The organism is Patulibacter sp. NPDC049589 (assembly GCF_040675535.1).
GTDB lineage: Bacteria > Actinomycetota > Thermoleophilia > Solirubrobacterales > Solirubrobacteraceae > Patulibacter.
Genome location: NZ_JBFAPC010000032.1, coordinates 1 through 42,351, shown reverse-complemented (window position 1 = coordinate 42,351; position 42,351 = coordinate 1). Strand labels below are relative to the sequence as shown.

Annotated in this window: 43 protein-coding genes, 1 tRNA gene and 1 pseudogene; 15 read left to right on the top strand and 30 right to left on the bottom strand. The window is 69.2% G+C overall.

Features of this window, described 5'->3' with window-relative positions; all coding sequences use genetic code 11:
- Positions 1-68: 68 nt before the first annotated feature.
- Both AB0L40_RS08540 and leuS read right to left on the bottom strand, forming a co-directional pair.
- Entirely contained in the window at positions 69-506 is a 438-nt protein-coding gene (locus tag AB0L40_RS08540; protein WP_364352112.1) for an SLBB domain-containing protein, read from the bottom strand.
- A gap of 410 nt (positions 507-916) precedes the next feature.
- Positions 917-3,616 (bottom strand): leucine--tRNA ligase, encoded by a 2,700-nt coding sequence (gene leuS, locus AB0L40_RS08535; RefSeq protein ID WP_364352109.1) that lies wholly within the window; start codon positions 3,614-3,616, stop codon positions 917-919.
- Positions 3,617-3,872: 256 nt separating this feature from the next.
- Here leuS and AB0L40_RS08530 point away from each other — a divergent pair, with 256 nt between their 5' ends.
- The 7 genes from AB0L40_RS08530 to AB0L40_RS08500 all read left to right on the top strand — a co-directional run bounded on the left by AB0L40_RS08530 (position 3,873) and on the right by AB0L40_RS08500 (position 9,128).
- A complete protein-coding gene (locus tag AB0L40_RS08530; RefSeq protein WP_364352107.1) occupies positions 3,873-4,979 on the top strand; it encodes a hypothetical protein in 1,107 nt (368 codons plus the stop codon).
- 106 nt (positions 4,980-5,085) lie between these two features.
- On the top strand, positions 5,086-5,700 hold the full coding sequence (locus AB0L40_RS08525) for a TetR family transcriptional regulator (protein ID WP_364352104.1): 615 nt from the start codon (positions 5,086-5,088) through the stop codon (positions 5,698-5,700).
- Positions 5,697-6,461 carry an SDR family oxidoreductase gene (locus AB0L40_RS08520; RefSeq protein WP_364352101.1) on the top strand — a complete coding sequence of 255 codons (765 nt, stop codon included), beginning with the start codon at positions 5,697-5,699 and terminating at the stop codon, positions 6,459-6,461. The genes AB0L40_RS08525 and AB0L40_RS08520 overlap by 4 nt, the downstream gene beginning before the upstream one ends.
- A gap of 328 nt (positions 6,462-6,789) precedes the next feature.
- Positions 6,790-7,134: a helix-turn-helix domain-containing protein gene (locus AB0L40_RS08515; protein WP_364352124.1), complete on the top strand. Its 345-nt coding sequence runs from the start codon at positions 6,790-6,792 to the stop codon at positions 7,132-7,134.
- Positions 7,131-8,177, top strand: a complete 1,047-nt coding sequence (locus AB0L40_RS08510) for a pyridoxamine 5'-phosphate oxidase family protein (protein WP_364352098.1) — start codon at positions 7,131-7,133, stop codon at positions 8,175-8,177. The genes AB0L40_RS08515 and AB0L40_RS08510 overlap by 4 nt, the downstream gene beginning before the upstream one ends.
- Positions 8,178-8,283: 106 nt before the next feature.
- Positions 8,284-8,356 (top strand) — tRNA-Ala (locus AB0L40_RS08505).
- A gap of 220 nt (positions 8,357-8,576) precedes the next feature.
- On the top strand, positions 8,577-9,128 hold the full coding sequence (locus AB0L40_RS08500) for a hypothetical protein (protein ID WP_364352095.1): 552 nt from the start codon (positions 8,577-8,579) through the stop codon (positions 9,126-9,128).
- A 101-nt stretch (positions 9,129-9,229) separates the two neighbouring features.
- Here the strand turns inward: AB0L40_RS08500 and AB0L40_RS08495 are convergent, their stop codons facing one another.
- From AB0L40_RS08495 to AB0L40_RS08485, 3 genes are all read right to left on the bottom strand, one after another.
- Entirely contained in the window at positions 9,230-10,786 is a 1,557-nt protein-coding gene (locus AB0L40_RS08495; RefSeq protein ID WP_364352092.1) for a CHAP domain-containing protein, read from the bottom strand.
- Between the two features lie 254 nt (positions 10,787-11,040).
- The gene (locus AB0L40_RS08490; protein WP_364352089.1) at positions 11,041-12,231 is read right to left on the bottom strand and encodes a hypothetical protein; all 1,191 of its coding nucleotides are present in this window, start codon (positions 12,229-12,231) and stop codon (positions 11,041-11,043) included.
- A gap of 76 nt (positions 12,232-12,307) precedes the next feature.
- Positions 12,308-12,571, bottom strand: coding sequence for a hypothetical protein (locus tag AB0L40_RS08485; protein ID WP_364352086.1), 264 nt, complete (start codon positions 12,569-12,571; stop codon positions 12,308-12,310).
- A 375-nt stretch (positions 12,572-12,946) separates the two neighbouring features.
- On the opposite strand from AB0L40_RS08485, the gene AB0L40_RS08480 reads away from it, so the two are divergent.
- Positions 12,947-13,546, top strand: a complete 600-nt coding sequence (locus AB0L40_RS08480) for a recombinase family protein (protein ID WP_364352083.1) — start codon at positions 12,947-12,949, stop codon at positions 13,544-13,546.
- Between the two features lie 25 nt (positions 13,547-13,571).
- On the opposite strand, the gene AB0L40_RS08475 is transcribed toward AB0L40_RS08480, so the two are convergent.
- The 3 genes from AB0L40_RS08475 to AB0L40_RS08465 are packed head-to-tail and all read right to left on the bottom strand — an operon-like array spanning position 13,572 to position 14,849.
- Entirely contained in the window at positions 13,572-13,775 is a 204-nt protein-coding gene (locus tag AB0L40_RS08475; RefSeq protein ID WP_364352080.1) for a hypothetical protein, read from the bottom strand.
- Positions 13,776-13,797: 22 nt separating this feature from the next.
- Complete coding sequence (locus AB0L40_RS08470; RefSeq protein WP_364352078.1) at positions 13,798-14,607, bottom strand: toll/interleukin-1 receptor domain-containing protein; 810 nt, start codon at positions 14,605-14,607, stop codon at positions 13,798-13,800.
- Positions 14,607-14,849, bottom strand: coding sequence for a DUF2188 domain-containing protein (locus AB0L40_RS08465; RefSeq protein WP_364352076.1), 243 nt, complete (start codon positions 14,847-14,849; stop codon positions 14,607-14,609). The genes AB0L40_RS08470 and AB0L40_RS08465 overlap by 1 nt, the downstream gene beginning before the upstream one ends.
- A 164-nt stretch (positions 14,850-15,013) precedes the next feature.
- Between AB0L40_RS08465 and AB0L40_RS08460 the strand changes: the two genes are divergently transcribed.
- On the top strand, positions 15,014-15,850 hold the full coding sequence (locus tag AB0L40_RS08460; RefSeq protein WP_364352074.1) for an XRE family transcriptional regulator: 837 nt from the start codon (positions 15,014-15,016) through the stop codon (positions 15,848-15,850).
- A gap of 209 nt (positions 15,851-16,059) precedes the next feature.
- Here AB0L40_RS08460 and mobF read toward each other — a convergent pair whose 3' ends face one another.
- Both mobF and AB0L40_RS08450 read right to left on the bottom strand, forming a co-directional pair.
- Positions 16,060-19,383, bottom strand: a complete 3,324-nt coding sequence (gene mobF, locus AB0L40_RS08455) for a MobF family relaxase (RefSeq protein WP_364352072.1) — start codon at positions 19,381-19,383, stop codon at positions 16,060-16,062.
- Between the two features lie 102 nt (positions 19,384-19,485).
- Complete coding sequence (locus tag AB0L40_RS08450; protein WP_364352069.1) at positions 19,486-20,220, bottom strand: hypothetical protein; 735 nt, start codon at positions 20,218-20,220, stop codon at positions 19,486-19,488.
- Positions 20,221-20,389: 169 nt separating this feature from the next.
- Between AB0L40_RS08450 and AB0L40_RS08445 the strand changes: the two genes are divergently transcribed.
- Together AB0L40_RS08445 and AB0L40_RS08440 are read left to right on the top strand one after the other, a co-directional pair.
- A complete protein-coding gene (locus AB0L40_RS08445) occupies positions 20,390-22,009 on the top strand; it encodes an N-6 DNA methylase (protein ID WP_364352066.1) in 1,620 nt (539 codons plus the stop codon).
- Positions 22,010-22,077: 68 nt separating this feature from the next.
- Positions 22,078-23,421, top strand: coding sequence for a hypothetical protein (locus AB0L40_RS08440; protein WP_364352063.1), 1,344 nt, complete (start codon positions 22,078-22,080; stop codon positions 23,419-23,421).
- Between the two features lie 245 nt (positions 23,422-23,666).
- Here the strand turns inward: AB0L40_RS08440 and AB0L40_RS08435 are convergent, their stop codons facing one another.
- A complete protein-coding gene (locus AB0L40_RS08435) occupies positions 23,667-24,335 on the bottom strand; it encodes a nuclease-related domain-containing protein (protein WP_364352060.1) in 669 nt (222 codons plus the stop codon).
- Between the two features lie 325 nt (positions 24,336-24,660).
- On the opposite strand from AB0L40_RS08435, the gene AB0L40_RS08430 reads away from it, so the two are divergent.
- Positions 24,661-25,095, top strand: a complete 435-nt coding sequence (locus tag AB0L40_RS08430) for a hypothetical protein (RefSeq protein WP_364352058.1) — start codon at positions 24,661-24,663, stop codon at positions 25,093-25,095.
- Here AB0L40_RS08430 and AB0L40_RS08425 read toward each other — a convergent pair.
- The 10 genes from AB0L40_RS08425 to AB0L40_RS08380 all read right to left on the bottom strand — a co-directional run bounded on the left by AB0L40_RS08425 (position 25,044) and on the right by AB0L40_RS08380 (position 33,105).
- The gene (locus AB0L40_RS08425) at positions 25,044-26,216 is read right to left on the bottom strand and encodes a hypothetical protein (protein ID WP_364352055.1); all 1,173 of its coding nucleotides are present in this window, start codon (positions 26,214-26,216) and stop codon (positions 25,044-25,046) included. The genes AB0L40_RS08430 and AB0L40_RS08425 overlap by 52 nt on opposite strands.
- A gap of 195 nt (positions 26,217-26,411) precedes the next feature.
- Positions 26,412-26,747, bottom strand: a complete 336-nt coding sequence (locus AB0L40_RS08420; RefSeq protein ID WP_364352052.1) for a helix-turn-helix transcriptional regulator — start codon at positions 26,745-26,747, stop codon at positions 26,412-26,414.
- Between the two features lie 5 nt (positions 26,748-26,752).
- Positions 26,753-27,100 carry a type II toxin-antitoxin system RelE/ParE family toxin gene (locus AB0L40_RS08415; RefSeq protein ID WP_364352121.1) on the bottom strand — a complete coding sequence of 116 codons (348 nt, stop codon included), beginning with the start codon at positions 27,098-27,100 and terminating at the stop codon, positions 26,753-26,755.
- A 52-nt stretch (positions 27,101-27,152) separates the two neighbouring features.
- The gene (locus tag AB0L40_RS08410) at positions 27,153-28,520 is read right to left on the bottom strand and encodes a tyrosine-type recombinase/integrase (RefSeq protein WP_364352049.1); all 1,368 of its coding nucleotides are present in this window, start codon (positions 28,518-28,520) and stop codon (positions 27,153-27,155) included.
- 425 nt (positions 28,521-28,945) lie between these two features.
- Positions 28,946-29,779 carry a hypothetical protein gene (locus AB0L40_RS08405; protein ID WP_364352046.1) on the bottom strand — a complete coding sequence of 278 codons (834 nt, stop codon included), beginning with the start codon at positions 29,777-29,779 and terminating at the stop codon, positions 28,946-28,948.
- Between the two features lie 205 nt (positions 29,780-29,984).
- Positions 29,985-30,743: a hypothetical protein gene (locus AB0L40_RS08400; RefSeq protein WP_364352043.1), complete on the bottom strand. Its 759-nt coding sequence runs from the start codon at positions 30,741-30,743 to the stop codon at positions 29,985-29,987.
- A complete protein-coding gene (locus AB0L40_RS08395; protein WP_364352040.1) occupies positions 30,740-31,309 on the bottom strand; it encodes a sigma-70 family RNA polymerase sigma factor in 570 nt (189 codons plus the stop codon). The genes AB0L40_RS08400 and AB0L40_RS08395 overlap by 4 nt, the downstream gene beginning before the upstream one ends.
- A 730-nt stretch (positions 31,310-32,039) precedes the next feature.
- Positions 32,040-32,447 (bottom strand): hypothetical protein, encoded by a 408-nt coding sequence (locus tag AB0L40_RS08390; RefSeq protein WP_364352037.1) that lies wholly within the window; start codon positions 32,445-32,447, stop codon positions 32,040-32,042.
- A 6-nt stretch (positions 32,448-32,453) separates the two neighbouring features.
- On the bottom strand, positions 32,454-32,675 hold the full coding sequence (locus AB0L40_RS08385) for a hypothetical protein (protein WP_364352034.1): 222 nt from the start codon (positions 32,673-32,675) through the stop codon (positions 32,454-32,456).
- A complete protein-coding gene (locus tag AB0L40_RS08380; protein WP_364352031.1) occupies positions 32,635-33,105 on the bottom strand; it encodes a hypothetical protein in 471 nt (156 codons plus the stop codon). Before AB0L40_RS08380 ends, AB0L40_RS08385 begins: the two co-directional genes overlap by 41 nt.
- A 554-nt stretch (positions 33,106-33,659) precedes the next feature.
- On the opposite strand from AB0L40_RS08380, the gene AB0L40_RS08375 reads away from it, so the two are divergent.
- Both AB0L40_RS08375 and AB0L40_RS08370 read left to right on the top strand, forming a co-directional pair.
- Positions 33,660-33,887, top strand: coding sequence for an antitoxin (locus AB0L40_RS08375; protein WP_364352028.1), 228 nt, complete (start codon positions 33,660-33,662; stop codon positions 33,885-33,887).
- 8 nt (positions 33,888-33,895) lie between these two features.
- Positions 33,896-34,315 (top strand): type II toxin-antitoxin system VapC family toxin, encoded by a 420-nt coding sequence (locus AB0L40_RS08370; protein WP_364352118.1) that lies wholly within the window; start codon positions 33,896-33,898, stop codon positions 34,313-34,315.
- A gap of 1 nt (position 34,316) precedes the next feature.
- On the opposite strand, the gene AB0L40_RS08365 is transcribed toward AB0L40_RS08370, so the two are convergent.
- From AB0L40_RS08365 to AB0L40_RS08345, 5 genes are all read right to left on the bottom strand, one after another.
- Positions 34,317-34,547, bottom strand: a complete 231-nt coding sequence (locus AB0L40_RS08365) for a hypothetical protein (RefSeq protein ID WP_364352025.1) — start codon at positions 34,545-34,547, stop codon at positions 34,317-34,319.
- A 273-nt stretch (positions 34,548-34,820) separates the two neighbouring features.
- Complete coding sequence (locus AB0L40_RS08360; protein WP_364352022.1) at positions 34,821-35,753, bottom strand: nucleoside hydrolase; 933 nt, start codon at positions 35,751-35,753, stop codon at positions 34,821-34,823.
- Between the two features lie 13 nt (positions 35,754-35,766).
- Positions 35,767-36,003, bottom strand: coding sequence for a tautomerase family protein (locus tag AB0L40_RS08355; protein ID WP_364352019.1), 237 nt, complete (start codon positions 36,001-36,003; stop codon positions 35,767-35,769).
- A gap of 96 nt (positions 36,004-36,099) precedes the next feature.
- Positions 36,100-37,350, bottom strand: a complete 1,251-nt coding sequence (locus AB0L40_RS08350) for an amidohydrolase family protein (protein WP_364352016.1) — start codon at positions 37,348-37,350, stop codon at positions 36,100-36,102.
- A gap of 287 nt (positions 37,351-37,637) precedes the next feature.
- The gene (locus AB0L40_RS08345; RefSeq protein WP_364352115.1) at positions 37,638-38,654 is read right to left on the bottom strand and encodes a LacI family DNA-binding transcriptional regulator; all 1,017 of its coding nucleotides are present in this window, start codon (positions 38,652-38,654) and stop codon (positions 37,638-37,640) included.
- Positions 38,655-39,050: 396 nt separating this feature from the next.
- On the opposite strand from AB0L40_RS08345, the gene AB0L40_RS08340 reads away from it, so the two are divergent.
- Entirely contained in the window at positions 39,051-39,377 is a 327-nt protein-coding gene (locus tag AB0L40_RS08340) for an NIPSNAP family protein (RefSeq protein ID WP_364352013.1), read from the top strand.
- Between the two features lie 36 nt (positions 39,378-39,413).
- On the opposite strand, the gene AB0L40_RS08335 is transcribed toward AB0L40_RS08340, so the two are convergent.
- The 4 genes and pseudogenes from AB0L40_RS08335 to AB0L40_RS08320 form a co-directional block, all read right to left on the bottom strand.
- Positions 39,414-40,034: a haloacid dehalogenase-like hydrolase gene (locus AB0L40_RS08335; protein ID WP_364352010.1), complete on the bottom strand. Its 621-nt coding sequence runs from the start codon at positions 40,032-40,034 to the stop codon at positions 39,414-39,416.
- Positions 40,035-40,044: 10 nt separating this feature from the next.
- Positions 40,045-41,163 carry an LLM class flavin-dependent oxidoreductase gene (locus AB0L40_RS08330; RefSeq protein ID WP_364352007.1) on the bottom strand — a complete coding sequence of 373 codons (1,119 nt, stop codon included), beginning with the start codon at positions 41,161-41,163 and terminating at the stop codon, positions 40,045-40,047.
- A gap of 13 nt (positions 41,164-41,176) precedes the next feature.
- On the bottom strand, positions 41,177-42,118 hold the full coding sequence (locus AB0L40_RS08325) for a ribokinase (protein WP_364352004.1): 942 nt from the start codon (positions 42,116-42,118) through the stop codon (positions 41,177-41,179).
- A gap of 56 nt (positions 42,119-42,174) precedes the next feature.
- Positions 42,175-42,351: pseudogene (locus AB0L40_RS08320) on the bottom strand (ribose-phosphate diphosphokinase); the annotation flags it as partial.

Sequence of the window (42,351 nt, the reverse complement as noted above, 5' to 3'; positions counted from 1 at the left end):
CTGCAGGATGATGACCCGTCGCTTCAACGCAACCGCAAGGTCCGCAAGCTCCAGGTGCGCCCTGAACGTCACCCGTCGCGGACCGGCGCCGCGAGGTTCAGCGCCTGGCGGTCCCCGTCGCGCGTCGCGCCGCCCGCGCGCTTCACGGCGTCGTTCACCCGGTCCCCGTCGCGGAGCGCGTAGACGCCGGGCCGCCGGACCTCGCCGGTGACGTGGACCGTGACCCGGCCGGACCCGCCGGACAGCGTGGCCGTCGCACCGGCGGACCCGCCGGCAGCGTCGCCGGACGCCCCGCCGGCCTGGCCACCGTCCCCCGACGCCCCTCCACCCGTGGAGGTGAACGATCCCGACGAGCCACCGCGCGAGGATCCGCCGCCGGCCCCCGACGCCACGGTCCCGGCCCCGCCCCCATCGGCCACCGACACTGCGACGCGCGCGGCCATCGCCCCGAGGAGGGCGGCGGCGAGAGCCCCGAGGACGAGGCGCACCCAGGGACGATCCAGCACTCCGCCGAGGCTACGAACGCCCGCGTTGCGTGGGACGTCCCGAACGTGCCGCGCCCGTGCCGACTTTGGCGGCGGGGGCCGCGGGCACCGACGGGGGGGGGCGGGCGGCGGGCGGCGGGCGGCAGCGGGGGCGCGCGGCGGGCCCCGGAGGCGGGCTCGGGCAGCGGGCTCCACCACACGGGCCAGGGCTGCCCAGCGGCGTGAGCTGACCCCTGGCACGCCCTGGACGTGTTCCGGATCGGCCCCGCGGGGGTGGATCCGGAACACGACCCGACGACCGGTGGCGCGGCCCAGACGTGCTCCGGATCGGCCCCGTAGGAGGGAGTCGATCCGGAACTCGACGCGGCCCCGCGCCGCGCGCGGCGCGCCCCGCGGCCGGCCGGCCGACCGCCCACCAGACCGGTGCGTCCCTACCGCACCACCACGTTGACGAGCTTCCCCGGGACCACGACGACCTTCACGACCGTCTTGCCCTCGAGGAACGGCTGCAGCTTCTCGCGGCCCATCGCCAGCGTCTCCAGCTCGTCCTTCGACGCGCCGGTCGGGGCCATCACGCGGTCGCGGACCTTGCCCTGGACCTGGACGACGAGCTCGAACTCGTCGCGCTCCAGGTAGCGCTGCTCGGCCTCGGGCCACGGCTGCTCCCAGACGCGGGTGCCCGTCAGGCGCTCGTAGGCCTCGGCCGTCAGGTGCGGCGCGAACGGCTGCAGCAGCGTGTTGGCCGTCGTCAGCGCGAAGCGGATCGCGGCCCAGCCCGACGCCGTCGCGATCGACCAGGACTCCAGGGCCTCCGGGTCGAAGGTCTCGTTGCCGAGGTCGTCGACCTCCAGCGGCTTCGGCTTCGACTCGACCAGCCGGTTGCGCCGCGAGGAGACCGCGTTGACGAGCTCCATCACCGCGGAGATCGCCGTGTTGAACGCGAAGCGGCCGTCGAGGTCCTGCGTGACCTTGTCGATCGCCCAGTGCGCCTTGCGGACGAGCTCCAGGTCGTCGCCCTCGGGGGACGCGGGGGCCAGGATGCCGGCCACGACCGTGTGCGGCTCGGCGGACGCGACGCCGGAGTCGGCGTCGTTCGCCGCCTCGTCGCCCGGACGCACCGCGCCGCGCACGCCGGACGGACCGCCGACGCGCTCGGCGGCCTCGGCCGACAGCCGCCACAGGCGCCCGAGGAACCGCGAGACGCCCTCGACGCCCTCGTCGGACCAGTCGGCGTCCTGGTCCGGCGGGCCCATGAAGCAGACGTAGGTCCGCGCGGTGTCGACGCCGTAGCGGTCGATGATCGCCCGCGGGGCGACGACGTTCCCCTTGGACTTGGACATCTTCGCCCCGTCCTTGGTGATCATCCCCTGCGTGAACAGGTTCTGGAACGGCTCGTTGACGTTCAGGACGCCCAGGTCCGTCAGCGCCTTGCAGAAGAACCGCGCGTAGAGCAGGTGCAGGATCGCGTGCTCGACGCCGCCGATGTACTGGTCGACCGGCATCCAGCGGTTGGTCGCCTTCGGGTCGAACGGCGCGTCGGCGTTCTGCGCGTCGGTGTAGCGCAGGAAGTACCAGGAGGAGTCGACGAAGGTGTCCAGCGTGTCCGTCTCGCGCTTGGCGGGACCGCCGCAGGTCGGGCAGGTGGTGGTGACCCAGTCCTCCGCCGCGGCCAGGGGCGAGCGGCCCTTCGGCTTGTAGTCCTCGACGTCGGGCAGGACGACCGGCAGCTGGTCCTCGGGCACCGGCACCATGCCGTGCTCGGGGCAGTGGATCACCGGGATCGGGCAGCCCCAGTAGCGCTGGCGCGAGACGAGCCAGTCGCGCAGGCGGAAGTTGATCGCCTCCTCGCCCTTGCCCTCGCCCTTCAGCCACTCGTTCATCGCCGCGAGCGCCTCGCGGTTGTGGCGCCCGTCGAAGTCCGGGTGCGAGTCGACGACCGGGCCGTCGCCGATGTACGGCAACGCCTCGGGCGACAGCTCCCACGCGGCGTCGTCGCCCAGGTGGTCGTCCGGGGCGCCCTCGTTGGCACCCTGGATGACCCGCTTGACCGGCAGCTCGTACGCCTGCGCGAAGTCGAAGTCGCGCTGGTCGTGGCCGGGGACCGCCATGATCGCGCCGGTGCCGTAGTCCATGAGGACGTAGTCCGCGACGTACATCGGCAGCCGGTCGCCGTTGACGGGGTTGACGACGTGGCGGCCGAGGAAGACGCCGGTCTTCGGCTTGTCGGCCGCGCCGCGCTCGCCGCGCTCGGCGGTCAGCGCCTGCTGGACATACGCCTTGACCTCGGCCTCGCGGTCGGTCCCCGCCACCAGCGCGGTGACGTCGGGGTGCTCCGGGGCGAGGACGAAGAACGTCGCGCCGAAGAGCGTGTCCGGGCGGGTGGTGAAGACCTCGTAGTCGTCGCCGGTCTCCTCGCACTGGAACGACACGCGCGCGCCGGCCGAGCGGCCGATCCAGTTGCGCTGCATCGTCTTGACGTGCTCGGGCCACTGGATCGTGTCCAGGTCGTCGATCAGCCGCTGTGCGTAGTCGGTGATCTTCAGGAACCACTGCTCGAGCTGGCGGATCTCCACCAGCGCGCCGGAGCGCTCGCCGCGGCCGTCGATGACCTGCTCGTTGGCGAGCACCGACTCCTCGACCGGATCCCAGTTGACCGCGGCGCTGCGGCGCTCGACCAGCCCGCCGGCGAGCAGCTTCAGGAACAGCCACTGCGTCCAGCGGTAGTACTCGGGCCGGTGCGTCGCGATCTCGCGCGACCAGTCGATCGACACGCCCCAGTCGCGGAACTGCTCCTGGAACGACGCGATCGACTTCTCCGTCGCGTCGCGCGGGTGCTGGCCGGTCTTGATCGCGTTGTTCTCCGCCGGCAGGCCGAACGCGTCGTAGCCCAGCGGGTGCAGGACCGTCTTGCCCTGGCGCCGCTTGAAGTGCGCCACGGCGTCGCCGATGGAGTAGTTCTTCAGGTGCCCGACGTGCGGCTCGCCCGACGGGTACGGCAGCATCTCGAGGACGTAGACCGGGTCGACGGCTGGATCGTCGAGGACGGCGTTGTCGACCTCCCAGGTCTTCTCCTCCGCCCACACACGCTGCCAGCGGGGCTCGATGTCCTGAGGATCGTAACGGTGCTCCATGCGCGACCTTCCATGGTAGAGCGGACCTCTGTACATCGGTCTATAGGCCCACCGCCACCGCGTCGGGGAGGGACCCGAACGTACGGGCCGCACCGGGTGCCGGCAACTCCGGGTGCACCGGGACCTCTATCCATCGCCAACGAGGTACCTAGGCCGTGAGGCCGCGGCGTGCGGCGTACCCGGCGGGCGTCGAGGTCGAGGCCGGACACCTCCTCCCGCCCGACACGGGAGCCGCGCGGTCTGGGATCCTCGCCGGATGGCAGGACGCCCCCGACCGCGCCTCGCGCGGCCCGACGACGACCTGGCGTGGCTCCCAGGCGCCTCGTCGGCCCCGGGGGACCAGGTCGCGCGGATCGTCGCCGCCGCCGAGGAGACGGCCGAGACCCTGCGCAACGACGCGGTCAAGGCCGCCAACGCGCAGGTCGCCGAGGCCGAGGCGCGCGCGAACGCCCGGATCGCCGAGGCCGAGCGGGCCGCCGCGATGCGCGTCGCGGCCGCCGAGGCCGAGGCCGAGGACCTGCTCGCCGAGGCCCGGGCCACGGCCGAGCAGGTGATCCTCGACGGCCGCGCGCGCATCCAGCAGGAGGGCACCGCCGCCGAGCGCGAGGCGGCAGAGCAGGCCGAGCAGCTGCGCCGCCAGGCGATCCAGGAGGGCGAGCGGCGCCTGCGGGAGGCCGAGCAGGAGGCCAGCCGCCTGGAGTCCGCCACGCGCGTCACGGTCGGCGACGAGCGCGCCCGGGCCGAGCAGACCGCGGCCGAGGTCACCCGCGAGGCGACCGAGCGCGCCCAGGCACTGCTCGCCCAGGCGCAGGCCGACGCCGCCCGCCGCGTCGGAGAGGCCGAGGCGCGCGCCTCCGAGCTGCGCCAGCACTCCGAGGCCACCGCCCGGCAGGTCACCGAGGCCGCCCGGACCACCCACGAGGAGGCCGTCCGCCTGGCCGCCGCCACGGAGGACGAGGTCCAGAAGCGCTCCAACGCCTCGCTGCGCCGGGCCCGCGAGGTCGCCCAGCACGTCCTGCGCGAGGGCGAGACGCTGGCCCAGGACCTCCGCGAGCTCGGCCGCTCCCTGGACGTCAACGCGAAGATCCTCCTCGACGACGTCCGCGCGACCCACGCCGCGCTCGTCGGAGCGCTGGACCGGGTGACGCCGAGGCCGGCGGACCGGCCGGCGCGCACGCCCCCGCGGGACCGCGACGCCGAGAGGCGGGCGTCCGAGCGGCGGCCGCGGGAGGTCGGACGCGGCACCACCGGCGGCCCCCGCCAGCTCGGTCCGGGATCGTCGTCGAGCACCGGCTCACGGCTCCGCGAGAACAACGGTCCGGACCGCCCGCTCGAGCCGCCGGACTTCCTGCGCGGCAGCTGACCGCGCGCGGTCTCCGCCGCGTCCGGCGACCCGCATCCCGCCGCGCCGGAGCCCAGGATCCCCGTGTTTTGGCAGTTTCTGCCAGTAGGGGAGTAGCGTCGGTGACGTGCCCAGTCCGCGGCTGACCCGATCGATGCTCGAGGCCTCCGAGGCCGTGTGCCTGTTCTACGTGCAGCGTGGGTCGGTGGCGTTCAAGGGCGACGAGCTCGCGGACGCCGCGGGGCTGTCGGAGCGCACCTTCTACCGGTACTTCCCGACGAAGCACGAGGCCGTGCGCCCGGTGCTCGACTGGGGCTCGACACTCCTGGCCGACACCATCCGCACCCGCACCGACCTCGCGATCAGCGAGGCGGTGATCGCCGGCTTCGACCTCGGGGTCGGCGGCGAGCACGCGGCCCGCACCCGCGGGCTGTTCCCGCTGCTGTTCCGCGACGCCGGCCTGCGCGCGGTCCTGCTGCAGGCGTTCCACGACGGCGAGGAGCTGGTCCGCCCGGCGCTCGCCGAGCGCCTCGGCGTGGACGCGCCGTCCGTCCGCGCCCGCGTGGCCTCGGCGACGACGTTCGCGGTGATCCGCGTGGCCCTGGAGGAGCTGATCGACGCGGGACGGGATCCCGTCGACGCGCTCCGGGAGGCCATCGCCGAGCTCTCGATCTTCTCCCACGCCCGGCCGGATCACCGGTCAGGGCCTCACGAACACCTCAAGAGGAGCACCACACCATGACGGAGACGTCCTTCCGTTCCCTCGACCTGACGGGCAAGAGCATCATCGTCACCGGCGCCGCCAGTGGCATCGGCCGGGCCACCGCGATCCTGCTGGCCGCCCGCGGCGCGTCGGTCGCGGTCGCCGACTTCGACGAGGCCGGCGGCGCCGAGACCGTCGAGCAGATCACCACGGCCGGCGGCACCGCCCGCTTCTTCCGCACCGACGTGTCGCAGGAGGACAGCGTCGCGGCGCTCGTCGCCGGCACCGTCGAGGCCTTCGGCGGGCTCCACGGCGCGTTCAACAACGCCGGGATCGGCCCGCAGTCCGCGCTGCACGAGACCACCCTGGAGGAGTGGAACCGCGCGATCGGGATCAACCTGACCGGCGTCTTCCTCTCCCTGAAGCACGAGATCGCGTACATGGTGGAGCACGGCGGCGGCGCGATCGTCAACACCTCGTCGCTCGCCGCCAACAACACCGTGCCCGGGATGCCGGGCTACATCGCGAGCAAGACCGGCGTCATCGGCCTGACCCGCTCCGCGTCCCTCGACTACGCCAAGCGGGGCATCCGGGTCAACGTGATCCTCCCGGGCTCGATCCGCACCCCGATGCTGGGCGCGGTCATGGAGGACCCGGTCCTCGCCGCCCAGCTCGAGGCCACCCAGCCCCTGGGCGACCCGATCGACATCGCGGAGCAGGCGGCCTGGCTGCTCTCCGACGCCGCGAAGTTCACGACGGGCACGCAGTTCATCGTCGACGGCGGGGCCAGCGTCGTCTGAGGCTGCAGCGCGGCGATATGGGCAAACGTGATTCCGTGATTTCGGAATCACCGGCACATGGCCGACGACCGCATCGCCGCGCTCGAGTCCCGGGTCGCGTCGCTGGAGCAGGGCATCGCGACGCTGCTCGAGCGCTCGGCGCCCGCGCACACCGGCGCCGCAGCGGACCTGCACCACGACGACGCGGGCGAGGCGACGAGCACCACGCGCCCGGCGGCCCGGCGCCGGCGCCGCCCCGCCCCCGACGCCCCCGGCACGCCCCGGAGCCGACGACGCCCTCCGGGCCCTCAACGGCCTGACCGAGCGCCTCCCGTCGCCCGGCGCCGTGATGCTCGTCGGCGCGGTCGACCTGCCCGACGGCCGCGTCGCCCGGTGGCAGGAGGGCCGCACCACCGACGCGCTGCTGTCCGACGACTGGGAGGACGTGGCCGACGTGCTGGCCGCCCTCGCGCACCCGGTGCGCCTGCGGCTGCTGCGCACACTGGCCGACGGCGCCCGGACCGCCCGCGAGCTGACCGAGCTCGACGGAATGGGCACCAGCGGGCAGGTCTACCACCACCTTCGCCAGCTGGTCGCGGCCGGCTGGCTGAGCAGCCGCTCCGGCGGCCGGTTCGAGATCCCCCCCGAGCGGGTCGTCCCACTCCTGACCACCGTCCTCGGAGGCCGCCGATGAAGCGCTCCATCGCCCGACTGCAGACCACCTGGCTGCGCCTGTTCGCCCTGGTCATCGGCGCGACGGTCGCGATGAACCTCCCGTGGATCGCGGGGATGACGGTGCTGCTGTCCCTCGTCCGCCCGCCGCGCACCGACCGCGAGCCGGTCGTCGTCGACCCGCCCGTCCGCGGCCGCTGGAAGGCGCTGAACAGCCCGGCGTCCGCGGGCCCCAGCCACCGGACGCACGCCTACGGCCAGACCTACGCGATCGACGTGGCGCAGCCCCGCCCGGGCGAGCGCCTCGGCTGGGGCCTCGGCCTGCGGCCCCCGGAGCCCTCCCCGGCCTTCGGCGCCCCGGTCACCGCCGTGGCCGAGAGGACGCCGAAGCCGAGGAGATCCGCGCGTTCGCCACGACGGGACCCGCCGCGCGCCGATGAGTTCCCCGGGCCGCTGGGGTCGGAGATGGTGAACGCCGGGCGGCACCGCGCCGCCCGGTGCCCCGACCCGAAGGAGCGCCCCATGTCCCGCACCACCGAGCCGACCGGCGAGATCCACGGCTACTCGCATGCCGACGCCTCTCCCACGCCCTGGCCGACCGCCCGCGACCTGGTCCGCGACGCCGAGCTCTTCTGGATCTCGACCGTCCGTCCCGACGGCCGCCCCCACGTCACCCCGTTGATCGCGGTCTGGCACGACGACGCGATCTGGTTCTCCACCGGCGCCGAGGAGCGCAAGGCCCGCAATCTCGCCGCGAACCCGGCCTGCATCCTCACCACCGGCACCAGCTCCCTCGCCGACGGCCTGGACGTGATCCTCGAGGGCACCGCCGAGCAGATCACCGACGTCCCCACCCTCACCCCGGTCGCCGCCGCCTACGGAGCAAAGTACGGCACCGACGTCTGGGCCTTCCGCGCCGTCGAGGGCGGCTTCGCCCACGCGAGCCCGGTCAACGACGACCTGGTCGACATCGACTCCCTCGTCTTCCGCGTCCGCCCCGACCGCGGCCTGGGCTTCTTCCACGGCGACCAGTTCAGCCAAACGACCTGGCAGTTCGCGACCTGACGAGGCTTCCTCGCGGGCCGGGCCCCGTCGCTCCCGGGCGCACCGCCAGCGGAGGGCACCCGCACGACCTCCTCGGACCTTCCCGTGGTACCTTGCTCGTCGCGCTGGGGCTATAGCTCAGCTGGAAGAGCGCCTGCATGGCATGCAGGAGGTCGACGGTTCGAGCCCGTCTAGCTCCACCTCAGCGGCAACACCGGAACCCCCGTCCATGACGGGGGTTTCCTCGTTCTCGGGGGCGAACCGGGTGCCCCCAGAATCTGGCGTAGATTTTTGCGTAGCGCTTTTGCGTAGCGGGTTCCGAGACTGTTTTGCGTAGCGCTTTCGCGTAGCGCCCTCGCGGTCGCCATGCCAGGCTCTGGCTATGAGTGTGTCCTCGATCCCGAGGCCATCCTGGCTGCGTTGACCGAGACGGCGTCGGCGCTAGGCCGCGGCAACCGTGACGCTGCCGATCTCCAGATCGAGACCATCGCGTTCGAGCCTCGACCCGTCGAGAAGCGCCCGTCGATGTCGCCCGCAGAGACAGCGCGAATCTTCCAGCGCGATCACTTCACGTGCTGTTACTGCGGCCGGCGAACGATCCCGTCCGTCGTTATGCGCTGCTTCAGCGCCTTGCGGCCCAGGCAGTTCCCGTTCCACCCTCACGGCAAGACCAGTGAGGCGCACTTCGCTTACTGGGTGGTGTTGTCGAGTCTCGAGCATCTCGAGGCCGGCACCCGCGGCGGTGACTGGACCGACGAAGAGAACCTCGCGTGGGCATGCTGGCCGTGCAATCAGGCCAAGGGCAACTCAGCGAAGAGCGAGCGGTTCACCGTGCGGGCGCCCGCCGACGGACGTGGGACGGGCTGGCCGGGGTCTATCCGGAGCTTTTGGGTCCTTGCGGGTCGTCCGAAGCGCAGCGCTAACGCGCCGTGGCTCCGGGCCTGGCACGGCGTGGTCCCGAACCCCTCCTGACGGCGCCCCGTCACCGCCGGCTGCCGCGGCCCGCAGCGCCCGATTACCGGCCGACGGACAACCGGACGCCCGCTGCGCCGACTCGGAGACGGCAGAGGCACCTAGTCTGTCGGCAGCGCGATGGCGCGGGCGTCCCCCGCGGAGGTTTGGGCCTGGAATGGCTGGCCGAGATCGGACTTTACGAGTGCGGTGCCGTTTGCAGTGACGACCCCGATTCGATTTCCTCCGAGCGCGATGTCGAGTGCGTCGCCGGCGCCTGTCTGGGCTTGAAAAGGCTGCCCAAGGTCGGGGCTCACCAGCGCCGTGCCGTTCGCCGTGATCACGCCGACTCGCGATCCGGACAGGGCAATCGCCGTGGCGTCTCCGGGGGCCGTCACAGCTTCGAACGGTTGCCCGAGGTCACGCTTCACCATCGCAGTCCCGTTCGCGGTGATCACTCCCACACGCGTTCCCGAAAGGGCGATGGCTCGTGCGTCTCCCTGACCGGTCTGAGCCTCAAAGGGCTGACCGAAGTCGCGCTTGACGAGGGCGGTGCCGTTGGCGGAAACCACGCCGATTCGAGATCCCCCGAGCGCGAGGTCAAGGGCGTCCGCGGCACCCGTTTGAGCCTCGAAACCCTGCCCGGAATCGCGCTTAACGAGTGCGGTCCCATTGGCGGTGACGACGCCGATACGAGGACCCGAGAGGGCGATGGCCTTCGCGTCGTCTGGGCCCGTCTGGGGCTGGAACGCCTTCCCTGCCCCGCCCTTGACCAGCGCAGCACCGCTGCCCGAAATGATGCCTCCGGCATCGGAGAACGTCGGCGCGGGCGAAGTGCCGGTGCCACCAAGTCCGCTGCCAGACGGACCCCCGTAGATGTAACCCTGAAAGTTCGTGATCGCGGCGGGGTTCATCGGGATCGTCCGGCAACTGCCCTTCCAGTCGTAATTGCACTCGGTGACGATCACCCGGCTCGGAGACTCGACTCGCTCGACGTATGCAACGTGCCCATACGATGCGCTGTTCGGAACGCCCCAGACGACCAGGGCACCGGCAACCGGCTGACTCCCCGTCGGGAAACCTCCACGCCGGGCGTTGACGAGCCATTGTCCGCCGTCCCAGACGTAGTAGCCGCCGCCTCGTCCGCCGCCGCTCGGGACGCCGCGAGCGACCGACGTGTCGTAGACGTCGCGGCGCTTCTGCCACGCCAAGCACGTGCACTGCTTGAGCGGCGGCGAGTTGAACGGACCGCAGTCGTCGCCACCGAGCCCGGCGATCTCGCCATCCGGGTTCGCAAGTGAGGCCGGGTCACCGATCGGCCCCTTTCCGGTCTTGTTGCCCGTGACAACGAGGACGCGTCGGGTGGCGACACCCTTTGCCTTTCCCTTGGTGCAGGTGACCTTGAACCTCCATGTGCCCGACGGCGAAGTCGGAAGGATCTGCCAGCGCCACGATGCCCGACCCTTCTTTGTCGCCTTGACCTTCGCGAGCGTCTGGCTGACCTTCTTGACGCTGACGTTCGTCCTGCACGTCGCGCCGCTCTTCGTCCGCGCCGAGACGAGGATCGTCTTCGCCCCTTGCGCGGCGGCTCGCAGCTTCGGCACCGGCTGCGTGACGAACGGAGGCTTTTTCTTCGCCTTCGCTTCGCTCGAGCTCGGCGCGCCCAGGACCGCGACCAACGTGAGAATGGCCGCGAGTAGAACCGCTGCCCGTCGCACGAACTGTTGCGGCGCTGAATGCCGAGCGTCGGCAGTTCGTGGGCGATGGCGGGCTGGTTGAAGCACCGGCGCACCGTACACGGTTCACCGCCGCTTTTCGATCGTCTCGCCCGCGGTTATTCGCAGCGGCCAGAGCGATCAATCACCGCCACAGATGGTCCGCTCGACGCGCGATATCCAGTGAACGGTGAACTGCCCATCGCTGGAACGGTCCACTAGAAGATTGACCGGTACTGCCGATCCAGAAACGCGGTTGGTCCCGGCTCACCTACGAGCTTCTCCAGAACGAAGCCATCTAGCGCGCCCAACCCGAGTCCCAGGGGTAGCCCGATCCCGGGAATCAGCCCTGCACCCGTTGTGATTCCGAACCGGACTACCCGTCCGAAAGTGCTCGTCGCGGTCCCTGCAACTCGACTGCGGAAGTTGGCAACACGTTCTTCGATCTCTACCGAGTCGGCGGCGCTGAACGTTCTGAGCCACGAGCGAAACTCTCTGCACTCCGAGCTCCGTCGAATTTCTAGGAGTCGATCGACATCAACTTGATCGCCTGACCCGGGCGCCGCAATATCGGGGAGCCCAGACAACGTCACGACCTGATTGAACCGCTCGGTTTGGCCCTCGGGCATTACGCTCTTCGCAAAGAACGCCAGCTTGCCCTCAAAGATCGGCAGTTCATCCGGCTGGAACCCCGACACGGCGCCAAGAGCCTGCATCTCCTCCAACCGCACATTCACCCCCCCTATCGCGAACAATGCTTCTCGGACAAGGTCGTGGCGCTGTTCGGATTCGATGCCGAACTTGGCAAGGTTCGTAGCAACCCGGAAGGACCCGCCGCCCAGGGCGGCTACGTCGATCCATAGTTCAGACGTTTCGTCACGACGCATCAGCCCGTGAGTCCGCAGGACGTGCCGCAGGGCGGCGGCATGCAGCTCGTGGTTCTCAGATGCGAGGTCCAACTCAAGCTGAGCTACTGCCGCGACTCCGAACCCATTCGGCAAAGGCACGAAGCATTCCTCGAGCACGCTCAAGAAAGACGATGTCTCGTGCTTCGAGCACGAAGCGTTCAGCGATGCCTCTAGGTCGTCGGAGACGTGCCCGAACCACGACTGTGGTGGCACATCCCACCCGAGATTAATTCGGAAATTTCCGCCGTTGACCCTCCCCCGGCTCGCACTAGATTCTCCCGGACCGGCGCCAAAATCAGCGAGCGTCCTCGAGTCGCACATGATCTGAAAATCACCGTGCTCGAGCAGGGCTGTCAGTTGCTCGATTCCGAACGAACGGATCAAGTGTGGGAACTCCCGCAGGCTGGATGAATCGATGACGTTCGATTCGAACAACAAAGCCCGCAAGAGCAACCCGCCTGCGTCGGCACCGACAACAGTGCCCGTCGCAGGATCGTTCACCGAGCAAGGGGCGATCACTCGCCCTTGGTTGACAGTTCGAATCTCGCTGTCCGGCTAGAAGCAGTTCTCGTGCTGTTCAGGAATTTCGGCCGACAATGTCGTACCCGTGAAGCAAATCAGCGACGCGCTCGAGAGCGTCGATCTGAAGCATCATGCCTGCATTTGCGGGAAAGGCGGACACCTGAGACGGATTCATGCCGTGCAGAAGCAGATGGTCGCCCTGCGCGGCCTCAAGTCGCCCCCAGCCCAGCCTCGCGAGCATGTTATTCGCTGCTGTAATTCGACTCTCTCTTTCAGATGCGCCGAGCGTTGCCGATGCGAACTTGTACTCAAGTGCCACGCGGTGTCTCCGTCTATGAGGAGGGGCGGTCGTTAGCGGTAGAAAGTACACGCCAGCCCACATTGAATCGCGGGGTCCGGTTCCACGAATCTCACTCGTGACCCGCGGCTCCGTTGCAGACGACTCGCCGAGAACGGTGCCTCGGTCCCGACCGTCGGACTTGGCTTCGGGTTGGCGGGCGCTCGATGGAGCGGCCCCACCAGTCCGCTTTCGACCGCGGCCTCAACGTCTAGGGTCACAAACGGACGTCTATGACACGAAGAGCGGCTCCGTGCGCCAACCCGAAGGACACTGGGCGTGTCGAAGGTCAGAACCAGTGGTCAAATTCAACGGTTCGCGATCGAGGGCGTCCGCGGGTTCTAACACGCTGCCCGGGTGCAGACGCCCTCAACCGCCCCCGCGAGATCCGGAACCGGTGCGCTGATCGGGTACGCGCGCGTCTCGACCGTCGACCAGAGTCCGCAGCTCGACGCGCTCGAACAGGCCCGTTGCGCCAAGCTCTTCGTCGACCACGCCTCCGGCGCAAAGACCGACCGACCCGAGCTCGCGGCCGCCCTCGAGTACGCGCGCGCCGGCGACACCCTGTGCATCTGGAAGCTCGACCGTCTCGGCCGGTCCCTCCCCCACCTCATCGAGATCGCCGCACAGCTCGCCGACCGCGACGTCGCGCTGCGATCGCTGACCGAGCAGATCGACACCGCCAGTGCCGGCGGCCGCTTCATCTTCCACATGTTCGGCGCCCTGGCCGAGTTCGAACGCGACCTCATCCGCGAACGCACCCACGCCGGCCTCGCTGCCGCCCGCGCTCGCGGCCGCAAGGGCGGCCGCAAGACCGTCATGACGCCCCAGAAGATTCGCGCGGCCGAGGCGCTTCGGGCCGCCAAAGAGGAGCACGGACGCCACAGCCACACCTTCAACGACGTCGCCCAGACCATCGGCGTCAGCCTGCCCACAATCATCCGCCACTGCACGTGAGCCGAGGCGACGCCGGCGGGCGCGACTATGCGCCTCCGACGTCGATGGGTGCAGGAAGCCCGAGCTGGGGGTAGATCCACTCGATCAGACGGTCCGCCTGGTGTTGAGCATGCTCCATCAGCACCTGCGTGACGATCTCGGGGTAGAACACCATCGCGAAGAGCGCGATCGCTGCTGCGACTCCTGAGACCCAGGCTCGCAGCAAAGCCCAACCGTCGAAGACATCCATGCGATCTCGGTGCCGCAGCGGCTCAGGCCGCTGCGGCGTCGGCTTCCGGCAGAACGGCCGCGGCGATCTTCTGGGCGATCACGTCGAGCGAGTCTCGCGCGGTCTCGAAGCCGGCGAGATCCGGAAGGATGCCGCTGTACTCCGAGACCTGCTCGAACGTCACGTTGTGCAGGACGGGAATCAGGGTGCTCTTGCGGAGCAGTGCCCCAAGCTCTCGCTCAGTCCAGAAACGCCCGGCGATGTAGGCAGGCGTCAACAGCACCAGGCCCGCACGAGCCCTCTGTAGCCCTTTGTCCATCTGCAGCGACTGACTCTGCCCCGGCACGATCGCGAGCTCGTCGAACCAGACGCGAACGCCGAGGTGCTCGAGCTGCTGGCGGAGCTGGTCGCCAACGATCCCACCGTCGAGGCGCGCGTAGCTGAGAAAGACGTCCCACTCGCGGTCGTCCCGGCCGAGCGTCGCCGCCTGGACCCGGTCGGCCAGCCCCTGCTCCTCGAGCGTGTACCGAGGCCCCGACGCCGCAGATCGCAACTGACGATTGAGGCCTGAGACCACCTTCTCGTTGTGAGCGTTCACCCGTGCGACCTCTCGGTTGAAGCGGCCGACCTCCTGGCGGTTGGCCGCCTCGACTCGCCGGTTGTGCCGCTCCGCCTCCCGGTTGTGGTCCGCGACGATCTTCCGGTTGTGCTGGTCGACCTTGCGGTTGTGGGCGTCGACCTGCCGCTGCGTCTCCCGGTTGGCCTGATCGACCTGGCGCTTCCACGCCTGCTCCGCCTTGCGCTGTGCGGCGCGCATCTCACGCTGCCATTTCGCGGCGTCGAACCCGGACATCAGTGCTCCCGATCCTTCGGCGGGAACGGGTCGTTCCCGGGTGCGATCGTGTCCTTCGATCTGATCCGCCCGTTGGGCCGATGGGTGATCCGCTCGCCGCCCCCGAGGTTGGTCAGGATCTCGGCCGCCCGGCGGTCAGCATCTCGCTGAGTCGGGAGGTTCGCACTCGAGCGCTGCGCCCCCGGCGCCTTGACGTCCCACGAACCGTCGGACTTCTGTGTCACGTGCCTGCTGTTGGTCATACGGGTTTCCTCACTCGTGCCTGCTACCGACGTAGCTTTTTCCCGGTAAAAGCGCTATCTTTCGCCCGGCAGCACGTGCTGCCTACCGCGCTCGGTATCTCCGAACGGTATGTACGGTTGCAGATCGTTGGCCGCGTGTCAACGATCGAGGACGGGAGACCTCGATGACGGACACCAAAGCCTGGGTTGCGCAGGCCATTCGCGCTGCCCGGGAGCAGCGAGGCTGGTCGCAGGGCGAGCTGGCACGCCAGCTGTCGCGCACCCAGACGGCAATCTCCTATTGGGAGTCGGGTAAGCGCACGCCCGGCCTCGAGGACGTGATGGAACTTGCCCGCGTGCTTGAGCGGGAGCCGGCGGACTTTTTGCCGCCGACCACCTCTCGGCGCCCGGTCCGCGCGGTGCTGCGGTCGACGGCCGAGCGCCTAGCGATCAGCGACGTCGACGCCGCCATCGATCGCCTTCTCGAAATGGCCGACCGACGAGAAATGCCCGCGAAGGACATCAACGTTCGCTCGCGACAGCCTCAGACGGCTGCGAACGAGCTCCTCGAGAAGGCCGCGGTCGACCGGGAACCCGTCGACGTACAGGCCCTCGCCGAGCGCTGCGGCGCGATGGTCATCCACGTTCCCTTCCCCGACGAGCTATCCGGGTTGATCTTTGCCGAGCGAGGCGGCGCAGTCATCGGCATCAACGCCAGTCATCCCGAACGTCGGCAGCGCTTCTCCCTGGCCCACGAGTGCGGCCACATGGTCTTCGGCCACCACCTCAGTGTCTCGGACCCACAGCTTCACCTCGACGTGAAAGTCGAGGAGGGCTCGCCCCCCGGCTATGACTGGCGGCAAGAACGCGCTTCCAACGACTTCGCGGCAGAGCTCCTCATGCCCCGCCGCTTCGTGTCGGCCGCCTTCAACACCGAGAGGGACATCAGCGCCCTTGCGCAGAGATTCAACGTGTCCGAGATCGCGATGACCTACCGCCTCGCCAACCTCGGCCTGCACTGAACGGCCGGCCCAGGGGCCGCTGCTTCGCGCCGAGACTGGGCCCGACCCGCCACACGTCCGCTTTTTGATCGCCGGGCATGGGGCGACCCCGATCGGCGACAGCAGATTATCCGTCGCCAACTCGATCGCCGCCGACGGCCGGTGCCGCCGCCCCGAAGCGCGATAGCGTGCAGAACGTCACCCACGGAGTCCACGTCGAGAGTGCGGGCTCACCAGCCTAGATCGGCCCCGTGGCCGGGAGGCTCCGGGCCGCGCTCGATCGCCTCTCGCACCACGTGAACAGTGCGTGCCGCCCGGGCCCATCCGCGACCCTCGTCCGCATCAGCGGGCTGCTCGGCGCTCAGACCCGACACAGGCTCCCGCGGCCGATAGCGGAGCTCGTGCTTCGCGATCCCTCGCGCAGCGTGATCCCATTCCTCAGCGAGCGCGTAGTCGCTGGGCCGGGGACCGAGCTGTCGCGTCGCCCAGCGGGGCTGCCAGCGGACCTCACGGTCCGCGACGGCATTCAAGCCTCGCTCGACCCGTGATGTGATGCCCCGCAGCTCGTTGTCGAGGTCGTCGAAGTCCCGGCGCAGCGTCGTCGGATCGCCCGGCAGTCGGTGTGCGGCCACGTCTCGGCGTGCCTCGGCCTCGCGAATCGCTGTGTCGGCGCCAGCGATCGCGCCTCTGAGGGTGTTGCGTTCCGCAGTGTGCTCATCCGCCGGCGCGCGGAGGAACCGCTTTCTCGGATCCGGCAGAGACTGGAGGCGCTTGACGAGCGACGCTCGCTGCGTCTGGACGCGGTGCAAGCGGCTGGCGGCATCCTCGTACGCACGCAGGTCGTGTGTCGGGAACGCGCGACGCTGCTCCTGAAGGCGGCTCTGCTCGTCCAGCAAGCCCGCGATGCGCTGGCGATCGGCGAGGTCCGGCGGGTCGGGGTTTGTAGAAACGTCCCTCGCGGGCGGCGCGGAGGTCGGCGCCAGCACATCCGGCGGGTTGGGGAGCCGCCGCTCGTCGGGTTCTGCCAGCCGATCGACGGCCAGGTCTTCGTCGTCACGAACCGTCATGCGCTGGGCGACCTGATCGAGGATCTCCGTCCGCGTTGCACGGGGCGGCCGGTAGCTGGGCGCGATCTCGTCGCGGTGCTCGTCGTCATCGTCGTGGGGTGCGACGACGTGGAGTTCGGTGGCGTCGCGGGCGCGGGAGAGCGCGGTGTAGCTCCAGCCGCGGGTGAGCTCCCACGGTTCGGCGACGACCGCTGCCCACTCGACGGTGCCGCCCTGCATCCCGTGGCCGGTCAAGGCGTAGGCGGGCTCGACGTGCCCGGCGACGTAGTCCGCGGGGAGCTCGCGAGCTGCGCCGGTGTCGGTGCGGAGGGTGATGCCGTCCTCGGTTGCCGACTGGACGGTGCCGCGGGTGCCGTTGTCGACGTCCAGCTCCCAATTGTTCCGCCGACAGATGATGCGGTCGCCGGCAGCAACGGTCACCGGTCCGTAGTCGTGGTCCACCCCCAGCCCGCCGAGGTCACGTCGTACCTCGCGGGCCCGGTCGTTGAGAGCCCGACGCGCGTCGTTGTCCCGCGCGATCAGGACCGCCGACGCCAACCCGTGGTCGTCGACGGCCGACGCCCACGCCGCCACGGCTCGGTCCATCCCGTTCCGAGGCAGGTCGTGAACGGTGACGCGTCCGGCCTGGTCCGCCCACTCGAGGTACGGAACGCTGTGGCCCTCGTGAAGTTGCCCGAGGGCTCGCCGCTCGTCGGGGTCTCGCTGGCGGCGGACCTGGTCGAGGCGATGGTGGCCGACGCGTTCGCCGACGGCGCGCATCCATCCGCCGGCCTGCACCGACGGCAATTGCCCAGGGTCACCGATCGCGATCACCTTGACCCCGCGGTCCTCGGCCCAGCGGAGCATCCGTTCGGTCTGGCGGGTCGAGGCCATCGCGGCCTCGTCGAGGATCACGACGTCCGCGAGCTTCGCCTTGGGTTCACGCTCGATCGCGGCGATCATGCTGTGCAGGGTGCGGGACCCGGTGATCCCTGCTTCGTCCGCCAGTTCTCGGACCGCCCGGCCCGTCGGAGCCACCCCGACGACATGCAGTCCCGCCGACTCGTAGGTCTGGCGGAGCACTCCGGCGGTGTACGTCTTGCCGGTGCCGGCGAGCGCTTCGACGACGTCGACACCGTTGCCCGATCCGGCGACGACGCGGACTGCGGCCGTCTGCTCGTCGCTGAGCGTGCGGTCGGATGTCGCCAGTGCGCGGTCGACGTGGCGGTCCGAGAGGCGAGCGACGCCCTCCCCCGCCCTGCCGGCCGCGGTGGCGACCAGGCGCCGCTCGGTGGCGACAAGGTCGTCGGTCGTGAACAGCCGGTCCTGCTCGCCCGGACGGTCGAGCTCATCGGACAGCTGAACATCGCGGACGTCCTCGCGCCTCAGGAACTCACGCGCTTGATCGCGGACGTCGACGACGCGCGCACCCTGCTGGTGGGCCTCGGCGTACTCGCGGACCGCGTCGCGTGCGAAGAACGTGTTGGCCATCTCGGTCAGACCTGTCGGGCCCGCCAGCCGGGCGTCGAGCGCCGCGAAATCGACCGGCGGCCCGCCAATCCGCACCCCGCGGGAGAGGTCCTTGCGGCCTTCGTCGACAAGCGCTTCAATCGCTTCGCGGTCCAGCCCGTGCTCGGCCGCGCGGGCGACGACCTCCTCGCGCCAGGTGACGGTGTCGACCTCGTAGGTCTTGCGACTCCGGGTGGCGAGCGCCGCGGACTCGGCACGGCCCTTGGTGTTCAGCGAGAACCCGTCACCTTCGGCCTGCTCGAGCATCTCCATCCGCCGACGCGAGAAGTGATCGCGCACGCCCTTCGGGACGCCGACCAGCTCGGCCGCGCCTTTCGAGACCGCGCCCCACTCCAAGCCGAGCCGGTCGCGGACTTCTGCTCGGAGGTGCGCCTGGTAGAGCGTGCCGGCGGTCTTCGCGTGCCGGTAGATGTGCCGGGCGTCGAGCGCCGTCCAGCGCCCGTCGGGACCTTGACTCGCGTTCACTGCGACGACGTGGGTGTGCAGCTGCGGATCCAACGACCGCGACAAGCGGTGCCGGTAGGCCGCGGCGACGAGGCCACCACCGGGCTGGACGACGACTCCGCCCTTCCCGCGGCGGACTTTCACGGCCGTGTCCTCGACGTACCGCAGCGCGGCCCCGACAGCGGCGTCGTGTGCCCTGACGAGTTCCCTCGACGTCTCGGGGTCCGCGACGGCGAAGAGCACCGATACGGATTTCGGTGCCGAGAACGTCAGGTCGTAGCCGGCGACCCTCACCTCGCTCCGACTCGACCGCAGTGCACGGTGGAGGCCGGGGTCGGACGGATCAATCCCGGCGGCCATCGCGCTCAGCTGTTCTGCCCGGACCTGACCGTCGAGGCCGAGCTGCTCGGCGCCGCGGCCGATCCATCGGCCGGGGGCTTCGCCCTTGCCCGAGTAGTAATCGTCCTGGCCGTGGGCCACCGTGCGCTCGTAGTAGCACTCCTGACCCGCGGCGAGCTTTCCGACGGACAGCATCCGGTGCGTTCACCGTACGCCCGCCGCACCCCGGGTGCAACTGTGTGCACGACGAGCGACAGCGAGGAGGGCAGCGATCATCCAAACGCATGCCGCACTGCCCTAGTCCAAGGGCGGTCGGCGCTCGAAGGTCACCTCTTCGGAGCTGCCGTCGGCGTATTCGGTGGTGAGCGACATCTTGGTAAGGGCGCTGGGGATCGGGATCACCACGGGACCTGCTTGGCCCATCTGCACAAGGATTCGGCGCTCGAAGTCTTCGGGCGGTTCAACGGTCGGATCTTGGAGTTGCGCCTCACGGCGGGGACGGAGGGGCCGGCCCCGCGGCGGGACCTCCAGCCGGACGGGCTCCTCTTGCTCTCGCAGGATGAGCTCGTCCGCTCGCTCGTGCCGACTGACGATCGCCCGTCGAACGATCTTCCCGTAGCCGGTCAAGGCCGCGAGGTTGAGGACGAACGAGAGCGGCTGACTAACGATCGCGCCGTAGATCACCACGCTCGCTTGCAGCACGACGTCGAGTGACCCGGGGTCCGCCCGCTGAACCTGAAAGCCGTCACTTCGCCGCATGAGGGCCCGCCCAGAAAGCTCCAAAGGGTCGACGCCCCGGGCGATCGCAGCAGCCGTACGTCGAGCCTCCCGATCGACCGTTCCAAGGGCCTCTGCGAGCTCGGATGCTGCCGGCGCGGCGTCAAAGAGCAGGTGCAGAGCGGCTCTCCCCGAGGTCCTCAACTCGACGGAATCGTTCGGTTCGCTCCAGGGATCCGGAAGCAGATCCGAGATACTCACCTCCCGGGCAGAGAGCCTGCGGTATTGGTCATGAATGCGGGACGTCTCGTACACACCCGGCATGGTCGAGGACGGACACCCTCCGCGTCGGGCGCTCGCGAGCCGACATGGACGCAGTGGCGGAAGACCGATCCCGCGGCCTGGCGTCGCTACGCTCCGCCCGTGTCCCGACCTCGTGTCTTGATCCCCCGTCCAAAGCACGCATCGACGTCTGAGAGCGACCGTGGACACGCCCGCTGACATCGTCGCCCGCCTCGCGTCACCGAAGCCCGGGCGAACCGAAGCGGACCTACAGAGCGACGTCCGAAAACTCCTACTCGACGCGCCACTGTCGATCAGCGATGAGGACGTCGCGGAGATCGCGCTTGAAGCCCAGGTTGGCGGTGGACGACGCATCGACGTCGAGATCGGATCCGCGGCGATCGAATGCAAGCGAACGCTGACCGCGAGTGCGAGCGATCTCAAGAAGTGGGAGGAGCAGCTCGCCGGCTATGTCCGGGACCGAACCGAACAACTCGGGCGCAGGTACATCGGGATCCTCACCGACGGTGCGCGCTGGCGGCTGTATCACCTGATTCCCAGCGGGACGGTGGCTTTTGTCGACGAGATCGACGTTGCCGGCCGTGACGACGCTGAGCGGCTGGTCTCGTGGCTCGATGCGGTACTGGCGACGACGGAACACCTGACCCCCACCCCCGAGCTCATCTCACGGCGTCTGGGTGCGGGCTCGCCGAGCTTCGATCTCGACCTCGCGGATCTTCACGCCCTCTACGCGGCAGTCCGCAATGACCCTGAAGTCCGTGTCAAGCGAGAGCTCTGGACTCGGCTCCTCGCCGCGGCGCTCGGGACCAACTTCGAAGCCAGCGACAGCCTCTTCGTCACGCACACCTATCTCGTGCTGACGGCCGAATTGATCGCGCATGCGGTGATCGGGCTCCCCGTCGATACGCCTGGCGGCAATGTCCGCGATCTGCTCGAAGGCCAAGTCTTTGATCAGGCCGGCCTGCACGGCATCGTCGAAGCCGACTTCTTCGACTGGCCCGCCGTAGCCCCCCAGGGCGCTCCCATCGTTCGGGCAATCGGCCGACGGCTCGGTCGCTACGACTGGACCCAGGTGGGGCACGACGTCATGAAAGCGCTCTACGAGAGCGTGATCGACACCGAGACCCGCCAGCGGCTCGGCGAGTACTACACCCCTGACTGGCTCGCCCAGCGCATGGTGCGAGAGACGTTCAAAGATCCCTCCACTGAGCGGCTTCTTGATCCCTCTTGCGGATCGGGAACGTTCCTGTTTTGGGCGGTCCGTCACGCGCTCGCGCACTTCGACGCCGAGGGCCTCAGCAACCGTGAGGCGCTTGAACTCCTCGTGAGCCGCGTCCATGGGATCGACCTGCATCCTGTCGCGGTCACGCTCGCTCGAGTCACTTATCTCCTAGCGATCGGCCCGGAGCGGATTAAGGACCGCGGGGAGTTGACCATCCCGGTCTTCCTCGGCGACAGCGTCCGCTGGGAGCAGGAGAACACGCTCTTTTCCGACGGCGGCATCACCATCAAGACAACAGATGGGATGGAGCTCTTCACCGACCGGCAACTGCACTTTCCCGAGGGAGTCCTCACCGATCCGACGCGCTTTGACCGCCTTGTTGATGCCCTGGCGACGAAGGCCGCCGACCGGGTCCCCGGGACGAAACCGCCGCCTGTCACCGGCATCCTCAACCGTCACTCGGTGCCGGCTGATGATCGCGAAGCCGTCGAGATCGTCTTCAAACAGCTCTGCCACCTGCACGACGCCGGGCGAGACCACGTGTGGGGTACTACGTCCGAAACCTTGCCCGCCCCCTGAGCTTTTCGCGCCCGGGCGGCCGCGCGCATGTGCTCGTCGGAAATCCGCCTTGGCTTTCCTACCGCAACATGCCGCCGGAGATTCAGGAGCGTTATCGAGAGCTCGCGAAAGCGCGCGGCCTCTGGATCGGCGGAAGCTCCGCCGCGACCCAGGACCTCTCGGACCTGTTCGTCGTACGCGCCGTCGAGCAGTATCTCCAGCCCGAAGGTCGGTTCTCCTTCGTCATGCCCTTCTCGGTTCTGTCGCGAAAGCAGTTCAAGGGGTTCAGAACTGGTGACTGGACCAGTAAGGGCACCGGACTATTCAGCGTCACCTTCGGCGAGCCGCATGATTACTCTCGCGTCAAGCCGCCGCTGTTCCCGGTCCCGTCCGTCGTCATATCCGGAACTCCTACGGCAGGTATCTCCGGGGCGATGCCCACGGACTCCGTGCGTTGGACGGGTCGCTTGGGGAACCACAATGTGCCGTGGGAGGATGCTGAGCCTTCGCTGCGGCAAGCGGCTGCCGCCACCGTTCTGGCCACGGACGCACCGGGATCGCCGTACCGAGCGAGGTTCCTGCAGGGCGCAACGATCGTCCCTCGTGTGCTGATGACGGTCAACGAAGTGGAAGCAGGGCCCCTCGGCGTCCCGCATGGCCGTCGCTCCGTCCGAAGCGAACGATCTCCCCTCGAGAAGGCGCCTTGGAAGAATTTGCCCTCGCTCGAAGCGGTCGTTGAGGAGCAGTTCCTCTTCCCGCTTCACCTGGGTGCGACAATCGTCGCTTACCGGGAGCGCGCGCCGAAGCTGTGCGTGATTCCCTGGCTCGAAGGCCGTCTGGTCGATGGACAAAGCGACGAGCTAGATCAGTACCCCGGTCTGGCCGCGTGGTGGCGCCAAGCCGAGCAGCTCTGGAACCTGAACAGCGCCGGGCGGATGTCGCTGCTGCAACGCATCGACTTCCAGCGCCTCCTCTTCAAGCAGTTTCCGCTGGCGGAACATCGCGTGGCCTATTCCGCAAGCGGTCAGCACCTGGCTGCGGCACGCATATCCGATCCGTCGGCCCTGATCGAACATAAGCTCTACTGGGCACGCTGCAGCAGCTTGGAGGAGGCTCGATATCTCGCCGGCGTCCTCAACAGCACAGCCTTGGCCGATGCCGTCCGTCCGCTCCAGTCCCAGGGCCAACACAATCCGCGAGATTTTGATCTCAACGTTTTCGCCTGGCCCTTTCCGGCGTACGATGCCGCGTCCGATCTTCACGCGCGGATCGTCGAGCTATCGACTCAAGCAGAAGACGTAGCAACCTCACTGGAGCTCGATCCCGCTCGTTCGTTTCAGGTGGCGCGACGAGTCACCCGGGAGGCGCTTGTCGAAACCGGCATCGGGGGGGAAATCGATGCTCTCGTCCCTGACCTCGTCGGCGGCGGCTGACGGTCTGCCGCCGACCCACGGCTGTGCGCCGCGACGCCGACAAGCACCGCGAAGTCGGCGCGGGACGTCGGCCCCGACGTCGAAGAGACTCCCGGGCTGCACGCCTCACATGTAGCTCGCGCCGCTACGACCGGCTAGTGGTCACTTGCGACCACTCGTCACCCGTGACTACTGATCACTCGGTCCGTATCACCGGCAAGACGCTGGCTAGGTCCGGTTAGGGGTCGTCCCGGAGGGTGCCGGGGTCACGCGACCGGGAAACGCTCGGCGAGCACGATCGCCGTGGACCGGATCCTGTCGGTGGCCAAGACGTCGCCGCGGTTGATGCGCTTCGTTAGCGGTTTGGGGTGCAGGAGCGGAAAGCCGCGGAACTTCAGCGTGCCCAGGAGCGGCAGGTCGGCGTCGACGATGCAGAGCGCACCCTGAACGGGGACGCCTGGGGAGATCGCCTCCACGGCGTTGCTCACAAGGGCAACCTGCTTAGCGAGGCCGTCGATCAGTTTGGTCTGATCCCGACCGTTGATCGTGAGCTTCGCCTTTCCGATGAGCGGGGCGTTTACGGCGACCTTGCCGGTGTAGCGCTTGGTGTCGATGACCCAAATCCCGGACGGTGCGATCGCGATGTGATCGATGTTTGCGTGCGTCCGCGGGACGCGGCGGTCGTGCAGCACGACCGCTTCCGGCCGGAGCCGCTCGCCGAGGACCTTTGCGACGTGCTCCTCCCCCTTCGCACCGCGCGCCCACACCGTCTCGTGGGTCGGGTCCTCCCGGAGCGCGAGGAGCGCCCCGCCGATGTGCGGGTGACGCTCTCGGGTTCGCGCCTCGCGGTTCGCCCGACGCCGTTCGTGTTCCCGACGTGCACTCGCCCCCGCGGTGCCGGTGTCGAGACGCTGCGGATCGGGATCACTGCTCACCGTGTGGGGAACGGCATCCGGGTGGGTCTTCGCAAGCGTTCGCGGCGGCGGTCGACGGATGGTGAGGCCGCCTGGGCATCTGGCTGACGCTGCGGGAGGACCGCTGCCGACGGTGGCGAACACCGGGGAGGTGCCTGCTCAGCGATCCCGACGTGCCGCCTTGCGTCTGGTCCACGACGCAGACAAAGCGCCGGTCCCACGCCGTCCGCGCGTTCGAGACCTCGGTGCGGCCCCTTTTCGCCCCGGTGAGCTTCCGGTGACGGAGATCGTTCGTCTGTCTCCCAAAGCGCGAGCCGGGGTAGCTGAACGAGCCTCAGCCGACCAAGTGCCGGAGTCGCTCTGGGTTCGACTCACGGTCGAAGCAAGTCGAGTGTTTCGCGAAGTCTGCGCGATCACCGGGCTTGACCGTGCTCCCCTCGAACGCGCACTAGACGAAGCGGCCCGCCGCCAGTTGACCCTCGCGCCGTCGGGCGATCGTGACGTCTGTCCATACGTCGCAGCCCTCACCGATGGCCAGCCCGGTTCGAGTGCCGACGACATCGTCCTTCGTATCTCGGTCGAGATGCGAGCGTCATGGGAACGCTGTGCCCTCGAGCGGCGTTCGACTCTCGATGCGTGGATCGAGGCGTGCCTGACCGAACGGACCGAGCGCGCCGTCCGCTGGGAGATCGCTGCGGCCTCCGAGGGCCGCACGCTGGCCGAATGGATCTACGCGTCAGCTCTTGCTGCCCCGGCGTCGACCGCGTCGTCGAGTGCTTGAGCCCACCGGCGCGATTGAGTGAGGCCCTCACGGCGGAGTCGCTCGGCGAATCGTCCCGGGCCGAGCCGATAGGCCTGTCGTCCTTCGTAAGTGAGCAGGTGGGCGTTGTGACGCCGGACGTCGGCCTCAGTTGCATCCGCGAGAAGCGCCCGGCATCCCGTGTGCCCGCACGGCGGGATGGAGCCGGCCTGACTACGACGCCGGGCATCGACTACGGGCATGCGCTCCAGCCGCCCCGGCACTAGGTACTTGAGGTGCGCCGAGCGTCGGTGTCCGCCGTCGTGCCGAGCGTTCAGGCGTGAGCTTCGATAAATCCGCGTCCCCGAGATTGAGCCCGCAGCGCCCATAGCGTGCGCGACCGGCGAGAACTCCCCGACTCCGTCGACGATGACATCGAACCCTTCGGCAATGAACGCACCGACAAGGCGGAGATACCCGGCGAGCGCCTCCTCGTCCTGCATCACCTCGTTCATCTCGACGACAGTCAAGACAAGCGTGGTGCACCGGCCGCCGAATCCGGCCGAGTAGCGCTTGGCGAGAAGTTCGGCTGCGCCGTTAAGGGCGAACTCTCTGTGGAGTCGGACCCATGCCGCGACCTGCTGATCGGGAAGAAGCTCGAGCGTGGCAAGGAGGCACCGGAGGCTCGCATCGAGCCACGGATCCGTGTGAGAGCGAACCGTGAAGTAGGGCGCGATGACCTGCTCGGTGTTGGCCTGCGATTCGATCGCCGCCCGGCACAGTGCGTCGATTTCTGCAGGATTCCCGAGCTTCGCGTGGGTGACCGGAAGGTCTATGGACCTAGCGATGTGCGTTCGAGCTGTGCGTTTGAGCTCGTTATCGTCGTCGCCCTCGAGCTCGGTCAACCGCCAAGTCTCGATCTCGAGGAAGTACGGGATTGACAGGCGCTCGACCTCGTGGCGGAGTTCAAAGCCCCGAAGCGGCGCGCCGGGGAGGGCGAGCTGCGGACCGTCGGGGCCGTCCCAATGCGGCGCGTCGAACTGCGCGCAGATGATGACTCCATCGGCGTGCTGTCCCACATCCGCGAGCGTGGGCAGCTCGTTGTACTCAAGCCGGATGTAGTGCTGGGGATTGCGTCCGCGTGTCGGATCTGATCCAACCATCGAACGTATGCTCGCATCGGGATCGGACGAGTCGGTAACACCGTTCCGGCGATGTTTGGGCGCGCTCGCGTACTGCGCAGGCAATCTCGTGCCGGCCTGGGACTGGGGCCATCGTCGGCAACGTCAACCAGAGCAAAGATCGAGACACCGGTTCCTTTGCTAATGCCCGGAGCACGGACCCCCTCCAATACCGCGTCACTGGGGCCGCGACAACGCCCCTGCGACGTCGATCTCCTCGTCTTCGAACGTGGCCACGAAGCGAAGCTTGCCGCCGAGCGCGGCGACGTAGCGCTCGAGCGTCGAAACCCGCAGGTCCTCCCCCGCCCGCTCGATCGTCGACACCCGCGGCCGGCTGACCTCGAGGCGCTCGGCGAGCACGGCTTGGCTGATGCCGCGATGTTCGCGGAGCTCGTGCAGCGCGACCTCGGCCTCCAGGCTCTCGACAAGAGCGGCCCGACGCGCGGCGCGCTCAGGGCTGTCCGGGCGCTGTGAGCGGATCTCGGCGGCGGTCTTGGGCTTCGTGAAGGCCATGGTGGTCACTCGTTCTTTTCGAGGTAGGTCAGGTAGTCGTCGTAGAGCGCGTCAGCGAGCGGGATGTTGCGCTCGTACCAGGCGGTCCAGGCGCCGGCCTTGTCGCCGCCGATTAGGAGGATCGCCTGGCGGACCGGATCGAAGGCGAACAGCACCCGGAGGTGCCCGCCAATCGACCGGAGCTCTTTCATGTTGTGGTGCGCGCTGGCTTTGATCCGGTCCGCGGCCGGCCTGCCGAGCGCGGGGCCGCGGGCTTCCAGGAGTTCAACGGACGCCATGATCGAGTCCCAGTCGTCGTCGCCGAGGCCGGCGAGCCACGCCTCGACCTCCGCGCTGAAGAGGACCGTCCACATCACGAGGCTACCGTAATGCTTGCATTACTGCAACGCATAGGTTTCGGGCGGATCACTTCCGCACGTCCGGCCCGAACGCGGCGTTGACAACGTCGATCGCCCGCTCGTCGGTCTTGCCCGACAGGTAGCGGTTCGTCGTGGACACGCGGGCGTGTCCGAGCACGTCGCGTGCGACAAGGATGCCGGCGCCCTGGGCGAGGATGGAGCCGGCGGCGTGCCGCAGTCCGTGGAGGCTAACGTCGCGCAGCCCTGCCTCCAGCCGTGCCGCCTTGTACCGCCGACGGATCGCCGACGTGTCGAGCAACCGCCCGATGCGGTTGACGAACACGTAGTCGTCGGGCGAGAGGAAGTGATCCCGTGCGCCGACGCGGTTGAGTGCCTCGACGGCTTGGCGGGGGATCGGGACGGTCCTGGGCCGCCAGGACTTCGGGGGCTTCTCGACGTTGGCCGACATGGCGCGTTGGACGTCGATGACTCCTCCGCGCCCGTCCGGGGTCAGCTGGATGTCGCTCCACTTCAGCGCGCGGGCCTCGCCGATGCGCAGGCCGCTGTAGAGGAGGACGCGGAAGAGCTCAGCGTCCTGCTCGTCGGCCTGGCGACAGAGGCGGGTCTCCTCGTCGGAGACGTCGACGTCGCGGCCCTTGTAGGTGAGAGTCGTGCGGTGCGCGCCGTTGGCGGCGGCGTCGGCGAGGAGCTCGACCTCGTGGGGCTCGTAGTAGTCGAGCTTGGCCGGCGGGAGCTCGCGGCGCTTGTCGGTGCCGGCGACGGGGTTGGCCGGGAGCCCGTAGATGTCGGTGCGCTGGCCATAGGCGAAGACGGCGTGCAGAACGTGGCGGTGCTTGTTGACGTTGCGCGGGGTGAGGCCTTCGCGGTCGAGGGCGCGGAGCCAGGTGGAGACCTGGCGCGGGGTGACGTCGAGGACGGAGTGGTCGCCGAAGGCCTTCATGATGCGGCCGGTCGTGCGGGTCCTGCCGCGCTTGGCGCGAAGGTTGGGATCACGAATGAGGAAGCCGTAGTCCTGGACGGTCGAGGCGCTGGCACCGCGGACGTCGCGCAGCCATTCGAGCCATTCGTGCGCGAGCTGCCGGACGGTGAGGTCGGCGGCGGCGCTGCGGTGCTCCTCGCGGGCGGCTTGGCGGGCGCGGTATCGGGCGATTGCGTCGGGGGCGGCGGCGTGGGCGCGGCGCTCGTCGAAGTAGCCCTCGGGGACCCTTCCCTTCCGCTTGACCCAGACGGGCCGTCCCTCCTCGTCGCTGCCGTCCTGATCGAGCCAGGCCTTGCCGATCCGCTGCTTCGCGGCGCGGGCTGCGCCGTCGCGCCGGGGCTCGTGCCAGACGGCCTCGTAGTACGGGACGGTGCCCTTCTTGCCCTTGAAGGCGGTGACGGTGATGGCGGGTGCGAGGTCGTCCGGACGGGCCATGAATCGACCGTAGCAATTTTTGCGTAGCGTTTTGCGTAGCGCCTCCTTTTGCGTAGCGTTTTGCGTAGCGGATGGAACGCATTCCCTGTTTGCAAAGGGCATCTGCTCGCACTGAACGACACGGAAATGACACCAGTTGCACCCGTTCCCCCTGCATGGCATGCAGGAGGTCGACGGTTCGAGCCCGTCTAGCTCCACCTCAGCGGTACACACGAAGGCCCCGGATTTCCGGGGCTTTCGTCGTCTTCGCAACGGCCGAGGGCCCGGAACACGGTATGGGGTTGCGACCCTGTAAGCGTCAAGATCGCTAGCTGTGGCTCTATGCCTTGCGGGCGCTGCGACAGAACGCAGAAGCGCACGGATGCACCGCCCGTGCCGGTCACGCTCGATAGGCGTCGCCAGCGCGTCCGTGCGTATCGCAGGTGCTAGCGGCGGCGGAGCTTGACCGTCTTGCGCGCGTAGGCGTGCGAGCCGTTGTCCAGTCGCGTCTCAACCTGCAGCACGACGGTGCGGTTGCCGCGGCCGAGGCGCTCGATGCCGGTCTTCGAGAGCCGGATGACGGCCTCGCGGCGCGAGCTGTACTTCGCCGGCAGCGACTTCAGGCCGAGCTGCCGGCCGTGGAGCTTCAGCGTGATGCGCCGGTCGGCCTTCGTCTTCAGGGCGTTCAGCGGGATCCGGATCGTGCCGCCCTTCGCGGCGGTCAGGTGCTTGGCCTTGGCGGGGATGGTGGTCTTCGGCGCGACGGGGCCGAGGAAGAACGTGGCGGAGCTGTACTCGAAGCCACCGTCGCGCTCACCGGTGGAGATCCGGACGACGTCCGGCTTGTACCCGACGAAGCCGGGGTCCGTGGCGGTCAGCGTCACGGCGGTTCGCTCGGCGTTGAACGTGATCGAGGTCGGCGCGCCGGGGGTCCCGGTGTAGGCGGTGCTGAAGTAGTCCGGGTTGGTCTGCGGCAGGTTGATGCGGTCGGGGTCCGTGTCTGCGACCCAGCCGAACGATCGTCCGCTGCCGTCGGGAGACAGCGACACGCGCAGCGCGCTGGCGACCGTCGCGGACTGCGCGGCGTCGAACGTCACCGTCGTCGTCCACACGCCCGTTGCGGGGTCGATCGATGACCTGGCGGACTTGATCTTCCCGCCAGTCGGGATTTTCGAGACCGTCGCGTGCCCGGAGCCGCTGGCCGTGATCGGCGCCGCGGTCGCGGTGGCGCCTCCGAACGCCCCCAGGGCGCAGACGGCGGAGACGGAGACGACCTGCAAGCGACGCAGGGAACGGGACGAGAGGGACACGGGGACTCCTGGTGTGGCGGTGTTGGACGAAACAGCAAACGCGGCGGCGGGGGGATCGGAGCGGTTCGTCGACGGATCGGTCGAGTCGCGTCCGGGGGCCGGTCGGGGGCGTCGAGGGATCATGGTCATCACTTTCGGGACGGGGGTTCGCGAACGCTGTCGGCGCTCAACGGGTTCAGCATGGGTTTGGCTCTTTGGGGCCGGTGACGCGCGTCTGGCCGTCGGGGCAGGTCCAGAACTTGACCTTGTCCTTCCCCGTGTCGGCGATCGCGAGGCGGCGATGCGCGCCGTCGGTGCCGGTGACGGTGACGACGGTCTTGGCGGGCAGGTCGCGGAGCGCCACGACGCCCTCCGAGGACGGGGTGACCGGCCGTGCGCGGCCACCGGGTCGCTTGGTGGTCGGTCGGGTGACGCCGTCGGGGAGCACGGCGACGAAGTCGCTGCCGAGGGTCAGCGATATTCCGATCCGGTCGAACTCCCGGTCAGTGGTGCAGCCGACTGCGCGCTCGACATCCGGGTGGTCGGTAGCGCGGTCCGGCACGCTGAGGCACCACACACCGTCGCCGTGCGCGAGGTAGATCTGGCCACCCAGTGCTGGAGCGGCCCATACCCGCCGTAGCCGCTCGACAGTCCCGATCCTGCCGACGAGGTCGCGCAGCGCGGGGAGTCGCCGCCCGTCGATCGGCGGGGTCCGGAGGATCGCCGCGGAGGCCTGCGCTCGCGACGGCCCCCCGGGGCCCGAGGACCCCAGGGACACGACGAACACCACCGCAAGCACCACCGCAACGGCAACGGCGATGGCCATCGGCCGGCGATGCCGGTGACGGCGCGGACGGTTCGCTGCGGCCTGCGCGGTGATCGCGGTGGTGATCGTTGCGTGGATTTCGGGAGCGATCACGCCGTCCGGCTCGTCGCGGGTGGGTCGGGTGCTCACCTGGGCCCCTCCAGCGTGGTGCGCAGACGCGCGAGGCCGCGGCTGACGCGTTGACGGACGGTCGCCTCCGGTATCCCGAGCTGGCGGGCGAGCTCGGCGTAGGGCTGCTCGTCGAGGACGAACGCCTGGACCGCGAGACGCTGCGTGTCGGGGAGCGCAGCGAGCGCCCGTGCGAGGACCGGCGTCGAGGCGTCTGCGTCGATCAGCGACTCGATCCGCTCGAGCGTCGCGTCGCTCATCGACGTCCGCTCCGCACCCAGCCGGCGACGCGCACGATCGTCGATCCGCTTGCGTCGCCAGGCCTCCAGCAGCAGATTCCGAGCGATCCCCAGCAGCCAGCCGATCGCCGGCGCACCATCGTCACGAAACCGCTCCGGCTGCATCAGCGCGGTCACGAACGTCTCCGCGGCAAGATCCGCCGTCATCTCCGGGTCGCGACTGCGCTTGGCCAGGTACGCCAGGACGACGGCCTCGTGTCGGCGATACAGCTCACCGAACGCGTCTGGATCAGACCGGGCGGCACGCAACAACTCGCCGTCGTTGCGGCTCGCCCAGGTCGAGGTCATCACCACTACGTTGCACTGCCCCCCAAACTTGTGACACCCGGCCGGGTGTGGTGTTCATGCCTCGGCACCAGGCATCACCGCACACCCCGAGGCCGCCACGTCGGGCACGCGACCGCTCAGGCGCTCGCCCCCACGAGTACCAGCATCACCGGCGTTCCGACCAATCGTGACCAAGCCCTGCCCCTCACACCCAGGGTGCCGACCCGCCGCTCCGACAGCTCACTGGACCGACTGGACCGAAACCCGGGGTCCTCCCCACTCGACAACGTCCTCCCGCGCCTCCTGCCGCCACAGCCGCTGGGCGGTCCGCCGGGCGCGGCGCCGCTCGGCAGCGGGAACGGAACAGCGGTCGCACGAGCAGCGCGTGAACGGGTTGCGCGTGAACGCGTTGACCGGCAGGTCGAACGGCCATCCGAACGGGTGGTCGTCGGGGCTCCGGCGCACGTCTTCCGGGTGGGCTGCGAAGCCGTTCCAGGAGGACCAGCGGTAGCGGGCGACGGCGGCGGACCATCGCGCGGCGGCGATGCGATCACGGTGGTGGCGGAGATGGCCGCGTCCGTGCTTACGCTGCGGACGCGGATGGGTGTGGCGAGGCACGTGTGGACTCCCGGTCGCGGTGGACCGGCGCGCCTGCGTCACCCGAAGGTCAGCGCAGGCGCCCCGGCATCTTCCGGGGAACGAGCGAGACGTGCACCATCACGAGCGAGCGTAGCGTGTGCGAGGCCGAGCCTCAGCCCTCGTCGGGGTACCGGCCGTGCAGGCGCTTGTGCGCCCGCTGGTAGACGCTGCGCGTACCGCGCCGGGGGTGACGCTCACCGAACGCCACGAACGTGAGGACCAACCGATCCTGCGAACGTCCCGGAACGAACACGAACCCGAACGGCCGCTCCGACGGCGGCCGATCACCGAGCGGCACGTACGCCTTCACCAGTCCGGCGAGACTCGTGCCGTCTGGGCCCTCCGCCTCGCACCGGCGCAGCACCGAGCGCTGGATGCCGCGTCGTTCGAGCGACGCGCGCTCCCGCTCAGCCGCCCGCCGCAGGACCGAGCCCAGCGCGTACCGCTCCACCTCCTCCCGCCACGTGCGCTCCGAGATCCGGACCGGGACCGACGTCGGCCGACCAGGCCGATCGGCCACGAGCTCCTACCCTTCGCCGTCGACCGGCAGATCGCCGAACTGCTCGTCGAACTCCCGAGCACTCAGCGGTCGCAGGCCCAGCTCGTCCTGGATCTCCGCGACCGTCCGGGTGATCACGGGCTCCAGCGCGACACCGTTCGACGGATCCGCCACCACGTCGTAGCGCCGAGCACCGATCTCGACAACATCACCGACGTGAACATCGAGCTTCTTGACCGCAACCGCCATGACCCCACCCTACCGCGCTCGACGAGCCGCCCGACTGGCTCAGCGCGGCGGTCACCGCGAGGGTGGCCATGTTGGACGCGGCGGCGACCTGCGCTCCGCCCTTATCGAAACGCATGACGTGACTGAGCTTGCCCTTGTCGCCGCGGACGAGGGCAAGGACGTTCCCTGACTTGTCGAAGAGCGGCTTACCCTTGGCGAGGTGCTCCATCGTCTCCGGGGCCAGCGAGACGATCCGACCGGAGTTCGCGCCCCGTAGGAACGTGTCGGTCGCCTTCAGGCCGCCGGCGGCCATTGCGTTGCGAGCGAGCTGCGGCACCGGGCCGGATCCGCTACCGGCCCGGCGGCGGCTGATGCCACTCTGGTCGAAGGCCGCAAGTGCGTCTTCCGGACCGAGGACGAGAGCCTGCCCGGTGTTGTTCGGCAAGGGCACGAGGACGACATCATCGGGGCCCGGCCCAACGGTGCGGGTCAGCGATCCCTCGGGGTTGTGGCGCGCGACGCTCCGAGCGCTTCTGAACCGGTCGCTCGCACTGGTCGGGCCCGACGACGCACGACCAGCGCGACGAAGACGACGGCGAGCGAAACAGCCAGGGCGATGAAGGTGCCGGTCATGCGAATTGACGTCCGTTTCGTGGAGGCGCGACGGGGCACGCGTTGGAAGACCTATCGGCAGCAGCGCGGCGACACGCAAGACCTGTCGTGGGCAGGCACGCGCACGCGCCGCGGCGAACCGCCTGACCTTGGTGGCGCCCGAGGATTCTCGACGGCGGGGCCCGCGGGAGCACCACAACGTCAGAGCGCCCCCTGACTCGACGATCCCGAGTTACGCACGGCCTACGAGCGCGAGCGCGCGGAGATCAATGCGATCATCAGCCGCCTCGAAGGAATACGCGAGGAGCAGCAGATCTCGAATGCAGAGCCGGCACGACCCCCGCGGTTGCCCGGACCGGTGATATCATCATTGCGATATCGGAGGTGGTACTCGTGGAGCAGATCCTGATCCGCAATCTTCCCGTCGGAACCAAGGCTGCGCTGAAGGCGCGGGCCGAACAGCACCGCCGGTCCGTCGAGGCCGAGGCGCGGGAGATCCTCGCCGACGTTCTCGAGCGTGAGCCGGTCACCATCGTGGATCTCCTCGGCACCGACGAGGGCCGGGACATCGAGTTCGAGCCCCAGCGCCTCGGGTTGACCGCGCGTACCCCTGATCTGTGACCCGGCCGATGCGGTACGTGCTGGATACCAACGTCGTATCCGCGCTTCGCGTCCGAGGACGCAACCCGCACGTCGAGGCCTGGGCGGCGGCGGTCCCCGTCGCCGACCAGTTCGTGTCGGCGATGACGATCGCCGAGATCGAACGCGGCGTCGTCGCCAAGGAACGATCCGATCCGTCCCAGGGCGAGATCCTTCGTCGATGGTTCGAAGACCGCGTGCTGCCGGCGTTCGCCGAACGCGTGCTGCCCTTCGACCTCAGCGCCGCGCGAATCCTGGCGACCTATCGCGTTCCCGAGCACGCTCCGCTCGACGACGCCCTCACGGCTGCCGTCGCCCAGGCCGCCGAGACGACCGTCGTCACGCGCAACACCCGACACTTCGAACCACTCGGCGTCACCTGCCTCAACCCATGGGAGCAGCACCGATAGCTCACGCCGCGCCGCCGAGAAGCGACCGCACCGTGCCCGCCGCCTCGGCGGCCAGGACGCCGTCAAGGTCCAGCTCGTCCTGAATCTCCGCGACCGTCTGGGTGATCACCGGCTCCAGCGCGACACCGCTCAACGGATCCGACACCACGTCGTAGCGCCAAGCACCGATCTCGACGACATCATCAACAGGAACGCCCAGAATCGCTGTGTATCGCCGGGGATCGCGGTCCAACGAGCAGCAGCCATCCGAGCAAGAACTGCCTGGAAATAAGCCGGTTTCATGACCCTGGTCGCCACGCGAGTCGGCGCATGGCATGCAGGAGGTCGACGGTTCGAGCCCGTCTAGCTCCACCTCAGCGGCAGTACCGGAACCCCCGTCGCCGACGGGGGTTCCGGCGTTTTCGGGCCTGCTCCGCGGCCGTCAGCGAGTCCCCTCGGGGGACGTCGCTAAACCGAGAGCAAGCCGGGTTGACCCCACTCCGGAGTGAACTCGACGCGGGAGCGACTACGCCCGCTCGCGCATGGATGCATAGAGCATCTCGAGGAAGTCGCTCCGCGACGCCTCAGTGACGACTCGGGCATTTGGTGCAGAGCCATGATCGGCAGCGGGAGCCACGACCATTCGGCCCCGGCCCGGGCCATCGTTGGTGTCGATCTCAACGTGCAGATGCTTGAGGTGCCTAGCGACCGACGAGTCGAGTGCGACGGCCATCGCGAGGGGGTCAGCCAGGTCCAGCCCGTCGGCCTTCGAGTTCGCACGCCCCCACTCCGCGACTGAACGACCGATCTCTGCGGAAAATTGGCCAAGAGGGCCGCATGCGCGGAGGCGCGTCAGGTCAGCGTCGCGCATCGTTGCGTACTGCCGCGAGAGGTCCCAACCCACGATCTCGAGCGGCAGCCCAGATCGCATCACGATCTCGGCGGCGTGCGGGTCGGCCCAAAAGTTGTATTCCGCGACTGGTGTGATGTTGCCTCGGCCGTCCGATGCGCCACCCATCACGACGCAGCGGCCGACGCGATAAGCCAGCTCGGGGTCGCGGAGAAGCGCGATCGCGATGTTCGTCAGGGGTCCGAGCGCGACAAGCGTGACGCCAGGGTGCTCGCGCGTGAGCCCGATGAGCGTGTCGCACGCATCACCAGGCTCAGCCTGCCGTCCCGTGAGATCGATGCCGACGTCGCCCATGCCGTCGTGACCGTGCACGTGCTGGGCGGTGGAAAGCGCGTGTAGCAGTGGCCGACGCACACCCTGATGGACCGGCACATCGGTGGCTCCGCACCGCTCCAGGACGTAGAGCGCGTTCTGCGTGGCCTGCTCGACGGGCACGTTGCCCGCAACGGTCAAGACCGCCGCGACCTCGACGCCAGGGGTGCGCAGTGCCATCACGAGTGCGACGGCGTCGTCGGACGCCGTATCGGTATCGACAACGATTCTGGTCACGACGCTGAGCCCATCACTCATACGTCGCCGCGGACTCGTCCACACCCTTCATGTCGCCGGGGCGCGTCATAGGCCGTCCACCGTGACCCCAGCGGGCGCGTTGGACGCCTTCGACGATCACCGTCGTGTCGGCGCCCGCCTCGGGACCGAGGACGGAGGACACCGCTTCGGTGAGTGCGGCGATCATGCGGTCGGGGAATTCGGGATCGACGAATCGGTCTTCGAACACCTTGAGTTCCAGGTAGGGCATGGCGGACCTCGTTCGGGTTGGGCTGTCAGCGCCGCGATGTCGCCGTCGCGGCCTTCGACGGGTGGGGCGGAAGAAGGAGTGAGGCGCGGACGGTCGTCACGCGACGCCGACGACCGTGCCGGCCTTGATGACGGAGTGGATGCCCCCCGGCCGGCGCAGGACGCCGATGTCCTGGAGGGGATCGCCGTCGACGACAATGACGTCCCCCTGGAGCCCGGGCGAGAGCGTCCCAACCTGATCGTCGATCGCCAGGAGCTCGGCCGCCGTCACCGTCGCGGTCGCCAGCGCCTGCTCGCACGACATGCCGTGCTCGACGTAGAGCTCGAGCTCGCGAGCGTGCTCCCCGAACGGGCACAGCGTGCCGGAGCTGTCGGTCCCCATGGCCACCGGAACCCCGACCCGGCACGCGATTGCGAAGGCCTCGAGCGCCCCGTCGTGGATGCCCCTGAGGTCGGCGACGCCCTCGGGCGTCAGCCCCCGCGCGGTCCCCTCGACCTTGCACCAGTCGTTGAAGGCGAGGGTGGGCACTAGGTAGGTCCCGCGCTCCTTCATCTCCACGGCGGTCTCCTCGTCCAGGAACGAGCCGTGCTCGATGCTGTCGACGCCGGCGGCCAGCGACCGGTGGATGCTCTCCAGCGACAAGGCGTGGCTGGCGACCTTCAGGTCGAGGTCGTGGGCCTCCTCGACGACCGCTGTGAGTTCGGCGACCGTGTAGTTCGGCGTGTGGGGCTCCTCGCCGTGTCCGGTCCCGCCGCCGGCCATGACCTTGATGAAGTCGGCTCCCAGGCGCGACTGCAGCCGGACGAGCTTGCGGCACTCGTCGACCCCATCGGCCGTGTCGAACTGGCGGCGGGCTGTGTAGGGCGGGTAGAAGAGGTCGCCGTGGCCACCGGTCATGGTGATCCACCACGGCGCGATGACGAGCCGCGGACCCGTGACGAGACCGGTGGCGATCATGTCGCGCAGCTCCAGCTCGCCGACGTCCCGGTGCCCCATGACCCGCAGCGTCGTGAAGCCCGCGGCGAGCGACCGCTCCGCATTGCGCAGACCGTGCAGCAGCTTCGTCGGGGGCGTCATCTGACCGCGGAAGACGTCGGAGGCGACGGGCCGGCTCTCGTCCGAGTTCGTGGTGAGGTGGACGTGCGCGTCGATGAGGCCGGGGAGCACGCGGCGCCCACCGGCGTCCAGGACGGGAACGCCGTCGGGAACGGACACCGCGTCGGGAGGCCCGACCGCCGAGATGACTCCGTCGACGATCAGCACGGTCCCGGCAGGCTCCTCCCGGCCGGGCCCGGCCCAGACGGCACCGCCGACGATGGCCAGCGTCCCGGCGGTCGTGCGGCCCACGCCGACCCCCGTCACCGGGCCGTCCTGAGACGCGTGCCGCAGGCGATCGGGCGTCGCCCGGCAGCGCAGGACCCGTCGCGAGCCATACCGGCGGAGATCGGCTGAAGACCGGGTGCGTTCGATGAGGACGGAGGACGGGTCAAGACATCCGGAGTTCTACTAGAAAGGATTCTATAAGTCCAGATCCAGCGAGCCCGTGCTTCGCGCGCGACACGCGATCGGTGGTTGCCGTCAGGGGCCCCCGCACAGTCGCGCGGCGGCGCACCGGCGCGCGACCCAGCGGCGGATCACGAACCCGGAGGCGGGGCCACAGACTCACGGATCCGCAGGGATGCGGCGAACAACGGCGGCTCGGGTTTCGCGGCGTCACCCTCGCCGGCGCGGTCCAGCTGGCCGAACAGCAGCCCCGCCGCCGCGTAGCCCATCTCCCGGGCGGGCTGACGGACCGTCGTCAGCGCCGGGGCGATCAGGCGCGCGATCGGGACGTCGTCGAAGCCGACGATGCTCAGATCCTGGGGAATCCGGAGCTTCGCCTCGCGGCAGTACTCGATCGCCCCGATCGCCATCTGGTCGTTCGCGCACAACAGCGCGGTGGGTCGGCTGTCGGCCGGCCCGGCGAGCAGCTCCTCGGCGAGCCGGTAACCGGACTCCTGGCGGTAGTCCCCCACGGCCACCGGCACCTCATCAGGGTCGAGCGATGCCGCCGCGATGGCCTCCCGGTACCCGGCCAGGCGCTGGTCTGCGGTCCACAGCACCGAAGGCCCACCGATGATCGCGACGCGCCGGTGTCCCTCGCTCAGAACGTATGCAGCGATCTCACGGGCACCGCGTCGTGAGTCTGCAACGACGGCTGGAAGGTCGAATCCCGGGATTCGCTCGTCGACGAGCACGACGGGACCGGCCTTCGCCAGCTCCAGGATGGAGCTCGCCGCGGCCCCCGCACCCGACAGGTAGATGACGCCGTCGAGTCGCTGCCCCTGCAGCAGTCGGGCGTGGATCGACTCGGGCCGGTCGGTCGCCTCGGGAGCACAGAGCACGACGAGGACGCCCCGCTCGGCCGCCGCTCGCTCGACCCCCTCGGCGATGAGCGCGAAAAACTGGTTGGTGAGGTCCGGGACGACGAGACCGATCGACGAGGTGGTCCGCCGCTTGAGGTTGCGTGCGGACTCGTTCGGCGTGTACTCGAGGACACGGACCGCGTCGAGCACGCGGGCGCGACGGGACGATGCGACGGGGCCGCTGTCGTTGAGCACGTAGCTCACCGTGCTGACCGACACGCCGGCGTGTCGCGCGACGTCCTTCATCGTCGGGCGGCGCGCGGTCCGGCTGCGCTCGGTCTGTTCCTCGTGGTTCGTGGTCATGTCTTCGACGTGTCGTCCCGTTCGCCCAGATGCGCCGACCGGCCGAGTGCCGGTGGCTCCCAGCGATCCGTCGAGGGTGCCGGTACGGACACCGCGACCCTGCGGAGAGCGCCGATTCGGCCCGTCGGGGTGGCTGGGCCCATGTGAATCTATTCTACTCCGCGCCTGCCGACCGCGTACTGGCTACTCACGTGGCGCCGCGGTGTGGATGATCGGCGATTCCGCCGCATACGGCCGAATGCTCGTTGGCCGACAGACGGCGGCCCCGTGTGTCGCCGCGACCAGTCTATAGAATCGTTTCTCTCAGTCACCTACTGCCACCCTCAGGAGTTCTGACCCATGCTGTACGAATTGCGCGAGTACGTCGCCGTCCCCGGACGGCTTCCGGCACTCATCGACCGGTTCAACGAGCTCACGATTCCGCTGTTCGCCAAGCACGGCATGGAGCTCGTGCAGATCGGCCGGACCGCAATCGGCGAGCACTCCTTCGGCGAGCTCGTGTACACGCTCCGGTTCGACGACGTCGCCGACATGGATGCCAAGTGGACGACGTTCATCCAGGATCCGGAGTGGGTCGACGGCGAGCGCGTGAGCGAGGCCGACGGGCCGCTCATCCAGACGTTGCGTCGTCGCCTGCTCGACCCTGGTCCCTTCGCGCACTCGTGATCCATCGGTAGCCGGGCGCGCGTCGCGTGCCCGGCGCTACGCCGTCGCGAGCTCTCGTCCCAGCGCATAGGCCTCGCGGAGGTCCGATCCTGAGTAGTGCGCCGCCGCGAGTGCCCGGATGGCGGGGGCCGCGTTCACGGCGACCGTGTGAGGCAGCCAGCGGAACAGTCCGATGTCCGAGCCCGAATCCCCGTACGCGACGCACTCCTCGGGAGCGAGCCCGAGCCGCGACAGGGCCTCCTCCGTGATCGTGACCTTCATCTCGGCCGAGAGCGTCGCGTCGTCGAGCACCGGGACGCCGATCTCGACGGCAGACCCGTAGGTCTCGTGGGCTCCCCAGGCCCGGAGCCGGTCGACGAAGAACGTCGGCGACTGGGAGATGACGATCGCCGTCTCGCCCCGGGCTCGGATGTCTGCGAAGACCGCGGCGACGCCCTCCATCCACCGCGCACCGTGGAACGCGGCGTCCAGATCTGCTTCGGTCGCCTCGCCGCAGATGTCGAGCAGGGTCTGCCAGAACTCGGTGTCGGTGACGGTCCCCGCGAGGAAGCGGGTCTCCACGTCCTCGCCCATCGCGAGCTTGTCGAAGTGTCGCGCCAGCTCGACGGTCGCGGCCCCCGTGAGGAGGGTCCCGTCCATGTCAAAGACGTGCAGCATCAGATCGGCACTACTGGATGCCCGCCGGATGCGCCGCGTCGGCGAAGGCCGGCAGGACCTCCTTGGCCATCATCTCCATGTTCCGGATGATCGCGCTGTTGGGCTGCCCCATGGCGATCAGGCAGACGAGGTGGTCGACGCCCATCGCCTCGTAGGTCTTGAAGCGCTCGATCATGCGAGCGGGCGTGCTCATGACCGGGTCGTCGTACTTCTCCCACAGACCCTCGGTCGAGACGGTCTCCTGCGCCGGGGCCATGCGCCCCCGTTCGACGACGACGGGCTCGCGTTCGTTCCGGACGGCCTGTCGCGACTCCCGGTTGGCGGCACTGGTGGCCTTCGAACCCGTGAGGGACAGGTAGTAGTTGTACTCGTTGACGACGTCGTCGAAGTATTCGAGCGCCTCCTCCTCGGTGCGACCGACCCACGTGTGACGCAGCACCATGACCTCGCCGCGCGGCAGACCGCTCTCCGCGACCGCCGCGTCGTAGGTCGACATCAGCTCCTGGAGGTCGCCGTGCGGCTCGAAGTTGCCGTAGTTCGGCGCCGTGATGAGGTTGAGACCCTGGGCGGCGACCTTCCGCACGCCGTCGACGCTCTGGGCACCCACGAACAGCTGCGGATGGGGGTCGGAGGCAGGGCGGGGCATGACCGTCGTCTTCGGGAACGAGAAGAACTTGCCGTCGTAGCTGACGTCCTCCTCGGTCCACACCTTGCGGATGATCTCCAGCGACTCCTCGTAGATGGCTCGGGCATCGGCCGGGTCGACGCCGATGCGGTGGAGCGGGTACGGGCTCCCTCCGCGGGCCACGCCGATGCCGACGCGACCGGGCGCCATGTGGTCGAGCATGGTCATGTCCGATGCGATGAGCAGCGGGTTGTAGTACGGGAGCACCACGATGCCCGGCATGATCCGCAGGCGCTTCGTGCGCTGGGCCGCGAGCGCACTGAACGTGAGCGACGAGGGGTTCGCGACGTAGTTCTGGAAGTGGTTCTCGTTGACGGTGATGCCCTCGAAGCCGAGCTCCTCGGCCGCGTCGACGATCTCGAGCATGTCGTTCAGGACGTCCGCCCACGGGCGCCTCGTGTCCTCGTAGAAGAAGGGGGCGGTCACCCAGAATTTGAGGGCCATGTCTGTTGCTCCTTTAGTGGTGCGGCTGGAGATTCATCGGCAGTTCTTCCGACAGCGACTCTGCGGTGGGCATACCGGCCCGGGCCCCCGGCTCGCGGACGGACATGCTGGCGGCGACGACCGCCGTTCGGACGGCCTGCAGGAGCGGGGTTCCGCCGGCCAGCTTCGCCGCCAGCACGCCGTTGAACGTGTCTCCGGCTCCTGTCGTGTCCCGCGCAGCCGTGGCCGGAGCGGGTACGCGCTCGATCTCGTTGTCGGGATGGGCGACGAGGGCGCCGTCGGCCCCGAGCGTGACGACCACGGGCGCTCCGGTTCGCGCCGCGAGCCGCACGGCCGGGTACGCCGGATCCGTGGCCGGGGCCCCGTGGTATCCGGCAACGAGCTGGTCCAGGAGCACGAGCTCGTGCTGGTTCGGGGTGAGGATCGGACCGCTGGAGAGCAGCTCGACGAGCCCCGGATACGGCGGGGCGCAGTTCAGCACGCAGATCACGCCGGCTGCAGCTGCGGCCTCGACCGCCGCTGCGACCGCCTCCGGGGCCACCTCGGTGCTGACGAGCAGGCAGTCCGTCCCGGCGAGCAGCTCGTCCAGCTCGGCGGCGATGTGGACCGCCTTCAGCGCCTGGCCGGCCCCGGGCGCGACGGCGATCTGGTTCTGTCCCTGCGCATCGACGACGATCAGCGCCGTCCCCGTTTGCGCATCGGGCAGGTGTCGGACCCGGTCGACGCGCACGCCGGCCGCCTCGAGGTCCGCCAGGCCGACCGCCGCGTGTTCGTCGTCGCCGACGGCGCCGAGCAGCGTCACCTCGGTACCGATGCGCCGGGCGGCGAGCGCCGCGTTCGCGCCCTTGCCGCCGCCGTGGGACACCAGTTCGGAGCCGACCACGGTGTCGCCGGGGCCGGGCAGCCGGTCCGCGGCCACGACGAGGTCGACATGGACCGCGCCGATGACCACCACGGTCGGCGTCCTCGCAGGGCCCGGCCCGTCTTTCATCTTCTCCGTAGGAGTCATCACTAGAAGAGCTGGTTCTCGCCCTGGAAGACCTCGGAGACCGAGTCGTCCGTGAAGATCGAGCGGATCGAGTCCGTCAGGAGGGCGGCGCAGGAGACGACGTGGACGTTGTCCGGGGCGCCGGCGCGCAGCGGGATCGTGTCGGTGACGACGATCTGCTCGAACGGGGCGGCGGCGAG

What these genes read in the sequence shown, in the direction of transcription:
- leuS (WP_364352109.1), bottom strand. Translation starts at nt 3,616, where the DNA reads ATGGAGCACCGTTACGATCCTCAGGACATCGAGCCCCGCTGGCAGCGT.
- AB0L40_RS08530 (WP_364352107.1), top strand. Translation starts at nt 3,873, where the DNA reads ATGGCAGGACGCCCCCGACCGCGCCTCGCGCGGCCCGACGACGACCTG.
- AB0L40_RS08520 (WP_364352101.1), top strand. Translation starts at nt 5,697, where the DNA reads ATGACGGAGACGTCCTTCCGTTCCCTCGACCTGACGGGCAAGAGCATC.
- AB0L40_RS08515 (WP_364352124.1), top strand. Translation starts at nt 6,790, where the DNA reads ATGCTCGTCGGCGCGGTCGACCTGCCCGACGGCCGCGTCGCCCGGTGG.
- AB0L40_RS08510 (WP_364352098.1), top strand. Translation starts at nt 7,131, where the DNA reads ATGAAGCGCTCCATCGCCCGACTGCAGACCACCTGGCTGCGCCTGTTC.
- AB0L40_RS08475 (WP_364352080.1), bottom strand. Translation starts at nt 13,775, where the DNA reads ATGGATGTCTTCGACGGTTGGGCTTTGCTGCGAGCCTGGGTCTCAGGA.
- AB0L40_RS08470 (WP_364352078.1), bottom strand. Translation starts at nt 14,607, where the DNA reads ATGTCCGGGTTCGACGCCGCGAAATGGCAGCGTGAGATGCGCGCCGCA.
- AB0L40_RS08465 (WP_364352076.1), bottom strand. Translation starts at nt 14,849, where the DNA reads ATGACCAACAGCAGGCACGTGACACAGAAGTCCGACGGTTCGTGGGAC.
- AB0L40_RS08460 (WP_364352074.1), top strand. Translation starts at nt 15,014, where the DNA reads ATGACGGACACCAAAGCCTGGGTTGCGCAGGCCATTCGCGCTGCCCGG.
- mobF (WP_364352072.1), bottom strand. Translation starts at nt 19,383, where the DNA reads ATGCTGTCCGTCGGAAAGCTCGCCGCGGGTCAGGAGTGCTACTACGAG.
- AB0L40_RS08440 (WP_364352063.1), top strand. Translation starts at nt 22,078, where the DNA reads ATGCCGCCGGAGATTCAGGAGCGTTATCGAGAGCTCGCGAAAGCGCGC.
- AB0L40_RS08425 (WP_364352055.1), bottom strand. Translation starts at nt 26,216, where the DNA reads ATGGTTGGATCAGATCCGACACGCGGACGCAATCCCCAGCACTACATC.
- AB0L40_RS08420 (WP_364352052.1), bottom strand. Translation starts at nt 26,747, where the DNA reads ATGGCCTTCACGAAGCCCAAGACCGCCGCCGAGATCCGCTCACAGCGC.
- AB0L40_RS08415 (WP_364352121.1), bottom strand. Translation starts at nt 27,100, where the DNA reads ATGTGGACGGTCCTCTTCAGCGCGGAGGTCGAGGCGTGGCTCGCCGGC.
- AB0L40_RS08410 (WP_364352049.1), bottom strand. Translation starts at nt 28,520, where the DNA reads ATGGCCCGTCCGGACGACCTCGCACCCGCCATCACCGTCACCGCCTTC.
- AB0L40_RS08395 (WP_364352040.1), bottom strand. Translation starts at nt 31,309, where the DNA reads ATGACCTCGACCTGGGCGAGCCGCAACGACGGCGAGTTGTTGCGTGCC.
- AB0L40_RS08385 (WP_364352034.1), bottom strand. Translation starts at nt 32,675, where the DNA reads ATGGCGGTTGCGGTCAAGAAGCTCGATGTTCACGTCGGTGATGTTGTC.
- AB0L40_RS08370 (WP_364352118.1), top strand. Translation starts at nt 33,896, where the DNA reads ATGCGGTACGTGCTGGATACCAACGTCGTATCCGCGCTTCGCGTCCGA.
- AB0L40_RS08355 (WP_364352019.1), bottom strand. Translation starts at nt 36,003, where the DNA reads ATGCCCTACCTGGAACTCAAGGTGTTCGAAGACCGATTCGTCGATCCC.
- AB0L40_RS08345 (WP_364352115.1), bottom strand. Translation starts at nt 38,654, where the DNA reads ATGAAGGACGTCGCGCGACACGCCGGCGTGTCGGTCAGCACGGTGAGC.
- AB0L40_RS08340 (WP_364352013.1), top strand. Translation starts at nt 39,051, where the DNA reads ATGCTGTACGAATTGCGCGAGTACGTCGCCGTCCCCGGACGGCTTCCG.
- AB0L40_RS08335 (WP_364352010.1), bottom strand. Translation starts at nt 40,034, where the DNA reads ATGCTGCACGTCTTTGACATGGACGGGACCCTCCTCACGGGGGCCGCG.
- AB0L40_RS08330 (WP_364352007.1), bottom strand. Translation starts at nt 41,163, where the DNA reads ATGGCCCTCAAATTCTGGGTGACCGCCCCCTTCTTCTACGAGGACACG.